Source organism: Salegentibacter agarivorans (genome assembly GCF_900113135.1).
In the GTDB taxonomy this organism is placed as follows: Bacteria; Bacteroidota; Bacteroidia; order Flavobacteriales; family Flavobacteriaceae; genus Salegentibacter; species Salegentibacter agarivorans.
In genome coordinates this window covers 1-57,671 of the sequence record NZ_FOOH01000021.1, presented here as the reverse complement: position 1 = coordinate 57,671, position 57,671 = coordinate 1, and the positions used below count along the sequence as shown (strand labels likewise).

Here is a 57,671-nt window from a genome sequence, read left to right as displayed (position 1 = left end):
GAACGAAATATTTATAACGATGAAAACAGTAAAACCGCATGGTTTGATGAACTTCTTGACACGCAAATGGGAATTTGTCGTGGCTCTGGCGTGCTTCTAAAAACTAAAGATGGCTGGAAAATTACTCATTATGTACTTTCTGTTACTATACCCAACGAAAATGTGGAAGAAGTAACCCAATTAAAAAAGGAATTCGATCAAAATTTGATAAATCAAATTGATTAAACCTTCAGGTAAATCCAGCTTTTCCAGGATTAGTTTTTGCGAAAAATTCAATCAATTTTATACTTTGAATAATCCTCAGCTAAATATGCTACTTTTTAGTACTTTAGCGCGAGAATTCATAATAATTTAAACCACATATGAAAAAAATAAGTAATGTGCTCTTTTTATCGATTTTGGGAGCTGCAACCCTAACAAGTTGTCAAAACGATGATAAAGAAAGTAAAGAAAAAGAAGAGGTTCGCGGTATTAACCTTGCCTATATGGACACCACCGTAAGCGCTCAGGAAGATTTCTTTAGATACGTAAACGGAAAATGGGTAGATTCTACCGAGATCCCTTCAGACCAGACTACTTGGGGAAGTTTTATGGAATTGCGTGAGCGTACCGATGAGGATGCGATGGCTATTTTAGAAGGCGCTTCTGCTAACGATAGTTTAGACCCGTCTAGTGACCAGGCTAAAGCCGTTTACCTTTACAAAACAATTATGGATACCGTTGCCCGAAATGAAAAAGGCGTGGAACCGGTAAAACCATATTTGGCAAAAGTAGATGCTATTGAAAATAAGGAAGACCTCCAGGAATTTCTTACCGAAATGCAACAATATGGTGGCGCCGGATTTTTCTCTTTTGGGGTTCGTGCCGATGCTAAAAACAGTAATATGAATGCTGCTTACCTTTATCCTGCAGGATTGGGTTTACCAGATCGTGATTACTACGTAGCAGACGATTCAGATTCCAAAGAAAAAAGGGAAAAATATAAAGAGCATATTACCAGAATGCTTCAGTATATAGACTATTCTAAAGATGAAGCTGCAGATGCAGCCGAGCGTATTCTTGCTTTTGAAACCAGCCTTGCAGAACCTCAACTTGACAAAGTAGAGCGTCGTGATGCCCGTAACACTTATAACCCTAAAACTGTAGCCGAACTTAAAAATATGGTTTCAGCGATAGACTGGGATTCTTATTTTGAAGAAATTGGTGCTACAGATCTTGATACCATAATCGTTTCTCAACCAAACTATATGGAATCCCTTCAGGATGTTTTTGCTGGAAATTCTGTTAATGATTGGAAAGATTATCTAAAATGGAGCATTTTTAATGATGCGGCCAGCACACTTTCTACAGATATTGAAACTGCAAATTGGGAGTTTTACAGCAAAACCCTACAAGGTGCACAAGAACAACGCCCAAGAAAAGAACGTGCTTTACAAACTGTAAACGGTACTCTGGGAGAAGCACTTGGTAAATTATATGTAGACGAACATTTCCCTGCTGAAGCTAAAGAAAAAGCTCAGGAAATGATTTCAAATCTTATTAAAGCTTACGAAAACAGGATAGACAACCTTAGCTGGATGGGCGAAGAAACCAAGAAAAAAGCCAAGGAAAAGCTAGGAACCACCACTATTAAAGTTGGTTATCCAGACGAATGGAAAGACTACAGCGATCTAGAAATAGTAAATGTTGAAAACGGTGGGTCTTATTTCCAGAATATGATGAATACCAGCAAATGGAGAGTTGCCGATAATATGGCAGACCTTGGACAACCGGTAGACAAAACCGAATGGTTTATGCCACCACAAACCGTTAACGCCTATTACAACCCAAGCTATAACGAAATTGTATTCCCTGCAGCTATTCTTCAGCCACCTTTTTATGATTATAAAGCTGATGCTGCTGTAAATTACGGCGGAATTGGAGCTGTAATTGGTCACGAAATCTCTCACGGCTTTGATGATAGCGGTTCTCGTTTTGATGCCGAAGGAAACCTTAATAACTGGTGGACAGACGAAGATCTTAAACAGTTTGAAGCTCTTGGAAAAGATCTTGCAGACCAATACAGCAATATTGAAGTTTTAGACAGTGTTTTCATCAACGGTCAATTTACTTTAGGTGAAAATATTGGTGATCTTGGTGGCGTTAACGCTGCTTATGACGGGTTACAAATTCATTTAGAAGAACACGGAGATCCCGGAAAAATAGATGGATTTACTCCAGATGAACGTTTCTTTATGTCCTGGGCTACTGTTTGGAGAACAAAAATGCGTGACGAAGCCTTGAAAAACAGAATCAAGACCGATCCTCATTCTCCTGGAATGTACAGAGCTTATGTACCGCTTCAGAACATTGATGCATTTTATACCACTTTTGATATTAAAGAAGGTGATAAAATGTATGTTGCCCCAGAAGATCGAGTGAAGATCTGGTAATAAATTTCTTAGGAAGTATTTTAATAAAAGTATAGACCTCACAGTCCCGATCGCCATTGGGACAGTGAGGTTTTTCTTTACCAAAAAGTAGACCACACAGGTATTGTAGACCTGTGAGGTCTTTTTATTTTATCGTCATCCTGAATTTATTTCAGAGCCTGCCCCGATTTTTGATCGGGGATCTAAGATGTTGATATTCAAATCAAGTTAGAAGCTGAAACAAGTTCAGCTTGACGAATTTAGAACTTTTTAGACAGTTTTTTTATAACCACTAGTCACTGAAACAATGCGGTTAGAATAAAGTTTTTTCCAGAAGTTTTTCACTCAAAATGTAAAAAAGCATCTTCAAGATGTTCTACTTGTATTCCGGCTTTGTTCTTTATTATCGCAATAATATCAAAACGGGTTTCAAGGTTTAATTGATTGTCATTCAAAAAAAAATCGGCAGCCTTTACAAGCTGCCGAATTTGTTTAGGCTTTACAAAACTTTGTGGGTCCCCAAAATCGGGTGTGCTTCTTGTTTTAACTTCTACTACTACCAAAGTGCTATGCTTCCGGGCTAAAATGTCTATTTCCGCTTTGTTATAAACATAATTTTGAGCCAGAATTTCATAACCTTGTTTTAAAAGGTACTCTAAAGCGAGGCGTTCACCCAATTCCCCCAAAGCGTTATGCTGAGCCATAAAGTGAATTTAGGATTTATTCCAGGTTTCTATACTTGGGGATTTCCCGTAAAAAATAACTAATTCACTAGCATTATACTGGCAACTTTTAAATCTAAACTTTCAATTTCCTCTTTACTGGCTTCAATTATGCGATCACCATAAAACTTATTGGCTACTTCTTCTTTGGGTGCCAGGAACACTCTTAAATTAGAATTTTCCAGTTTCCCGTTATTCCACATAACCGCACCTCCATAGTCCCATCCAAATCCGTAGAAAGAGATCTCCTTTTCATTAAGCTTATTCAAAGCTTCATACATGGTTCCTATTTCAATGCCCTCTGTAGATTTCCATTTTCCATTTTCAGAAAACCGAATATCAAAAATTTCTTTACGATCTTCAGTTTTCCAGGTAATATGCAATTCATCGGGCGTATCGGGATACATTACGGTATAGGCCCGCTCTACTGTTCCTTCTTCAAACATGCCGGTATCTTCAAGAAAATCTGCTTCAGGATAATTTGCCTTCAATTCCTCAGCATTATAATTTGTAAGGTTTTCAACCACAAATTTATCTTTAGACATTTTGCTATTAGAACTTCCACAGGCTGCAAGACTAAGTACAATAATTATTAAGCTTAATTTTTTCATTGGTTAATTTTTATCGATTTAAAACTTTTGGTATTCGAATTAAATTTAAAGGCTAAATTGAGGAACATTTCCTATAGACGCCTTCTGTTTTACAAGAATTTAACGCGTATTTTTAAGGAGTTGCTTACCTTTGCGCCCTCAATAAATTTTAAGATAAATGAATAATACTCCACAGCGATACACTATTACCGCAGCATTACCATACACCAACGGCCCCATACATATTGGCCATCTTGCAGGTGTTTATGTTCCAGCCGATATTTATGCCCGTTATTTACGAATGCAGGGCAATGATGTGGCTTTTGTTTGCGGAAGTGATGAGCACGGAGTTCCTATTACCATAAAAGCAAAGAAAGAAGGCGTTACGCCGCAGGATATCGTTGACAAGTACGATGGAATTATCAGGAAATCTTTCGAAGATTTTGGCGTTTCTTTTAATAATTACTCAAGAACTTCAGCTAAAGTACATCACGATACCGCTTCGGCATTTTTCAAAAAGATGTATGAAGATGGGAAGTTTATTGAAGAAACCACCCAACAACTTTACGACGAAAAAGCAGGACAATTCCTGGCCGATAGGTTTGTAACCGGAACCTGCCCAAAATGCGGAAACGAGGAGGCCTATGGCGACCAATGTGAAAGCTGCGGAACTTCGCTAAACGCCACAGATCTTATTAATCCAAAATCGGCAATTACCGGTGAAGTACCCACTTTAAAAGAAACCCGTCACTGGTTTTTACCTTTAGATCAATACCAGGAATGGTTAGATGAGTGGATCGTAAAAGGGCACGCTCACGACTGGAAAAGCAATGTTCACGGGCAGGTGAAATCCTGGTTAAACGATGGTTTGCGCGCAAGAGCCGTAACTCGTGATTTGGATTGGGGAATTCCTGTCCCTGTAGAAGGTGGTGCCGGTAAAGTACTTTACGTTTGGTTTGATGCGCCAATTGGCTACATTTCTTCTACCAAAGAATGGGCAGAACGCGAAGGCAAGGACTGGGAGCCTTACTGGAAAGACGAAAACACGAAACTTGTACACTTTATAGGAAAAGATAACATTGTTTTTCACTGTATTATTTTCCCTGTGATGCTGAAAGCACACGGCGAATACATCTTGCCAGAAAATGTTCCGGCAAACGAATTCCTTAATTTAGAAGGAAAAAAACTTTCTACCTCCAAAAACTGGGCAGTCTGGTTGCACGAATACCTGGAAGATTTTCCAAACCAGCAGGATGTTTTACGCTATGTTTTAACTGCAAACGCTCCTGAAGCCAAAGACAATGATTTTACCTGGAAAGATTTCCAGGCCAGGAATAATAATGAATTGGTAGCTATTTTCGGGAATTTTATTAATCGCGTAGTTGTACTAACCAATAAATATTACTCCGGAATTGTTCCAAAACCTAATGATTATTCTGAAGTGGACGAGCAAACCATTGCCGAGCTAAAAGCCTATCCGGCGGTTATTGCAAGTTCTATTGAAAAATACCGTTTCCGCGAAGCGCAAGGTGAATTAATGAATTTAGCCAGATTAGGAAACAAATATTTAGCCGATGAGGAACCCTGGAAACTCATTAAAACCGATGAAGAACGTGTAAAAACAGTGATGTATGTGGCATTACAAATCGCATCAGCGCTAGCTACTTTAAGCGAACCATTTTTACCATTTTCTTCAGCGAAACTTCAAAAAATGCTGAATTTCACCGATGCTGAAAGTCAACTTTCCGGCAAGGAATATTCACAATGGGATAAGATCGCTACACGTGATTCTTTACTCCCCGCGGGGCACCAAATTGGAAAAGCAGAATTGCTTTTCAGCAAAATAGAAGATGCCCAAATGCAGCAACAATTAGACAAACTGGAAGCCACAAAAACTGCTAATGCAGCCGAAAACAATAAGGTAGAACCTCAAAAAGAAACTGCTAGTTTTGAAGATTTCACCAAAATGGATTTGCGTGTAGGAACTATTATTGAAGCCCATAAGATGCCTAAAACCAAAAAATTAATGGTGATAAAAGTAGACACCGGTCTGGATCAAAGAACGGTAGTTTCAGGAATCGCTGAGCATTATAAGGCAGAAGAAATTCTTGGTAAAAAAGTGACTGTTTTGGCCAATTTAGCACCAAGAAAACTGCGTGGTGTAGAAAGTGAAGGAATGATTTTAATGACAGAAAATTCAGCCGGAAAACTGGTTTTTGTAAATCCAGATGAAGATGGTGTAGAACCGGGCGCAACGATAAATTAGTTGTTTTACTCAAATAATAAAAAACCTCACAGGTTTCAAAACCTGTGAGGTTTACTCTTTATAAATGCTCAAAATCGCCTACCATCCTATCTACAAACATCCTTTACCTGAAGGTCACCGTTTCCCGATGGAAAAATATGAATTGCTGCCAAGGCAATTACTTCACGAAGGAACCTGTAGCGCAGAAAATTTCTTTGAGCCGGAATTTCCAACCGATAAATATATTCTAAAAGCTCACGATGCTGATTATTTTGAACGCTTACGTGATTTAAAACTTAGCACCAGGGAAATTAGAAAAAGTGGCTTTCCACTTTCCGAAGCTTTAGTGAAACGGGAAATGATCATCGCCGATGGTACGATGAAAGCCGTGCATTATTCCCTGGAACATGGAATTGCTTTTAATATTGCCGGAGGTACTCATCACGCTTATTCTAACCGGGCCGAAGCATTTTGCTTACTTAACGACCAGGCAATTGCCGCAAGATATCTTCAGTATAAAAATTTAGCTGAAAAAATTCTTATTGTAGACCTGGATGTTCACCAGGGAAATGGAACAGCAGAGATCTTTCAGGATGATTCTTCGGTTTTTACTTTTTCTATGCACGGAAAAGGTAATTATCCGTTCAAAAAAGAAAAGTCAGATCTCGATATTGAAGTCCCCGACGGCAGTGGTGATATTGAATATCTAAAACTACTAAAAGAGACATTACCTGATTTAATAGAAAAACAAAAACCAGATTTTATCTTTTACTTAAGCGGTGTTGATATTTTAGAGAGTGATAAACTCGGCCTACTCTCCTGCACGGTAAATGGCTGCAAAGAAAGAGACAGGTTTGTTTTGCAAACCTGCTACGATTTAAACATTCCGGTTCAATGCAGTATGGGTGGCGGTTATTCTAAAGAAATTAGGGTGATTATTGAAGCCCATGCTAATACTTACCGACTGGCTAAAGAAATTTACTTTTAGCAAAATTTGCCGTTTTAAAAAATTCACTTTCCGCTTTTTAATTACCAGGAAATTTTTAGCAATTTCAATAGAAAAATAAAACAGGTGATGGAAAAATGCTTTAGGAGCATTAACTTTAGTATCGGTTAATTCAATATAATTATATCCATTTTAAATCTAAGTTATGAGGCTTGCAACAATATTCCTGATTCCAATTTTATGTTTTCTTCTGAATATTTCAGCATTTGCCCCATTAAATCAAGAAAGTTCAGGTTCAGATAAAATCAGGATCAACCAGGTTGGATTCTATCCTACAGGCCAAAAAATAGCGATTGTTGTAACTTCAGAAGCTACCAATTTTTCAATTCTTACAGCAGATAAAAAGAATGAAGTGTTTTCAGGCAAACTTAGCGATGCGAAAAAATGGCCACATAGTAAAGAAACCGTAAAACAAGCTGATTTTTCTTCCGTGGAAATCTCAGGAGAGTATGTATTACAAGTTCCCGGAATTGGTACCAGCCATCCTTTTCATATAGACGAAAATGTACATTTTGAGCCAGCAAAAGCAAGTATGAAGGCTTTTTATTTTCAGCGAGCTTCTACTGCTTTACCCGAAGAATATGCCGGAAAATGGGCGAGAGAAGCCGGCCATCCAGACGACAAGGTGAAAATCCATAATTCTGCCGCTTCAGAGAATAGACCGGCTGGATCTACTATTTCAAGCCCCCGAGGATGGTATGACGCAGGAGATTTTGGAAAGTATATTGTAAACAGCGGAATTACCATGGGGACTTTGTTATCGCTTTATGAAGATTTCCCGGAATACCTGGACACACTTAATTTAAATATTCCAGAAAGCGAGAACAATATTCCCGATTTTCTTGACGAAACATTGTACAATCTAAGATGGATGATGACAATGCAGGATAAAGACGGGGGTGTTTATCACAAGCTTACCAGCGCGAATTTTCACAGCGCGGTTGCGCCAAAAGATGCTACACTTCAGCGATGGGTAGTACAAAAAAGTACAGCAGCTACTTTAGATTTTGCTGCAGTAACTGCACAGGCAACAAGAATTTTCGAAGATTATAAAGATGAATTACCAGGATTATCAGATTCGCTTTTGGTGATGAGCGAAAAAGCTTATCGCTGGGCGAAAGAAAACCCCGATGTAATTTACCAGCAGGAAACATTAAAAGATCCTGAAATAAACACCGGAGCCTATGGAGATCGAAATTTTAAAGATGAATTGCAATGGGCTGCCACAGAACTTTTCATAACCACAGGAAAGAAAGATTATTACCAGGAAGCTGGGCTGGAAAACCGTTTAGGACTTAACTTTGGAATTCCCGCCTGGCCAAATGTGAATACGCTTGCTCTCTACTCTCTTGCCAGGCACAGGAAAAATTATAAGAATAGTGAGCTTGTAAATATTCATGCCATAATTGAGCAGCTTACCCAAATGGCCAATAATCTGGTAACTTCTTCAAAAAGTTCTGCTTATGCGATTCCAATTGGAATAAATGAATCAGATTTTGTTTGGGGAAGTAACTCCACCGCAGCAAATCAGGGAATACTACTTTTAAATGTATACGAAATAACAGGCGACAGGAAATATCTTGATGCTGCAAATAGCAATTTGGATTACCTGCTGGGAAGAAATGCCACGGGCTTTTCTTTTTTAACCGGTTTTGGCGAGAAATCTACAAGAGATCCGCATCACAGACCTTCTGAAGCTGACGATAATGAAGATCCGGTACCCGGACTTTTAGCCGGGGGCCCAAACCCCGGGCAACAAGACAAAAATGAATGTGCAGAGAAATACACGGCTGCGCATAAGCATCCTGCAACTTCATATATTGATAACCGTTGTAGTTATGCCAGTAATGAAATCGCAATTAACTGGAATGCTCCTTTTGTATATCTTGCCAATGCTATAGAGGCAATACAAAAGACAAAATAAAGTGGTTATTATCTTTTTAAAGAAAATAACCACTTTTGCTCCACCTTAGCATTTGTACTCTTTTATAATTCTGAGAAATAAGAACCAAATCAGATTATTTTCCCATTAAAAGCAATTCATTACAAACTACTTCGGTTATATAGCGCTTGTTCCCGTCTTTATCATCCCAGCTTCGGTTGGTGAGTTTTCCCTCTATTCCAACTTCCTTGCCTTTATTTATATATTTTTCAACCAGCTCTGCGGTTTTCCCCCAGGCTACAATGTTATGCCATTGCGTATCGGTTATGCGTTCGCCATTTCCGTTTTTGTAACTTTCATTTGTAGCTACCGAGAATTTAGCTAGTTTTTTACCCGATTCCAGGTTTTCGATTTCAGGCTCTCTCCCAACATTGCCGATCAACTGTACTTTGTTTCTAATAGTGCTCATAACGTATTAATTTAAAAAGCTGAAAATCGTTAGTTCATTTCAACAGGACAAACATAGCACAGTCTTTTAGTAGTAATCGTCTGGTAATTATTTGTTTACGTTTAAATACGTTTGTAAACGTTTGGAAATGAATCAAGCAATCGGAAATTTTTTGTAATATTAAATTTCAATTAAGACTTACCATGACCGAAAAATAAAAAATGCTTTCAGGCCAATTATACCTGGGCTCAGATAAAGAAATTGCAAAAGACAGGTATAATGCAAGGCTCATATTTCAAAAAGCAAATAAGTTAGGGGAAGAAAAAGCAGATGAAAGAATCAAGCTCTTCTACTCCTTATTTAGAAAAGCTGGTAAAGATCTTTGGATAGAGCCGCCGTTTTATTGTGATTACGGATATAACATAAAAATGGGCGACCAGGTTTTTATGAATTTTAATTGCTGCATTTTAGATGTTGTGGAAGTGAATATTGGAAACAACGTATTTTTAGCGCCCAACGTAAATATTTATACCGCAACGCATCCCTTAGATGCCAAAACTCGAGATTCGCTTTTAGAATATGGCAAACCGGTTACTATTGGCAATAGCGTGTGGATAGGCGGCGGTGCAACCATTTGTCCGGGAGTTAATATTGGCGCAGGGAGTGTAATTGCCGCCGGAGCAGTAGTAGTAAATGATGTTCCTCCAAACGTACTGGTGGGTGGAAATCCGGCTAAAATCATTAAAACATTAGATAATAATCAATAGAATTATAAAATTTATATATTATTGTAATAATTATTAAAAAATCATCATTTTCAATATAATTTCATAAAATTCATCAATCAAATAGAATGTACAAAAAATCACTCTTTTTAGCTTTCACCGTGTTTTTCGTAGCAAATTCTTATAGTCAATTAAATGTAAGCTACCATCAATCTAACCTTCCTTTTATTGGTATAGGCTACGATATAAATGAGCGCCTTACTCCAGAATTAAGACTGGGCACCGATCAATTTATTTCAGATTTATCAGTAGAAGCTGTGATTACCTATAAATTTCTGAAAAAAGAAAATTACGATTTTTATGCGGGCCTGGGATATAGAGTTAACGCTTTTGAAGGACTTGTAGCACCCGTTGGACTTAACTTTTACCCGTTTAACGAGAAAAAATTCGGTTTTCACATAGAAGCTGCTCCTATTCTATTTGATGCCGATATACTTAGAGGGAGTTTTGGGATACGCTACCGCTTTCTTTAAATCCGTAAAATTCTTACTGCGGAGAATTAGCAAACTATTTCTGAGCACGCTCCTAAAGCAAGCTTAAAAACATTCAAATCTCAATTATCAAATAAAATTTATGAGAAAAATCACAATAATTATCTTGTTTTTTCTAGTTGCTACACTTGACGGGAAATCACAAAATTTGGAAGTCGGGTTTGGACTGGGAACAGGTTCAGCATATATGTTTGAGAATGCCGATAATAATATTGATATTGATTACTCGCTACCCTTTAGTTCATATCTTGATCTAAAATATTCGAAACCTGATTCTTATTTCGGACTTAAACTTAAATTACAATATTTAAACTCCGCAATTGAAGGCAGAAATTGGAAAAGTTCTAATGAACCTATTGATGGCGATGTTACTTCACTAACTTCTATGATTCTGTTAGAGCACCTTAAAGAAAATAGCAAATGGAATTTTGGCTATAACTTTGGTTTTGGCTATACCCACCAGGAATTCAGACAGGATTTAATTAATTTATCTCCAGTAGTTGATCGTAATTTTATGAGTGTCAGTTTTTCCGGAATTATTAGTTCTAAGCTAAATAACAATTTAGCCCTGCAATTAGAACCCACTTTACTTTGGACTGATCTTGTAGGTTCGTTCAGAGAAAGCGATAAATGGCAAATTGGCGGGGAAGATGTCAGCATTTTAATGCAAATAGGAATTAAATATAAAATTCATTAGCATCCCCACGCAACCTTTTTAATGTTTTCGCATCTAATTACAGAAAGAACTACTAAATTCAAATAAGATGGGTAAATTTATTAAAATATGCTTAGCTCTAATACTTTTCTGCTCTATTGGCTGCAGCGAAGATTCTTTAAGTGAATCAACAGAGGAAACGGGAGAAGCAGTAAGAAATTCTTTTGATGGAGCTTCTTCTGAAGGTACTGGAGAACCAGACAACGGGAACGGTGATTCCGATTCCTCTGGTATGATAACTGCAGGAGAATGGAACGACCTTGAAAACTGGAACTTTTGGCTTGAATTAAAAAACACCCAGGATTTTGCCGAAAAACTAAACCATTGGGATTTTTTCTTTAATAACCGGATTTCAGTTTCTATACAAAATATGAGTGCACTGCCTGTTATAGATGCCGTTATAGAATTAAAAAACGAACAGGCTAACACAACCTGGTCTGCCAAATCTGATAATAATGGAAAGGCTGAGTTATGGATAAATCCTTTTGAAAATTCCTCAAATTTCAGTCTAAGCAATTATTCGCTATGGGTAAATGGCGAAAAGATTAATACTACTTTAAAAGGAATTGGCCAGGGGATTAATGAGATTCAAATAAAAAACACCGAGGTAGTCCCAACCAATGTGGAAATTGCATTTATTGTAGATGCTACCGGCTCCATGGCAGACGAGTTAGAGTTTCTAAAAGATGACTTGAAGAGCATTATTCAAAAAGTTGAAAATTCAAATTCTAATCTTGATATTTTCACATCCTCGGTTTTTTACCGCGATACTGAAGATGAATACCTTGTAAGACATTCAGGTTTTTCAAGTGATATAAATACCACTTTAAGTTTTATTAATAACCAATCTGCAAATGGTGGTGGCGATTTTCCAGAAGCCGTACATACCGCTTTAAATACAACATTAAACGAGCTACAATGGTCTACCAGCGCCCGCACCCGTTTGGCTTTCTTAATATTAGATGCCCCACCACATCATAATCAACAGGTTATTGCTGATATTCAAAATTCAATAAAAAAAGCAGCTGAAAAAGGAATTAAACTTATACCTGTTACCGCAAGCGGAATTGATAAAAAAACTGAATTCCTTATGCGTTACTTCTCCATGGCTACCAATAGCACTTATGTTTTTATTACTAATCACAGTGGCATAGGCAATGATCATATTGAACCCTCTATAGGCGAATATGAAGTAGAATTTTTAAATGAATTATTAATAAGATTAATTACTAAGTATTCTGAATAACAGCTACTAAGCTATACCTTCAAAATTCCTAAATAACTGTAGAGGTTGCTATTCTCTTTAAGAAAGCTTTTCTTGTAAAAAAAAGATGCCACAAGAAGAACCCAAAGTTTGGTATGCCTGTTATGGTTCCAATTTATTAAAAGAGCGTTTTAGCTGTTATATTAGTGGTGGTCGCCCTGCCAATGCCAAACGCGTTTATCCCGGTTGCACCAATAAAACCCTGCCTGAAAAATCTAAAGGAATCACTATAAATGGCGAACTTTATTTCGCTAAATCTTCAAAAACCTGGAGTGGCGGTGGCGCCGGATTTATAAAATCTGACTTTGATAAAAATATAAAAACCCTGGGTAGAATGTACCTCATCACCCAGCAGCAATTTGTTGATTTGGTACAACAGGAAATAAAATTTGAAGGCGATTTTGATATAGATCTCCAACACGTAATTAAAAATCGTAGCCTGGATATGAAAAATAATTCCTGGTACGGGAAGATCATTTATCTGGGTGAAGATGAAAATTGCCCAATCTTCACTTTTACTAATGAAGATTATTTAAAAGAGGAAATAAATTCCCCACACGAATTTTACCTAAAAATAATTATTGACGGCCTTAAAGAAACCTACCAAATGAGTGAGGCCGAAATTGAAACTTATTTAAAGACCAAAGAAGGAATTAAAGGTTTCCCCATTGAAGCTAAATTACCACAGCTTATTAAAAACTGAACGTAATTTTCCTATTTTTAATTAGTTAACCCTAAACTTATGAAACCTGAAAAAGTAAATTTAAAAGATAAATTCGAGTTGTTTAATGAGCACTGGACGCCTAAAATTATTGGCGAACTCAACGGGCAACAGGTAAAACTCGCGAAATTAAAAGGGGAATTTGTTTGGCACGATCATAAAGAGGAAGATGAAATGTTCCTGGTTATTAAAGGAAGTCTAAAGATTGAATTTCGAGATAAAACTATTCGCTTAAATGAAGGCGAAATGTATATTGTCCCAAGAGGTGTTGAGCATAACCCTGTAGCTGAAGAGGAAGCCTGGATTTTACTTTTTGAGCCTGCAAGTACCAAACATACCGGCGAAGTGAAAGATAAACTAAGCGTGGAAAATCAGGAATGGATTTGAAATCCTGCCCTTTTCCAACAAGTTTTCTAAAAGCAATAATGTTTTATAGCGCTTTAATTATAGGGAAAGTTATCTTTGTAAGCTTCAGAAGCTTTTGATATTTATATAGAAAGATTAAAACGTCGGTAGCTTTAAAACAAATCTTATGTCCTTTAAAAAACTGAATATTCCGCTTAAAGAAGCTTTGGAAAGACTGAAAATTGAAAATCCGCTTCCATTTCAAAAACAAATTTTACCCAAAATTAAAAGCGGAAGAGATCTTTTTATCGTTGCTCCTGAAGGTTCCGGAAAAACTACCGCACTTGTAATTAGCACAATTCAGAAATTAGAAAGCGCAGCTTTTGAAGATGCTCCCAGAGCTTTGATTTTTGTTCAGGACAAAGAAGCTGCCCTGGCGCTGGAAGAAGAATTCAACAAATTCACAAAATACATGGACTTACGCGTTTATAGCGCGCATGACGCTCCCGATATCAGCAAACAAAAAGATGATATTTATGATGGTGTGGACATTGTGATCGCTACACCAAAAAAATTATTTCAGCTTTTTAAAATCACCGGCATCAATGTAAGTCAGTTAAAGATTCTTGCGGTAGAAGACGCCGAATTCTTAACCAAAAACAGCGATTATAACGATTTAATTAGGATTCCGCAGCATATTACAAAATGCCAATACCTGGTGTTTGCCTCTACGATGAATCCTAAAATTGAACGCCTAAAAGATTCTTTTATGGCTCGTGCCGAAATGCTTAGACTAAAGGTATAGCAGATTTTTCGTATTTTAGAATATGCTAAAATCTATAAGTTGTTTTATCTTAATTTTCTCTTTCGCTATGAATTTAAATGCGCAAGATCTTTCTAAACACCAATGGAAAGACCGACTAATTTTGATTGTAGCTGAACAGAAAAATGAAAAATTCCAGCAACAACTTACCGAACTTCAAAAACATCAACAAGGCTTAAACGAGCGAAAACTGGTAATCTACCAAATTTTACCTGAAAAATATACAACCGGATTTGAAGAAGAGAACTGGAAAAATTCTTCTGAGCTTTTTCAGAAATATAAAGCTGAAAAAAGCGATTTTCGGGTTATTCTAATCGGATTGGATGGCGGCGAAAAACTGGAACAAACCGAAGTGCTTTCCGCAGAAAAACTTTTTAATACTATAGATAGTATGCCGATGCGCCAAGCGGAAATACGGAAAAACAAGTAAGTATAACTCTACAAAAACCTGAATTTCAGTATTTTTTAAGCTTTTTATTTATATTTATTGTGAAAACAAAATTTAATTTCGAGTAAAGCCTGGAAATATTTAATCCTCGATTATCGCGTAGTATGCAAAAATCCTGTTTGGAATGTGGCGAAAAAATTGTAGGTCGCGTAGATAAGAAATTCTGCAGCGATTATTGTCGCAATGCACACCATAACAACCTCAACAAAGACAGGAAAAACCTGGTTAGAAACGTCAATAACCTGCTTCGCAAAAATTACCGAATTTTAGAAGAATTCAATCCAAACGAAAAAACCACGATTAGTAAAAATAAATTACTCGCCCGTGGTTTCAATTTTGAATATTTTACCAGCATCTATACAACCAAAACCGGTAAGGTCTATTATTTTGTGTACGACCAGGGATATCTTCCTTTAGAAAATGGAATTTACGCTTTAGTTAAACGCAGTTAACCACACACTATTACATAGTGCATTTCCCGATAGGGATTTCAAAATTAATACTAAATGAAATTTATAAAATCGGCATTTACGATTCTATCTTTAATTTTTTTAATCTACTCTTGTGGTTCTCAAAATAAGATGAAAAATACTCCGCAAACAGATGAAATGCTTATCAGGATTTCTGAAATTAAAATAGAAGAGCAGTATCTTGAAGAGTATATAAAAATTTTAAAATATGAAGCTGAAGCTTCTGTTAGGTTAGAGCCAGGCGTTATTTCTATATACCCAATGTTTCAAAAGGAAGACCCTACCAAAATAAGAATATTAGAAATATATGCAGATAATGAAGCCTATAAAGCTCATCTGGAAACACCACATTTCAAAGAATATAAATCTTCAACACTTAATATGGTAGAATCCTTAAAGCTTATAGATATGGAAGCAATAGACGGGAAAACCATGTCAAAGATTTTTAAAAAGCTTGAATAATTAGTTTAAGCAAAGGTCTTAATCTCCCCAATTATTACTTTTTAAACGCACCGCTGCCCTAAGTACATCACTTTGGCTAATTTGCCCAATAAGTTTGCCGTGTTCCACAATTGGAAAACGCCTAAACCGTTTTTCAATAAATAGTTTTGCGGCATCCATCACATTCATATTTCCGTCTATGGTTTCCACATTACAAGTCATTCGCTTACCAATGGTAGTATCTTCTAAGGGCATATTGTAATACTGGCTGTCTGAAATTTGTTTCATACAATCCCCTTCAGAAATAAGCCCTACTAGTTTATTATTGTCATCTACCACACACCCACCAGATATTTTATGTTTGGTCAGTTTTTCGGCAACATCTAAAATATTCTCGTGTTCTTTAAAAGTAACCAGTGAGGTACTCATATAATCTCTAACCAACATGGGTGCGCTCTTCGGCTTCTCCGGTTCCGCCCTTTTTCCCTGAAAACTTTTAATACCCATAACTTAAATTTTTGATTACTAATAACTTAAATATAGGTAAAATTTAATTATTCTGAAAGCCTGCTTTCCTGTATTACTATTCCTTAAAATCTTAAGTATCTTTAAATCCTGTAAACCTTTTGTTTTTTTCTGAATTATGCTGAAGAATATACCTCGCTTTTTCTCTTTCATTTTTATTACCATTGCAGTTTGGTTTAGCTTTTACAGCAGCCAACCAAAAAATATTGAAGCTAAAGATGCGCCTGAAACCACTTTTTCTACCCAACGCGCTTTTAAACACGTGGAAGCGATTGCGCAGAAACCACATTATGTAGGGACTGAAGCTCATAGCCGCGTAAGAAATTATATTGTAGGCCAGTTACAGGTAATGGGCTTACAGGCGCAAACTCACGAAGATTATACGCTTACCAAAAGCGGCACGCTAGTGCGTCCTCAAAATATTTTAGCACGTTTAGAAGGCAACGGAAACGGTGAAGCTTTGGTGCTTATGACGCATTACGACAGTAATCCGCATTCTTCTCCCGGTGCCAGTGATGCCGGCAGCGGCGTGGGAACAATTTTAGAAGGAATTCGTACATTTTTAGCTGAAAATAAAAAGCACAAAAATGATATTATCATACTGTTTACCGATGCTGAAGAACTCGGTTTAAATGGCGCCGAACTTTTTATAAAAGATCATCCCTGGGCTAAAGATGCCAAACTTGCCCTTAATTTTGAAGCCCGCGGCAGTGATGGCGATTCTTTTATGTTCCTGGAAACAAATTCTGGAAATGCAGGGCTTATTAATTCTTTCAAAGAAGCCAATCCAGAATTTCTAGTTACGAATTCGCTGGTTTATAGCGTTTATAAAATGCTGCCTAACGACACCGATCTTACTGTTTTAAGGGAACAGGGAAATATCCCGGGTTATAATTTTGCATTTATAGACGATCATTTTGATTATCACACCGCGACTGACACCCCCAAAAACTTAGATAAAGAAACCTTAGCACATCAAGGCAGTTATTTAATGCCTCTACTCGATTATTTTAAAGATGCAGATTTAAGCGAAGTAAATGCGGAAAAAGAAGTATTGTTTTTTAATATTCCGGGCGGGGAAATAATCAGTTATCCGTTTTCCTGGATATTCCCAATGCTTATTCTCGCTTTTGTTTTGTTTTTTATCATTCTGGGCTATGGATTTTCCAAGGATCATCTTCAGCTAAAAGAAATTTCAAAGAGTATTATTCCGTTTATGGTGAGCCTGGCCTTTTCTGGCTTATTGGTTTTTCTACTTTGGAAATTTCTACTTTACAGCTACCCTGAATATTCAGAAATGGAACAGGGTTTTACCTATAACGGCTATTATTATATCGCTGCTTTTGTTTCATTAAGCTTACTCATTTCGTTTTTCACCTACTTCCGATTTAGACATATAGACAAAAAGGCGAATCTATTTGTTGTTCCACTATTTTTCTGGTTATTGCTTTGCACTTTGCTAGCATTCTTTTTAAAAGGCGCGGCATATTTTATAATCCCAGGCTTTTTCGGCTTACTGCAGCTATTTATTATGATGCGTCAGGAATCGCCAAATTCCTTATTAATGGCGTTCTTAAGCCTTCCGGCTGTATTTATTTTAGTGCCTTTTATAAAAATGTTTCCGGTAGCTTTAGGTCTGAAAATATTGTTTGTCTCAGCTTTACTCACCGTTTTATTATTTCAACTGCTGTTACCTGTTTTTGCCTATTTTAAAAGCAATAAAAAAATCGCGGTTTTATTCTTCTTAGTTTTCAATATTCTTTTAATTATCGCACATTTTAAAGCCGATTTCACCGAAGAACACCCTAAACCGAATTCGCTGGTGTATCTTTTTGATGCCGATAAAAATACTACCAATTGGTATTCTTACGATAAGATGCCAGACGAATGGACTGAAGCATATTTTGGAGAAGAACCATTAATTGCTCCTTCAGAAAATAAAACCTTTAGCAGCAAATACGGCTCAAATTTTACCTGGCGTGCCGAAGCTCCAAAAATTGATCTAAAATCGCCCGGCGTAATTTGGGAAAAAACCGATTCTACCACAGCTTTTAATTCCTATTCTCTGAAAATTGCTACCAACCGAAAAGCGGATAGAATAGAACTTTTTGCTGATAGAACCGTAGATTTTGAAAGTTTTAAAGTGAATGGTCTCGAAGCTGATTCTGTCGCGCTGGGAAGTAACGATTTTCATATTCACACCCGTAGATGGCACGACCGAATATTGACTTATCATATTTCGGGAAGGGATACTTTAAGATTGGAATTCAGTTTGAAAAAGGATAAAACACCAGAATTCACACTTTACGAGTCCAGTTATGATTTGCTTGAAAATCAAGATTTAAATGTAAAGCCCAGACCAGAAACTATGATTCCAAGGCCTTTTGTACTAAACGATGCTGTAATATTTAAGAAAACCATAAGTCCCGAGTAGGTTTTGGTTTTGTAGCTTTGAGGTTATTACTCGTCATCCTGAATTTATTTCAGGATCTAACTTGATAAGAAATCTTCTCATATTAGAAGCTGAAACAAGTTCAGCTTGACGAATACACGAATATTTTATTTAAAACTTAAAAACACCTCCCCTTTGGGGAGGCCGGGAGGGGCTTTATGAACATATCTATATTAGGAACCGGCTGGCTGGGATTGCCACTCGCAAAAAAGCTTAAAGAAGAGCACGTAGTAAAAGGCTCGGTAACCAGCCAGGAAAAAATGCAGCCATTGCGTGAGGCCGGCATTACGCCTTATCAGATTAAAATTTTTACAGAAGGCGTTCAGGGCGATCTTACTTCTTTCCTGGCGCATTCTGAATTGCTAATTATAGACATACCGCCCGGCCTTCGTGGCGATCCCGAAGCCGATTTCGTTGGTAAAATAGGCAGGATTATAGATTATATAGAAAAATCTCCGGTAGAAAAAGTGATTTTTGTGAGTTCTACTTCAGTCTATAAAGACGAAGAAAACTTCCCCGAATACACCGAAGAAAACGAAGCTAACGGAACTTCAGAAGCCGCTAAACAACTTATTTCTTCAGAACAAATGCTATTGAAAAATCAGCATTTTCAAACCACAGTTATTAGGTTCGGCGGATTAATTGGTCCGGGAAGACATCCTGTAAATTACCTTGCTAACAAAACCGGGATTAAAAATTCAAAAGCGCCGGTAAACCTTATTCAACAGGAAGATTGTATAGAAATCATAAATCAGATCATCAAGAAAGAAGCCTGGGGAAAAACTTTTAACGCAGCCTGTCCAGATCATCCAACTAAGGAAGATTATTACACGAAAACTGCAAAGGGAAAGAACTTAAATATTCCCTATTTTGACCAGAATGGAGTTTCTAAGGGCAAGAAAATAAGTTCGGTTAATTTAGGGGAAGTATTGGATTATCAATTTGAGAAGGAAATCTAGAGACCCTCTGAACCAGGCTGAAGATGGCGTAAATAAAAAACCTCACAGATTTTAAAAACCTGTAAGGTCTATATTGTAGAAAGGTTTTCCTTTCACTTCGGTTTAGCAAACTTGAGGTTTGGTTAGAACTTATAACCTACTCCTACCATCAAAGTATTTACTCCACTTTTAATATCTGTATCGTATTGTTCGGCAAATTCTATAGATTCGTCAGTATATCTATTGGTTAGTTCAATACCATAACGTGCCTCAATAAAGAAATCCTCGGTGATATGATAGCCTACACCAAATGCCGCATCTAAACCAAATTCGTTTGTAGTGGGAACATCTTCTAATACAATAGTTGCCTGAGGACCCGCTTGTAAATAAAAACCGGAATTTTCTATATAATACTGCACAAGAACCGGAATAGATAAGAAATCGGTTTCTTCTACATTAAAATAATTTACGGAAGGTTGAAGGTGCCAATTTTCGGTGAATTGAAAATCGGCTAAAAATCCTACATAAAAACCGGAACCGTCTGCAGAAACCTGTGTACCACCCTTGGCATTAGCTTCTACTTCAACATTTGTATATCCAGCCTGGATACCGAAATCTACATTTTGAGCAAAGGAGTTTAATCCCAGAAAAAGGAAGAAAACTAAAAAGAAATTTTTAATCATTTTGTTAGATAGTTTATGTTATAACTACAAACATAGTTTTTATTTGCTAAAACATTGGAAAAACCACAATATTTAGGTTTTAAAATGAATTTTTTTACTTATTTGAAGTGACTATTTAACAACATAGATTCTGAAACGAGTTCAGAATGACGTAAAAGCTCCTTCCCTTTTTAAGGGGAGGTGGCATTCCGAAGGAATGACGGAAGGGTTCAACCACCCCGGCCTATCGGCCACCCCTCCTTAAAAAGGAGGGTGACATTTTTTTTATTCCCGCTTCGGAGGTTAGGGGGCTTCAACCTCTTCTTCCTTAACCCTAAAATCCAGGGGCTGCAAAACTTTTAAAGCGCTTTCTATCGAATTGATCTTTTCAAAAGTTAAGAGCAATCGCAAGCCATTCCTGGTTTTCTTCTCTTTCATGGTGCATTTATGCTTATGCGTTTGTACATATTGCAGCACCTTGGTAAACGTATTGGTTTGATAAAATCTGGATTGCTGATCGGAAATAAAATAGCCTATCAATTTGCCTTGTTTTAATATGATCTTTTCCAGACCTATACTCGCCGCGATCCACTTTATACGAACACTATTAAGTAAATCTACCGCCTGGGTTGGTAATTCCCCAAAACGATCTACAAGCTCTGCTTCAAACTTTTGCAATTCTTCTTCTGAAGTAATTTTATTTAACTGTGTATATAAATTCAGTCTTTCAGTAATATTATTGATATAATCATCGGGGAAAAGAATCTCAAAATCGGTATCGATCTGCGCATCTTTTACAAAGGTTTTATCCTCTATATTTTCAGATTCATTATAAAGCTCCTGAAATTCATTTTCTTTTAATTCCTCAATCGCTTCATTTAAAATCTTCTGATAGGTATCAAAACCAATTTCGTTGATAAATCCGCTTTGTTCGCCACCCAGTAAGTCTCCGGCTCCACGAATTTCCAAATCTTTCATCGCGATATTAATTCCGCTTCCTAATTCAGAAAATTGCTCTAAAGCACTAATTCGTTTCCGAGCATCTTCAGTCATTACAGAATACGGTGGCGTTATAAAGTAACAAAAAGCCTTCTTGTTGCTTCGTCCTACTCTACCTCGCATTTGGTGAAGATCTGAAACCCCAAAATTATTCGCATTATTAATGAAAATAGTGTTCGCATTAGTAACATCAAGTCCGCTTTCCACGATCGTTGTTGAAACCAAAACGTCAAATTCACCATTGATAAAACTCAGCATCAGTTTTTCCAGCTTCTTGCCTTCCATCTGGCCGTGGCCTACACCAATCTTAGCATCTGGCACCACACGCTGAATCATTCCGGCGACTTCTTTAATATTTTCAATCCGGTTATGAATAAAGAAAACCTGTCCGCCCCGTTGAATTTCATAAGAAACCGCATCCCGAATAGTTTCTTCGGAAAAACGAATTACGTTAGTTTCAATTGGATAACGGTTTGGGGGCGGAGTGGTGATGGTAGATAAATCTCGCGCGGCCATTAAACTAAACTGAAGCGTTCTTGGAATAGGCGTTGCCGTTAATGTAAGTGTATCTACATTTTCCTTGATAGTTTTCAGTTTATCTTTTACCGAAACTCCAAATTTTTGTTCTTCATCTACGATCAGTAATCCAAGATCTTTAAATTTCACCGCTTTATTAACCAATTGGTGCGTACCAATCACAATATCTACTTTTCCATTTTCCAGATCGGCTAAAGTTTCTCGGCGTTCTTTAGCGGTTCTAAACCTATTTAAATAATCTACTGTTACCGGGAAATCTTTTAAACGTTCAGTGAAAGTTTCATGATGTTGAAACGCCAAAATAGTGGTTGGCACTAGAACAGCAACTTGTTTACCGTTATCTACCGCTTTAAAAGCTGCCCGAATAGCAACCTCTGTTTTCCCGAAACCAACATCCCCACAAACCAACCGATCCATAGGGCGCTCGTTTTCCATATCTTCTTTTACCGCCTGGGTTGCGGTACTTTGATCTGGCGTGTCTTCATACATAAAAGAGGCTTCCAGCTCGTGTTGTAAGTAAGAATCTGGGCCAAAGGCAAAGCCTTTTTGTAATCTTCGTTTTGCGTAAAGTTCAATTAAATTGTAGGCAATATGTTTAACACGCGCCTTGGTCTTTTGCTTTAGTTTCTTCCAGGCGTTACTTCCCAATTTAAAGATCTTGGGCTCTTTGCCATCCTTCCCGTTATATTTCGAAATTTTATGGAGAGAGTGAATGCTGACATATAAAATATCCCGCTCACCGTAGAAAAGCTTGATCGCTTCCTGCTTTTTTCCTTCTACATCAATTTTCTGAAGTCCGCCAAATTTCCCTATTCCATGGTCAATATGGGTTACATAATCACCCACTTCAAGATTACCGAGTTCCTTAAGCGTGATCGCCTGTTTTTTAGCATAACCATTCTTAAGATGAAACTTATGGTAGCGCTCAAAGATCTGGTGATCTGTGTAACAAACATTTTTTCCGGTTTCATCGATAAAACCCTGAAATAAAGCCAAAGTAATTGTTTGGTATTTTACTATACGTTCCTGATCATCGAAGATATCGTGGAACCGTTTGGCTTGCTGTTCACTTACGCAGAAGATATAATTTGTATACCCGTTTTCCTGATTTTCAATTAAGTTATCAATCAGTAAATCGAATTGCTTATTGAAAGAAGGCTGGGGTTTTGTTTGAAATTCTATACTTTTCTGAGCTTCTAAATAAGTCTGGTTACTCAATTCAACAACTGAAAAAAGCTCTAGCTGACTTTTAATTAACTGCCCATCACAAAACAGCTCTTTGGGTTCACTATGTTTTACATCTTCAGAAAGTTTATTAAAGGCTTCTTCTGCCTTGCTAAAAAGTTTATCGGCTTGCGCAGTGAGTAAATCGAGGTTTTTAACAAACACCACGGTTTTTTCTGAAATATATTTTAGAAAACTATCCCGTATTTCATCAAGGTGTTTATTTTCCACATTCGGCATCACCGAAATTTTCTTCACCTTATCTGTAGAAAGCTGGGTTTCTACATCAAAACTTCTGATGCTGTCTACTTCATCTCCAAAAAACTCGATACGGTAAGGCTCGTCGTTACTAAAGGAAAAAACATCTATAATCCCCCCACGTACTGAGAACTCGCCCGGTTCGGTTACAAAATCAACCCTTTTGAATTTATATTCGAATAAAACCTCGTTTACAAAATCTATAGAAAGTTCATCTTCTACAGAAATTTTTAGCGTGCTTCTATCCAGTTCTTTTCGGGTAACTACTTTTTCAAATAAAGCATCAGGATAGGTAACAATTATCGCTGGTTTTTTACGCGAATTAATTCGGTTTAAAACTTCGGCTCGTAATAATACATTTGCATTATCTGTTTCCTCAATTTGATATGGACGGCGGTAACTGCCGGGATAAAAAAGCACATTTTTTTCTCCTACCAGCTGCTCGAGATCGTTTAAATAATAAGCCGCTTCTTCCTTATCGTTAAAGATCAGCAAAAAGGGTTTTTCTGCTTCTTTAAACGCATTGGCTACAACAAAAGAAAAAGCAGAACCAACAAGTCCTTTAAGTTGAATTTTAGTCCGATTTTTTTCAGAAGAGACAAGGGAATCCCTCAATTCCTGCTGTTGCGAGGATTGTGCAAAGCTTTGGGCGATAATAGTTTTACTCATTGGCGCAAAGATAATTGCAGAAATTTTGTCCCGCAACCTCTCAACATTTTTTTAACGTTAGTTGATTTATACTTTTTTCTTTTCGGGATCTTGCCAGGAATTAAATACGGAATAAACAATCACCTCACTCTCCTGGACTTCGTAGATAATAACATAGGGGAAGCGTTTGACTACAGCTTCCCTAAATGGTTTTCTTTTCTCCGAAAAATGAAAAGGATAGTTTTTAATCCACTTAAAATACGAGTTAAGATGATCTAAAAATAAATCACCCAACCCACTTTGTTTTCTCTCATAATAAAGAAAAGCTTCAATTACTTCTAATTGAGCTTCCTCTTTAATTATAAGCTTAAAAGTCATTTCTTCAAAGCATTTTTAGCTCTTTGCTGCACTTCTTCCCAGGAATATGATTCGCTTTTCTCTTTTAAATGATTCAACCTGCGGTTATCCATTTCATGGTAATCTGATTCGGAGAGAACTGAAGAGTCGTTATTTTCATAACTTTCGGCGAGAGAAAGCATCATTTCTAATAGACGTGCATCTGCTTCTTCAACATATTTAAGGACCGTTTTCTTTAACGCTATTGTTTCCATAATCAGAATATTATTGGTCTTATAAAATTACAAATTTTATCTCTACTCCACTTTTACCATTTTCATAACAGCAAAAATGCCTGCAGATGCCTAATTTGCTGTAAGAATTTATAATTATGGGATTTGAGCATTTTGATGTATTTGTGATAGGAACCGGGACCGCCGGAAAGGGTGTTGCTAAAGATTGCGCTAAAGCAGGATGGAAAGTAGCGATAACCGATAACAGGGAGTATGGCGGCACCTGCCCAAATCGTGGCTGTGATCCTAAAAAAGTTCTGGTAGGTTTTACCGAAATTATAGATCGCGCCACTAAAATGCAAGGTAAAGGAATTACGAAAATGCCGGAAGTAAATTGGAGTGATCTAATGACTTTTAAAGAAACATTCTTAGATGCCATTCCTGCTGCTACCGAAAAAGATCTGGCAGCCCTGGACATAAAAATGTATCACCAATCTCCGAAATTTTTAGATAAAAACACGCTTTCTGTGGAAGGCAAAACGATAACCGCAGATAAGATCGTTATCGCAACCGGACAAAAACCTATGCCGTTGAGAATTCCTGGCGAAGAATACGCTCTTTTAAGTGAAGATTTTCTCGATCTAAAAGAATTACCCGAAACAATGATTTTTATCGGCGCCGGATATATTGGGATGGAATTCGCGCATATCGCAGCCCGTTTTGGTGTAAAAGTCACCATGATGGATTTTATGCCAGGTCCGCTTTCCAACTTTGATGAAGATATGGTGAACTACATCCAGCAGGTTTCGGAAGAAGATCTGGGAATCGATTTTATTTTTAATGCAGAAGTGAAGGAAATTGAAAAGCTGCAAAAGAACTTTAGGGTAAAAGGAATTCAGGATGGGAAAGAGATTTCAGCAAAAGCTGAAATGGTTTTTAATACTGCAGGTCGTGTTCCATCTATAGAAGATCTGGATCTGGAAAAAGGAAACGTTGCCTTTTCAAAAAAAGGAATTACGGTTAACGAATTTCTTCAAAATTCAACCAATAAAAACGTGTATGCCTGTGGTGATGTTTCAGACAGTTCGGGATTACCTTTAACCCCGCTTTCTTCACAGGAATCAAAGATCGTTTCAGCAAATCTTTTAAATAGTAAAGAGCCTAAAAAAGCAGATTATCCTCCTCAACCTACCGTGGTTTATACCCTACCAAAACTGGCTTTCGTAGGACTTTCAGAAAAAGAAGCTAAGGAACAGGGATACGACTATGAACTGGAACATAAATTAGTGCCCGACTGGTTTAATGCTAAACACATCAATGAAAAGATATATGCTTATAAGACCTTAGTGGATAAGAAAACCGGATTGGTACTTGGCGCTCATTTGGTTGGCCCGGAAGCTTCAGAAATCATCAATATGTTTGTAATGGCGATGTGTGGAAAGCTTGATTGTGAAACTTTAAAAAAAATGATTTTCACTTATCCCAGTTGGGCAAGCGACATTAAAGGAATGGTTTAAATTCTTTACTTTTTTATTGACTACTGGATTTAGTTTTACTCTCAAGGAACTTATACATCGGGTTAGTTTCCTTATTCATCCAACCGTGATAAATAATATTTGAAAAAATAGCAACCGCACCTATTAAAGCAGAATAAGTAATAAGTGGAATTTCGCCAAAATGTCTAAAATAAATAGCGATTAACGCCCAAACTCCAACTGCGGCAAATTCCCGCATATTTCTGCGCCAGATGATAGCGATATTTATAAAAACAGCCACTGCAATAATAATAACCGTCCAAATTTCTTCCCCAAAAAACGGGGCTGTCCAGCCTATTTTAGAAAGGTAAGCCGAAACATTGGCGATACTGGCAACGGCGATCCAACCCGAATACAAGCAGATAGGCCACCAACTAAAAGCAATGATCTTTAAGGGAGCATCCCAGCGCTCCATATTGGTATTGAGAATGACTTTTATTAAGGAAAACATAATTAGAAACATCAATAAAACCGAAAGTCCTGTAAATTCATTAAGCCAGGCGATAACCCAACCGGCATTGGCAAGGTTAGCAATTAGAAACCAATACCCAGAATTCCTTAAAAACTCCAGATCATTTTTCGCGGAAAATGCCTGGAAAAGTTGATAGCCGGAAAAACCTAAAAGCGAAAGGAAGATTATTCCCCAAATGGCAAAAGCGTAACCTGCAGGAGTAAAAAGATTATAATACTCGGCGCTAAGGCTGCCCATAGTGTTGCCGTTAATAATCCCGGTTTGGGAAATATAACTTACCGCAATGATCAAGATTACCGAGATGAAATTTAAAATAGCAAGACGTTTTTCCATTTTTAGCTGTTTTCTATTAAAATTACTTCATTTTGGGTAATCGCGTATGCTTTTTCCCCTTCATTTAGCTTCATCATAAAATTCCCGGTGAATTCTCCAAACGCAGGAAAGATCAACTGATCTTTTCTTCGGAAAAAACAAGGTAACTTCAGGCTTTGTTTTCCTTTTCCATTTAATCGGTAGCCAGGATGAATATGGCCACAAAGATTAAAGAAACCTACTCTGTTTTCAGGATGATGGGTAAGTAAAAAACCATTAAGCTGCCATTCTGAATGAATTTTAACGCCCAGCTTTTCATATTTTAAGGGAGAAATTATATCGTGATTTCCTGCTATTAAAACTACTTCGGCTTCTACATAACTGAGCCAGTTTTCGAATAATTTCCACTCACTATTAAGATCGCTATGAAAAAGATCGCCTAGAAAACAGACGGTTTTAGGCTGAAATTTCCCAACAACTTCACTCAGCCTTAAAAAATTTGCATTAATAGCTTTATGAGGCACTGCACTTCCAAATTTCCTGAAATGCGAGATCTTCCCCAAATGCACATCGCTAATTAAGAGGATTTCCTCTTCTTTCCAAAAAGCGGCACCGCTGGGGTGGAGTTCAAAAGTTTGGTTTTGGAGGTTTATTGTCATCTAATTACAATGTATGAAACTATACGTCATTACGATCCCGATGCTAATCGGGAGAAGTAATCTCTTGCGGATTTTAGAAAAGCACAGATTGCCGCGTCGGCTTCCGCCTTCTCCTTTAGACTTGCATAATTAGATCCTGAAACAAGTTCAGGATGACGTAATATTATAATTTATGTAAAATCTCAGCTGCTTTTTCCAGGGTTTCATCGGTTTTGGCAAAACAGAAACGCAATTGTTTGTGATCTTTGCCATCTTTATGAAATACCGAAACCGGAATTGTGGCCAGTCCGAATTCAGTAATTAATCTTTTCGCAAAATCCACATCGTGTTCATCGGTAATTTCTGAATAATCCATCACTTGGAAATAGGTTCCTTTTGAAGGTGTTCCTTTAAATTTTGAGCCCTGCATCAATTCCAAAAACTTATCTCGCTTTTTCTGATAGAAATTTCCCAGGTTCAAATAATGATCCGGATTTTTTAAATATTCAGCGAAAGCTCTTTGCATTGGATGATTAACACAAAAAACCGTAGCCTGATGAAACTTAATGATCTCTTTCATTAAAACTTCGGGTGCCACGCAGTAGCCCATTTTCCAACCCGTGTTATGAAAAGTTTTCCCAAAAGAAGCACAAACAATAGCTCTTTCAGCTAAACCAAGGAACTTTGAGGCACTTTGATGCTGTTCCTCATCATAAATAAGATGCTCATAAACCTCATCGCTTAACAGGATAATATTGGTGTCTTTTAGCAATTTTTCAAGTTGCTGCATATCGTTTTTTGAAAGAACAGTTCCAGTCGGATTATGCGGTGTATTGATTACGATCATCCTGGTTTTAGAAGTGATTTTTTCTTCCACTTCCTGCCAGTCAATTTTAAAATCTTTTCCTTTTAATTCAATTAAAACAGGTTTCCCACCGGCCAGTTTAATGTCCGGTTCGTAAGAATCGTAAGCCGGTTTAAAGACAATTACTTCATCTCCAGGATGAACAAATGCGCTTATAGCACAATACAATGCCTGGGTAGCTCCAGCGGTGAAGATAATTTCAGAAGCTTCATCGTATTTCTTCCCGTAAAGATTTTCTATTTTACTAACTATTTGCTCACGCAATTCGGGAATGCCATTCATTGGCGGATACTGGTTGTAGCCATCTTTCATAGCTTTACAAACCAGCTCCTTTAAATGATTATCGGTTTCGAAATTCGGAAAACCCTGAGAAAGATCTATCGCATTATGCTTTCTTGCCAGTCCACTCATTACTGAAAATATACTGGTTTTTCCGGCTGGAAGTTTTGAAGGAAGATTTTGGAAATCTGGCATTATGTTATTTTTAAATAAGTTGCATAAAAAATCCCAAATTCAAAAGGAATTTGGGATTGATTTATTTGTATTTAAGGAAGTTTTATCCTTTTACGCTAGCTGCAAGATATTCACGGTTCATACGCGCAATATTCTCTAAAGAAATTCCTTTAGGACATTCTATTTCGCAGGCTCCCGTATTACTACAGTTTCCAAATCCTTCTTCGTCCATTTGTCTAACCATTGCCTGAACACGCTCAGTAGCTTCTACACGCCCTTGCGGAAGCAAAGCATATTGAGAAACTTTTGCTGAAGTAAACAACATAGCACTTGCATTTTTACAAGCTGCTACACAAGCTCCACAACCAATACAGGTTGCCGCGTTAAAAGCTTCATCGGCTTTTTCTTTTTCTATAGGAATAGTATTGGCATCTACGGTGTTCCCCGAAGTATTTACCGAAACATATCCCCAGGCTTGTTGAATCCTGTCAAAAGCAGTACGATCTACAATAAGGTCTTTTATTACCGGAAAAGCTTTTGCTCTAAATGGCTCTATATAAATGGTATCACCATCTTTAAAAGAACGCATATGCAACTGGCAGGTTGCGATTAACTTATCTGGCCCGTGAGGCTCCCCGTTAATTTGCAAAGAACAGGAACCACAAATTCCCTCACGACAATCGTGATCAAACTGAATGGTATCTTCTCCTTTTTCTACCAACTGCTCGTTAAGTATATCCAGCATTTCAAGAAAAGACATATCACCGTCTATCCCATCTACAGGATAATCTACCATTTTTCCTTTAGCAGTGGCATTTTCCTGACGCCATATTTTAAGTGTTAACTTCATATCGTTAAAAGTATTGAGTAGTGAGTATTTAGTATTGAGCTTTTATACTCAATACTAAAATCTCAATTCTATTTATAACTTCTTGTTTTCAATTCTATATTTTCAAATACCAGGTCTTCTTTATGAAGCACGGCATCTGCAGGTTTCCCTTTATATTCCCAGGCAGCAACATACTTAAAGTTCTCATCGTCTCTTAAAGCTTCACCTTCCTCGGTTTGGTATTCTTCTCTAAAGTGCCCTCCACAAGATTCTTCTCTATGTAGTGCATCTTTAGCGAATAACTCTCCAAGTTCAAGGAAATCTGCTACACGACCTGCTTTTTCAAGCTCGGCGTTCTTAGAAGTTGCACTTCCGGGAACTTTTACGTTTTTCCAGAAATCTTCTCTTAAAGCTGCAATTTCTTCAATCGCTTCTTTTAATCCTTCTGCATTACGTGCCATTCCACATTTGTTCCACATAATCAATCCTAATTCCTTGTGATAGGAATCTACAGATTTCGTTCCGCCGGCATTCATCATTTTATCAATTCGCTCCTTCACTGCTTTCTCGGTTTCTTCAAATTCTGCTGAATCTGTAGGAATTGCTCCGGTACGAATGTCTTTTGATAAATAATCTCCAATAGTGTATGGTAGTACAAAATAACCATCTGCCAGCCCTTGCATTAATGCAGAAGCCCCAAGTCTGTTAGCGCCGTGATCTGAGAAGTTTGCTTCTCCGGCAGCATAACAACCAGGAATGGTAGTTTGTAGGTTGTAATCTACCCAAAGTCCACCCATTGTATAGTGAACCGCAGGATATATCATCATTGGGGTTTCATACGGATTCTGGTCTACGATCTTCTGATACATATCGAAGAGGTTTCCGTATTTAGAAGCCACAACTTCTTTCCCAAGTTTTGTAATTTCTTCTTTTGAAGCATTTTTATTTCCAGAGGTAAAGGCTTTTTCTTTTCCGTAACGCTCAATAGCACTAGAGAAATCAAGATAAACTGCCTGTCCTGTTTTATTTACTCCATAACCGGCATCGCAACGCTCTTTAGCTGCTCTTGAAGCCACATCTCGAGGCACAAGGTTACCAAATGCGGGATAGCGACGCTCTAAATAATAATCTCTTTCTTCTTCTGAAAGTTCTGTTGGTTTTTTCTTGCCTTCTCTTATTGCCTTTGCATCTTCTTCTTTCTTAGGCACCCAGATTCGTCCATCATTCCGAAGAGATTCAGACATCAAAGTCAATTTAGACTGGTGATCTCCGGTAACCGGAATACAGGTTGGGTGAATTTGTGTATAGCAAGGGTTAGCGAAATAAGCTCCTCTACGGTGAGCTCTCCAGGCTGCCATCACGTTACTTCCCATCGCATTTGTAGAAAGGAAGAAAACATTCCCATAACCACCGGAAGCCAATACCACGGCGTGAGCCGAGTGGCGTTCAATCTCACCGGTAACCATATTTCTGGCAATAATTCCACGAGCTTTACCATCTACCAATACCAAATCCATCATTTCGTGACGGTTGTAAGGCTTGATCTTTCCACGGTTAATTTGGCGGTTCATTGCTGAATATGCTCCCAACAACAACTGTTGTCCTGTTTGTCCTTTCGCATAAAAGGTACGGGAAACAAGCACCCCACCAAAAGAGCGGTTATCTAAATAACCACCATATTCACGGGCAAAAGGAACTCCCTGTGCCACACATTGATCTATAATATTTCCTGAAACCTCAGCAAGACGATAAACGTTCCCTTCACGAGAACGATAATCCCCACCTTTTACAGTATCGTAAAACAAACGGTAATCTGAATCGCCATCTCCCTGGTAATTTTTGGAGGCGTTAATTCCTCCCTGGGCGGCGATTGAGTGAGCACGTCTTGGAGAATCTTGATAACAAAATGTTTTTACATTATAACCTAATTCGGCAAGAGTTGCAGCTGCAGCTCCTCCCGCAAGACCTGTTCCAATAACGATAACATCGATATTACGCTTATTGGCCGGGTTTACCAGGTTAATATCATTTTTATGATTGGTCCACTTTTCTGCTAGAGGCCCTTTAGGTATTTTTGAATCTAAAACTGACATAAATCTTACGTATTAAAGGTTATTAATATAGTGAAAAAGGGCTATAAAAATAAATCCTAGCGGTATGATGATCGCATAAGCTTTGGTAAATCCTCTAAGTCCTTTAGCGTACTTATTTCTCCATCCAACAGATTGGAAAGAAGAAGAAAAGCCGTGATAAAGGTGAAGGGCCAAAAATACAAATGAAACCACGTATAATATTGTTCTAACCGGGCTTTGGAATTTCGCCACTAACTCATCATAATAACGAGCAGCGTCTTCGGGATGCGATTCTATATATTTATGAATCATTTCCGGAAACCAGAAATCGTAAAAGTGAAGCCCTAAAAAAGCTAAAATTACAAGTCCGGAGTAAATCATATTTCTTGAAACCCAGCTTGAATTTTCATTTCCGGCAAACTTCACATATTTTATGTCTCTTGCTCCACGGTTTTTCGCTTCCAGTATAAAACCCATTACAAAGTGAAAAATCACTCCAAAAATTAGAACCGGTTGCAATAAAGCCTGGACAAAAAAGTTGGTTCCCATAAAGTGAGAAACTTCATTAAAGACGTCTTTACTGAATACTGAAATAAAATTGATGCTGAAATGCTGAGCTAAAAATAAGACCAGAAATAGTCCCGATAAGGCCATAGCAAATTTTCTTGCTATGGTTGAATTTAGAAATCCACCCATTGGTTTGATAATTTTATAGAAATTTAACAGCAAAAATACACTCCAAATCACTTACGGACAAACTTTCAAGGCTGTTTATAGGACTATTTAGAACAAGTATAAGTAAGCGATAATTTTGTTGAAGATTATTATTCCGAATTAACACAATAATAAAGCTTAAAACCTTTACCTAATGCTATCTTCCAAGGCACTTCAATTCTTTTTGCTGAAAATTCATATAAATACGGCTACACAATTCACAACCAGGTTAGGAATTAAAACTCCATAAAAAAAGCTACCCATAGATTTAGGTAGCTTTTTAATAAAATTTAATTTTCGAAATTATTTTTCTAAGCTTTTTGGTAACTATCAGCATGAACATTTGCTACTGCTCTACCCGATGGATCGTTCATATTTTTAAAAGACTCATCCCATTCTAAAGCGGTTGGTGTACTACAAGCTACAGAAGGTACAGAAGGTACTGACATTGCTGCCGCATCACTTGGAAAATGATCGGTGAAAATAGATCGGTAATAATATTCTTCTTTACTAGATGGTGGCTGAATTGGAAATTTAAAGTGTGCATTTTTAAGCTGCTCATCGCTCACCTCTGCATTAACCAATTCTTTTAAAGTATCTATCCAACTATAACCAACCCCATCTGAAAATTGTTCTTTTTGCCTCCAGGCTACGCTTTCTGGCAAATAATCTTCAAATGCCTTTCTTAGGACCCATTTTTCAATACGTTCCCCGGTAATCATCTTATCTTTCGTGTTTATTCTCATGGCTACGTCCATAAATTCTTTATCCAAAAATGGAACACGACCCTCTATACCCCAGGCGCTAAGAGATTTATTAGCCCGCAAACAATCATATTGATGTAATTTATCTAATTTTCGAACGGTCTCCTCGTGAAAATCCTTTGCACTCGGAGCTTTATGAAAGTAAAGATATCCACCAAATATTTCATCTGCACCTTCACCCGAAAGCACCATTTTGATTCCCAAAGATTTGATAGTTCTAGCCATTAAATACATAGGAGTAGACGCCCTAATTGTGGTTACATCATAAGTTTCTAAATGATAAATCACATCTTTAATCGCATCTAATCCTTCCTGTATAGTGAATTTTATTTCGTGATGCACCGTGTCTAAATGATCGGCCACTTTTTGTGCAGCCGCAAGATCTGGCGAACCCTCTAACCCTATGGCAAAAGAGTGCAATCTCGGCCACCAGGCCGCGTCTTTATCGTCACTCTCTATTCTTTTTTCTGAATACAATTTGGCAACTGCAGAAGTAATTGAAGAATCTAAGCCACCTGAAAGTAAAACCCCATAAGGAACATCACTCATTAACTGCCGGTGTACCGCTTTTTCAAGAGCTTCCTTTAAATCTTCGATACTGGTTTCATTATCCTTTACGGCATCATATTCCATCCAGTCACGCTCATACCATTTTTGAAAACCTTCCTTTTTACTGGATAAATAATGCCCGGGAGGAAATAATTCAATCTTAGTACATTTTCCTTCCAGAGCTTTAAGTTCTGAAGCTACATAAAAGGTTCCGTTTTGATCCCAGCCTATATATAAAGGAATAATCCCCATATGATCTCGAGCAATAAAATACTCATCATTCTCAGCATCATAAATAGCAAAACCAAAAATCCCGTTTAATTCATCTAAAAAGCTATCTCCTTTTTCTTTATAGAGCGCAAGGATAACCTCACAATCAGATTTTGTTTGAAAATTATAATTTGGAAACTGACTTCTTAATTCTTTATGATTATAGATCTCGCCATTTGCAGCAAGCACTAGCTGTTTATCATCAGATAATAATGGTTGTCCACCAGAAATAGGATCTACAATAGCCAGACGCTCATGCGCCAAAATCGCTTTTTCATCACTATAAATTCCACTCCAGTCTGGGCCACGATGTCTTAAACATTTAGCCATTTCTAATATTTGAGGTCTTAAGTCTTCAGACTTCTCTTTTAAATCGAATGCACAAACAATTCCACACACAGCATTAAAGTTTTAAGTATTAATATTGAAACAAATATTGAATAAATATTTCATAAAAAAAGCTAATAGAGTATATCTGGTTACATATGAAAATTTAAAATTGAATATTAACTTCATATTAAAAATAATTTTTAATAATAATTACAATTTAATTTCAGCAGTAAACTACTTCGGAGTAAACTCGAGTAGAATTTTCGGGAAACATTAAAAATATTATTCCCAAACTTGAAGATTGCGAAAATCACCTTTTGGTTGAATTTCTCCTAATTTCTCCGATTTTGCAAAAACTTAATGGGAACTAAGCCAGCTTTTTAGTAATTTCAGGAGATAGAATTTCAACATTAATTCATAAGTTTTCATGGATTTTATAGACTACTACAAATTGCTGGAATTAGATAAATCTGCCAGCCAGGCTGATATTAAAAAAGCCTACCGGAAGCTGGCCAGGAAATATCACCCAGATCTCAACCCCAATAATAAGGAAGCTCAGCTCAGGTTTCAGCAAATAAACGAAGCCAACGAAGTTTTGAGCGATCCCGAAAAACGTAAGAAATACGACCAATACGGGAAAGACTGGCAACACGCCGATGCTTACGAAGAAGCTAAAAAACAACAGCAAGCTTCTGGCGGCAGAGCTTACTCGGGCGGCGGATTTGGTGGCGGCCAGGGCGGCTATTCCTATTCAGGAAATTTTGACGATGATACTTTTTCAGACTTCTTTGAAGAAATGTTTGGCAGTGGCGCAAGAGCTCACGGTTCAGGCCGCGGCCGTCATTTTAAAGGCCAGGATTTTAATGCTGAACTTCAGCTAAACCTAAGCGATGTGTATACCAGTCACAAACAAACGCTAACGGTAAATGGGAAAAATATCCGACTTACAATACCCGCCGGAGTTGAGAATGGGCAAACCATTAAGATTAAAGGTCACGGCGGGCCGGGCGTTCAGGGTGGCCCTAAAGGCGATCTTTATATCACTTTTAATATTGCAAACAACACAAAATTCAAAAGAGAAAAAGAGAATTTATTCTGCACTGTAAACCTGGATTTATATACCGCTTTACTTGGCGGGGAACTCACCGTAGACACTTTTGGCGGAAAAGTTAAGTTAAAAGTAAAGCCTGAAACCCAACCCGGAACTAAAGTGAAATTAAAAGGCAAAGGCTTTCCGAAATATAAAAAGGAAAATCAGTTTGGAGATTTAATTATCACTTATGATGTAAAAATGCCGACAAACTTAAGCGCGAGAGAAAGAGAACTGTTTCAAGAACTTCAAAAATTACGCTCATGAATTTAGAAGATTTAATACCAACCGATGAGATTTGCGCAAGGTATAAAGTGAAACGCACTTTTGTTAGTTCGCTTTACGAAAGCGGTTTGATAGAAATTATTACCGTAGAAGACACAGAGTATGTGCATTGCGATGAGATTTCAGAATTTGAGAGGCTATGGCGTTTGCATTACGACCTCGATATAAATTTGGAAGGGCTTGAAGCAATTCAGCATTTATTAAGGCAGGTGAAAAAATTACAAAAGAAAAATCTAGAGCTTAAAAACCGTTTGGGTTTATATGAGTAAACCAGGATTTGTCTCGAAATCAAGTTATAGTTCCAGATAATACTTATAGGCTTGCCTGGAGGTTTTTTCCTCTGGGAGATAATGATAACTTTGCAGGAAGACTTTACAAACGAACAAACCTCACAGGTTTTGGAAACCTGCGAGGTTTAAAATATAAACAAATGAAATACGATCAAATAGACAGTAAATTATTTATAAAAAACCGAAAAAGCTTTACGGCTGGAATGAAGCCTAACAGCCTTGCGGTTTTTAATGCTAACGATATTTACCCGATTGGTGCCGATAGCACCATGCCTTTTCAGCAAAACAGGGATTTATTTTATTTAAGCGGTGTAGACCAGGAGGAAGCAATTTTGGTGCTTTTCCCGGATGCCCCAAAACCGGAGCATCGTGAGATTTTATTTCTTACGGAAACTAATCCGCATATCGCAGTTTGGGAAGGCGCAAAATTAGATAAGGAAAAAGCTTTAGAAGTTAGCCGTATAGAAACGGTTTACTGGCTTCAGGATTTTGAGAAGATTTTCTTTGAAGTAATGTCCCAATGCGAGACAGTATATTTCAATACCAACGAGCATTATCGTGCGAATGTACAAACCGAAACTCGTGACGAAAGATTTATAAAATGGTGTAAAGAAAAATATCCTGCACACCAGGTAGCGAAAAGTAATCCTATTTTGCAGCGTCTACGTTCAGTAAAAGACCCTATTGAGCTGGATCTAATGCAAAAAGCTTGCGATATTACCGAAAAAGCTTTCCGCAGGGCATTAAAATTCACAAAACCCGGAGTGTGGGAACACGAAATTGAAGCCGAATACTGGCATGAAATGATTAGAAACCGTAGCCGCGGATTCGCTTACACTCCAATTATTGCCAGTGGAAATAACGCCAACGTACTGCATTATACCGAGAATAACCAACAATGTAAAGAAGGAGATTTAATCCTTTTAGACACCGGGGCAGAATATGCCAATTATTCCAGTGATATGACCAGAACTATTCCGGTTTCAGGAAAGTTTTCTGATAGACAGAAACAGATTTACAACACTGTAAATAAGGTTAAAAAAGAAGCTACAAAATGGTTGGTTCCCGGAACAATATGGGCAGAATACCATAAAGAAGTCGGTAAATTAATGACATCAGAATTACTAGATCATGGCTTATTGGATAAAGCCGATGTTCAAAATGAAGACCCAAAATGGCCTGCTTATAAAAAATATTTTATGCACGGGACCGCGCATAATATTGGATTAGACACCCACGATTACGGGATTTTAACCGAACCCATGAAGCCCAACCAGGTTTTCACCGTAGAACCGGGAATTTATTTACCCGATGAAGGTTTCGGAATTCGTTTGGAAGATGATGTGGTAATTCAGCCAGAAGGCGAGCCTTTCAACTTAATGCGCAATATCCCAATTGAAATTGAGGAGATTGAGGATATTATGAATTCTTAATAGAATAGGTCAATTACTTTTTACGTATCTGAACTTGTTTCAGATTCAAATATGAGATCTACCAGAATAATGAAAGATCCTGAAACCAGTTCAGGATGACGATTTAAAACCAAAGCCACGAATGCAAGAATTATTTTGTGAATTCGTGGCTTTTTCTATTTTAAGCACTAATGAAAACAACCTATAAAAACACACCTATTTCTTTTACCTCACAGGGAACAGGAAATCCTCTAGTTCTCTTGCATGGCTTTTTAGAGTCTAAAGAAATATGGCAGGATTTTGTGGTAGAACTATCAGCAAAGCGAAAGGTTATTTGCATAGACCTCCCCGGGCACGGTGAATCTGGGAATATTGTAGAAGTGCACACGATGGCTGAAATGGCAAAAGCAGTAAAAGCGGTTTTGGACGAGCTTGATATTCAACAGGCTTCTTTTGCAGGTCATTCTATGGGTGGCTATGTGAGTTTGGAATTTCAAAATATTTTTCCTACAATGTGCAACAGTCTGGTGTTGGTAAATTCTACTCCGCAGGCAGATTCTGAAGAACGAAAAGCAAATCGCGACCGCGCGGCTGCTTTGGTTCTAAAAAACAAAAGCGCTTTTGTAAGTATGGCTATCTCAAATTTATTGATGCCAGCAAATAATAAATTATTCAAACCTCAAATTGAAGAATTAAAAAATCGCGCTCTTAAGTTTTCTACTGAAGGAATCTACGCTGCAATTAAAGGAATGAAAATTCGTACAGATCACACCGGGCTTTTTGCAAATTTTAAAGGACAAAAAATTGTGATTGCAGGAAAAAATGATCCTGTTATGGATTTTAACACAATAAAAGTCATAGCTAAACGTTGTGGAAGTGAGTTTGAAAGTCTTCCGGGTGGTCATTTAGCCTTTTTGGAAGATAAAAATGAACTCTTTAAAGTTTTGCAATTTGTCGATAAATTTTAACTTTTTGTCGAAAGTTTAACTTTTTTTTATACTTTAGACTTTAAGAAATAAGAAAATCAAGCTTTTATGAAAGAAAAACACCCTACTAGATTTTCATTCGGAAGAGTTCTTTGCAGCATTTTCGGGCATAAATTACGCGTGTCTAAAAATGTTACAGATCACGTTCACGAATACAAATGCGAGAAATGCGGCATGGAAATGACCGATACCGCAAATGGTTTTTTGGCTCGCTTAACCCCAAAATTCAAAGAAACCAACGATTATATTTCCAAAATACACCAAAAAAGAAAGCGTAAGCATTACGCTCACGCTTCTTAAGCATTTATTTCGGAATTAAATTCCCGGAAATTTATTCCTTTTTCTCAGATTTTTCATTTTTATCTTCCATAGAATTCCAGCCTCTTGCAATTAGTGGCAACTTCTGGTTTGCACGCGTTATTAAATGCATTCCTTCTTTTTCCTCTGCCATATGGCCTATTACGGTTAAGTTAGGATTTGCTTTTATTTTATCATAATCTTCCTGGGAAATAGTGAAAAGTAATTCGTAATCTTCGCCACCACTTAAAGCAATAGTAGTACTATCTATATCAAACTCCTCACAAACCGAAATCACTGCCGGGTCTAGCGGAATTTTCTCTTCATATAAATTTGCACCAACCTGAGAATTTTTACATAAATGGATGATTTCAGAGGAGAGTCCGTCGCTAATATCTATCATAGAAGTTGGTTTTACACCAAGTTCCTTCAATAAAGGCGCAATATCTTTTCTTGCTTCCGGCTTCAATTGTCTTTCAATTAAATAAGTATAAGGATCCAGATCTGGTTGGGCGTTCGGATTGGCTTTAAAAACCTCTTTTTCACGCTCTAAAATTTGCAGACCCATATAAGCCGCACCAAGATCGCCGGTCACCACAAGCAAATCATTTGGTTTAGCACCGCTACGGTAAACAATATCTTCTTTGTCAGCAATGCCGAGTGCGGTGATACTAATTAATAAGCCTGAAGTTGAAGAAGTAGTATCACCACCTACCACATCAATATTATATAATTTCGCAGCAAGTTCAATACCCGAATATAATTCTTCCAGCGCTTCTACCGGAAACCTGTTTGAAGCTGCTATAGAAACAGTGATTTGGGTGGCTTTAGCATTCATTGCGTAAACATCTGAAGCATTTACCATTACCGCCTTATACCCCAAATGTTTAAGAGGCATATAAGCCAAATCAAAATGAACACCTTCCACCAAAAGATCTGTAGTTACTACGGTGTGTTTATTTTCAAAATTTAATACTGCAGCATCGTCGCCAATGGCTTTTACAGTTGAAGAAAGTTTGGGTTCAAAACCTTTGGTAAGATGATCTATTAATCCAAATTCACCTAATTCTGAAAGGTTTGTGCGCATATCCTGACTATCCTGAAACATAACTAATTATTTTAATTTGCAAAATAACTGAATATTATTCAACTGCCATTATAAAGATAGGCATAGATTAAAAAAACGACGGTTTATTTATTTCAGAAAGAATTGAAAATAAACACTAAATGCTTTAATTTTCAGTTATTTAAAAGCAATTGACCTTTCAAAAATTAGAATTGGCAGGACTTATCAATGTATTCTTAAAACATATACCAGCGCTATGGTAAACCGCTTGTTTTATAGTATATTTGTACCCAATTTAGAATTAATCTTTTTAAGCTATGATAAAAGTAAGCGAAAGCGCTAAAAAAAAGATTGCCACACTTATGAGTGAAGAGGGTTTTGACAATATGAAAGACTTTGTTCGGGTAGGTGTGAAAAGCGGAGGCTGCTCTGGTTTGTCTTATGAGTTAAATTTTGACAAATCCAAGGCCGAAGATGACAAACTTTTTGAAGACAACGATATAAAAATAGTAGTAGATAAACGCAGCGTATTATACCTGGCAGGAACTGTTTTAGAATTTTCTGGCGGATTAAACGGCAAGGGATTTGTATTTAATAATCCTAACGCCCAAAGAACCTGTGGATGCGGAGAAAGTTTTTCTCTGTAATTAATTAAAAGGAACAGAATTTAAAAATAAAGATTAAACCTCGAAATTTTTAAACTTTTGAACCTTAAATATTTTTGAATAAATAAGAGATGGCATATACTGAAGATGATTTAAAAAAAGAGCTCGAAACGAAAGAATATGAGTACGGGTTTTATACCGACATTGAATCGGATACATTTCCTGTGGGATTAAATGAAGATATTGTTAGAGCGATCTCCAAAAAGAAAGAAGAACCGGAATGGATGACTGAATGGCGACTAAAAGCATATCGCCATTGGAAAACCATGAAAGAACCTGAATGGGCTAACGTGCATTACGAAAAGCCAAATTTTCAGAATATTTCTTACTATTCGGCTCCTAATAAAAAACCTAAATACGAGAGTTTAGACGAAGTAGATCCAGAATTGTTGGATACTTTTAAAAAGCTTGGAATTTCTGTAGACGAACAGAAAAAACTTGCCGGTGTTGCTGTAGATGTAGTTATGGATTCTGTTTCTGTAACCACAACATTTAAAAAGACGCTAGCTGAAAAAGGAATTATTTTTTGTTCAATTTCAGAAGCAATCAGGGAACATCCTGAGCTTGTTAAAAAATACATAGGCTCAGTAGTACCTACAACCGATAACTTTTACGCAGCATTAAATTCTGCAGTATTTAGTGATGGTTCATTTTGCTACATTCCAAAAGGCGTTAGATGCCCAATGGAACTTTCAACGTATTTTAGAATTAACCAGGCTGGTACCGGGCAATTTGAGCGTACGCTTGTAGTTGCAGAACCGGGAAGTTATGTTAGTTATCTTGAAGGTTGTACCGCACCTACCCGTGACGAAAATCAATTACACGCGGCGGTTGTAGAACTTATAGCATTAGATGATGCCGAAATTAAGTACAGTACTGTACAGAACTGGTTCCCGGGAAGTAAAGAAGGAAAAGGAGGAGTTTATAACTTCGTAACCAAACGTGGACTTTGTGAAAAAGGAGCTAAGATTTCCTGGACGCAAGTTGAAACGGGATCTGCAGTAACCTGGAAATATCCATCCTGTATTTTAAAAGGAGATAATTCTATTGGTGAATTTTATTCAATCGCGGTTACCAACAACCACCAGCAGGCAGATACCGGTACAAAAATGGTTCACCTTGGTAAAAATACCAAGAGTACCATTATCTCTAAAGGTATTTCAGCGGGACAGTCGCAAAACTCTTATCGCGGACTCGTGCAAATAAACGGCAGAGCTGAAAATGCCCGTAACTTTTCACAATGTGATTCCCTCTTAATGGGAAATAAATGTGGCGCGCATACCTTCCCATATATTGAAGTTAAAAACAAAAGCGGGCAGGTAGAACACGAAGCCACCACAAGTAAAATTGGAGAAGACCAAATTTTCTACTGTAACCAACGTGGTATTGATACCGAGAAAGCTATTGCTCTTATTGTTAACGGGTTTAGTAAAGAGGTATTGAACAAACTACCTATGGAGTTTGCAGTGGAAGCACAAAAACTATTAGAAATTTCTCTGGAAGGATCTGTAGGATAATTTGGGCGAATGAAGATTGAAGAAATGAAGAAGTTTTTACTAATTCTTAGCCTTGCTTTTACGGCTTTTTCCTGTCAGGACGAAGGCCGCCAGGATCTAATGAACCAGCCTGAAGCAGAAAAAGTTCCCGATAGTATTCAAACGCTAACCGGTGAATTTATTTATGCCGGCGATGCAGCAATTTTAAGAGGAAGCGATTTTGTTTATGGTGTAACTATAGACTCGATGTCTAAAGTACTCGCCGAGCAGGTACAACCATTTCAGAAGGAAGAATTCGATATGGTTCCAGTAAAAGTTAAAGGAAAAATTGTGCCCAACCCAAGACAGGAAGGCTGGGATGAGAATATAGAAATAAGAGAAATTATAGAAATTCTGGAGTCTGAGAAGGCTTTAGAAGAACAGGAAGAAGAATAATAAACCAATCCCAAATTTATTCGGGATGCATACAGATAATTTATGCTACAAATAAAGAATTTACACGCAAGTATAGAAGATAAAGAAATCTTAAAAGGAATTAATCTTGATATTAATCCCGGAGAAGTTCACGCTATTATGGGACCTAATGGTTCAGGAAAAAGTACACTTTCTTCGGTAATTGCGGGAAAAGAGGAATTTGAACAAACCCAGGGAGAAATTATTTTTGAAAACACAGAGATTTCAGAAATGGATCCTGAAGAAAGAGCTCATAAAGGTATCTTTCTTTCTTTTCAATATCCGGTGGAAATTCCTGGAGTTTCAGTTACCAATTTTATGAAAACCGCCATTAACGCTCATAGAAAAGCTAATGGACTGGAAGATATGCCGGCAAATGAAATGCTGAAAAAGATTAGAGAGAAATCTGAAAGTTTGGAAATTGACCGTAAATTTTTGTCAAGATCTTTAAATGATGGGTTTTCAGGTGGAGAAAAGAAAAGAAATGAAATCTTCCAAATGGCAATGTTAGAACCAAAATTGGCTATTCTTGATGAAACCGATTCAGGTTTGGATATTGATGCCCTTAAAATTGTTGCCGACGGGGTAAACAAATTAAGAAGCAAAGACAACGCAGTTTTGCTAATTACTCACTACCAGCGTTTGCTTAACTATATTGTACCAGATGTAGTTCACGTAATGATAGACGGTAAAATAGTGAAATCTGGCGGTAAAGAACTTGCACTCGAGCTGGAAGAAAGAGGTTACGAATGGGTTAAAGCCGAAAAAGCGGTTTAATAACTTATTTCGAAAAAAGTAAGAAAAGCTATTTTAGTCTTTTTGAAGACTGGTCAAGTTTCCCGCTTACGCGGGAAAGACAAAATACATTATCATGGAATTAAAAGAGAAATTAGTATCATCTTTCCTGGCTTTTGAAGAAGAGTACACAGGTTCTAACGATGATCTTCATAAAATAAGAAATCAGGCGATTAAGGATTTTGAAACTATAGGTTTCCCAAACCGAAAGCAGGAAGATTATAAATATACTTCCCTTAAATCAATTTTAAAGGAAGATTATAGTCTTTTTCCAAAACAGGAAAATACGCTTGAATATAAAGACATTAAAAAGTATTTTATCCACGAGATAGATACTTACGATTTAGTGTTTATAGATGGTATTTACTCATCACACTTATCTAGCACTACGCATGATAAGATTGATGTTTGCTTAATGTCTTCGGCTTTAAATAAAGATCTTTATAAACCGGTAATTGATAATTATTTCAACAAAATTGCTCCAAAAAATGGACTAAATTCGTTGAATACTGCTTTTACCAAAGAAGGGGCTTTTATTCATATTCACAAGAATACGATGGCCGATAAACCAATTCAGATCATTAATTTCTCTACCGGAAACGAATCTTCTTTATTAGTGCAGCCTCGTAATTTAATTGTGGTAGACGAAAATTCCCATTGCCAGATTATTGAGCGTCACCAAAGTTTAACAGATCAACCGGTGCTTACTAATTCGGTTACCGAAATTTTTGCTGATAAACGTGCTATAGTAGATTATTATAAGATTCAGAACGACAAACTTTCGGCGTCTTTAATTGATAATACCTACATAGAACAGAAATCTGAAAGTTTTTGCTCTGTACATACTTTTTCTCTTGGCGGAAAATTAACGCGTAACAACCTTAATTTTTATCAAAGAGGGGAACGCATAGATTCTACTATGAAAGGTGTTACCATTATTGAAGGAAAACAACACGTAGATCATAATACTTTGGTACATCACATAGAACCAAATTGTGAATCGCACCAGGATTACAAAGGTATTTTTGATGAAAAATCGGTTGGTGTTTTCAACGGGAAAGTAGTGGTTGAAAAAGAAGCGCAAAAAACAAATGCTTACCAGTCTAACAATAATGTTTTATTAAACGATAAAGCAACCATAAACTCAAAACCTCAGCTGGAAATTTTTGCAGACGATGTAAAATGTAGCCACGGTTGTACTATTGGACAGTTAGACGAAGAAGCATTATTCTATCTTCAATCTCGTGGTATTCCAAGAAAAGAAGCCAGCGGACTTTTAATGTATGCATTTGCTAATAATGTATTGGAAAGTGTAAAAATTCCAGAGATTAAGAAGAGAATCAATAAACTTATAGCCCTTAAATTGGGCGTAGAATTAGGATTCAACCTGTAAATCGCTATTAAAAGTAGCTTTAATAGAATCCTCAAATAAATATAAAAATGAGCATTGCTACTAATAATATAGCATTTAACGTTGACGAAATTAGAAAAGACTTCCCTATCCTAAATAGGGAAGTTAATGGTTACCCCCTGGTTTATTTTGACAACGCAGCAACTTCGCAAACGCCGAAACAGGTAATGTATGCTATTGTAGATTATTATTCTAATTACAATGCCAACATTCACCGCGGTGTGCACAGCCTGTCTCAGGAAGCAACCGACAAATATGAAGGTGCCAGGAAAAAAATTCAGCAACATTTTAATGCTGGAAAATCTCATGAGATCATTTTTACATCAGGAACTACGCACGGGATTAACCTCGTGGCAAGTGGTTTTTCATCTATTCTAAAAGAAGGCGATGAAATCCTGGTTTCAGCATTAGAGCATCATTCCAATATTGTGCCCTGGCAAATGCTTTGCGAAAAAACTGGTGCAAAACTGAAAGTTATTCCTATGAACGAACAGGGAGAACTTATTTACGAATCTTTTGAAGAATTGCTTTCAGAAAAAACAAAAATGGTTTTCCTAAACCACGTTTCAAACGCTTTGGGAACCATAAATCCTATTAAAAAGATTATAGATAGAGCCCACGAGAAAGGCGCAGCCGTTTTAATAGATGGCGCGCAAGCTGCCCCGCATATTAAGGCAGATGTACAGGCATTAGATGTGGATTTCTATGTGGTTTCTGCACATAAAATGTGTGGCCCAACAGGTGTTGGCGTTTTATATGGCAAAGAAGAATGGCTGAATAAACTCCCCCCCTACCAGGGTGGTGGCGAAATGATTGCTACGGTAAGCTTTGAAAAAACAACTTATGCCGGTCTTCCTCATAAATTTGAAGCGGGTACGCCTAATATCTGTGGTGGCATTGCTTTTGGCGCAGCTATAGATTATATGAATAGTATTGGTTTTGAAGCAATTTCCCGTTACGAGGAAGAATTGTTGGATTATGCTACTTTAAAACTTCAGGAAATTGAAGGGATGAAACTCTACGGGACTTCAAGAGAAAAGACCGCAGTTATTTCCTTTAATATTGAAGGGCTTCATCCGTATGATATTGGGACGCTCGTAGATAAAATGGGGGTCGCGGTAAGGACCGGCCACCATTGCGCACAGCCTATTATGGATTTTTATAAAATTCCAGGTACTGTTCGGGCTTCTTTTTCGTTTTATAATACCAAAGAAGAAATAGACCGGTTTATTGATGCAGTTATAAAAGCAAAATCAATGCTTTCCTAAATATATTAAATGAAAAAGATCTTATTTATATTCAGCGCATTTTTAATGATTTCCTGCGGAAATTCAGAAGAAAAAATTTCAGAAGATCCAGCAGACCTGAATTCACTAAGTGGCGATTATAATTTAGTAGAAATGGATGGAGAAGATATTTCTGCAGAAGGTTTCATTTTAAATTTTAATGGTACAGAAAAAAGGTTATCGGGAAAAACCGGTTGCAACAATTTTGTAGCCACCTATAAAATTCAGGATTCTATCGTGAAATTCAATCCGCCGTTGGGAACCAAAATGTACTGCGAAGGGCAAATGGAATATGAAGAGATTATGAATGAAGTAATTCCCGAAATTAGAAATGTTAGAATTAGCGATAAAGATTTAATATTTTTATCTAAAGAAAATCAGGAGCTTTTAAACCTGCAAAAAACAGAAGATAGTGAGTAAAACGATACAGGAAATACAGCAAGAAATTGTAGACGAATTTGCAATGTTCGAGGACTGGATGCAGCGTTATGAGTATATGATAGAGCTTGGAAAAGCGCTTCCGCTTATAGACGAAAAATATAAAATAGACGAAAACCTTATTAAAGGTTGTCAAAGTAAAGTGTGGGTTCACGCTGAACTTGAAGATGAGAAATTGGTTTTTACGGCCGATAGTGATGCGATTATTACCAAGGGAATTGTAGCCATTTTAATTAGGGCATTTTCCAATCATCATCCTTCAGCAATTATTGAAGCCGACACGAAATTTATTGATGAAATTGGCCTTAAAGAGCACTTGTCTCCTACCCGCGCCAATGGTTTGGTGAGTATGATCAAACAACTTAAAATGTATGCTGTAGCATACCAAACACAACTTAATTAAAATGGAACAGGAAATAGACACACAGGAATTAGGAGAAAAGATCGTAAAGGTTTTAAAAACTATTTATGATCCAGAAATCCCGGTAGATATTTACGAATTAGGCCTTATTTACGACGTAATGGTAAATACCGATCACGAAGTGAAAATATTAATGACCTTAACCACACCAAACTGCCCTGTAGCAGAGAGTTTGCCGCAGGAAGTAAAGGAGAGGGTAGCTTCTATAGATACGGTAAAAGATGCAGAAGTAGAAATTACTTTCGATCCGCCGTGGAATCAGGACCTTATTAGCGAGGAAGCAAAACTGGAATTAGGTCTTTTATAAAAGTCCCTTGGCTCCCAAAGGGGAATAAAAACTTTTACTTTAAATGTTTATTAAATTTTAACCATTAACACTTAACCCATTTTATGGCCGAAGAAATAGTAAACCGAATAGCCAACAGTAAACTTATTACCTTTAACCTGGAGGATTATTATCCTGAGGGGGAACGCGTATTGTTTGATGTAAAAGACTGGCTTCTGGAAGGTTTCGTGCTGCGGGAAGGAGAATTTAGAGAACAGGCCAAAAACCACGACTGGAGTCAATACCAGGATAAATTTATAGCCCTTACCTGCTCCAGCGATGCAATAATCCCTGCCTGGGCATATATGTTATTGGCTACTTATTTACAGCCATATGCAAAAAAAGTAATCACCGGTGACCTGGAAACTTTGGAAACCGTACTTTATACCGAAGCTATTAATAAAATGGATGTTAGTAATCTTACAGATAAACCTGTGATCGTTAAAGGCTGCTCTCACAAACCGGTTCCAAAAAATGCCTATTTACTTTTAATAGAAAAACTGCAACCGGTAGTTAAAAGTTTAATGTATGGTGAGGCTTGCTCGTCGGTACCATTGTATAAAAAACCAAAAAATTAAGTTGAACCCTCTGGATGTATACTGCTACAATTAGCAAAACGCAGGAAGTAAATACAAAATAGTGGTAAACATCCAGATAGGGATCCTAAATTATAAACAAAATGAAAAAATTATTATTTGCTCTCGCCCTTTGTGGCGGGATTTTTAATTTATCGGCTCAGGAAGAAGAGAAAGAACAAAAACAAGGATGGACAAAAGAAGGAAACATAGCCATTCTTTTTAATCAGTCAGCCTTTAATGAAGAGTGGACGGGCGGTGGAACTTCCAATATTGCTGGAAACCTTCTTTTTGATTACGATTTTAATTATTTAAAAGACGATTTTACCTGGGATAATAAATTGCTCCTTGATTATGGGATGACTAAACAGCGAAGTGACGAATTTGCCAGGAAAACAAGTGACCGCTTAGAATTTAATTCGATTGCGGGAAAGCAGGTACAGGAATCAAACTGGTATTATTCGCTTTTTCTTAATTTTAGAACGCAAATTACAAAGGGCTATAAATTCGGCGAAGACCCTGAAAGCGGCCAAACAACCCGAAGTGAATATACCAATTTTCTATCTCCCGCTTACCTTCAATTTGGTCCCGGTATGATGTGGAAAAAAAGTGAAAATTTCTATATAAATCTTGCACCGGCTACGGGAAGAATGGTCTTTGTAGATAAAGATTTTACTTCAGGTCCAGATTATGTAGATGGTGATTATTTTGGTGTAGATGCAGGGAAAGCCATGCGTTTTGAACTTGGTGCATCGGTTTCGGGTTACGCGCAATTCGATATAATTGAGAATGTAACTATGGAGAATTTAATTAACCTCTACTCCAACTATTTGGAAGATCCTCAAAACGTAGATATCGATTATACGATGAACATGAAAATGAAGATTAACGATTATCTTTCTACAAACCTTATTTTCCAGGCTATTTACGACGACAATGCAGTAAAAGGTTTTCAAATTAGAGAAGTTTTTGGTTTAGGGTTTAATTATGGATTTTAACCAATAACAAACCCATAATTTATGCTGAACTTGTTTCCGTAGTTATTTTGATTATTTAAATACTGAAACGAGTTGAAAGTGAAGACAAAACCACCACAAAATTAAAAATACAACCTGCCTTTTCCGGCGGGTTTGTTGTTTATGAGCCTATTTTAGTTAAATATATGTTGAAATAATTTCCGCAAAAATCGCAGTAGCAATCTATTGTGTAACTTTGTATTTATGATTGAAAAAACCGACCTAACCCACGAGAAAGCTGTTCTAATTGGTATTGTAACCAAAGAGCAGGGGCATGATAAATTAGAAGAATACCTGGACGAATTAGAATTCCTTACCTATACCGCAGGCGGGGAAGTGATAAAGCGTTTTAGCCAGAATATGGATAAACCCAATCCAAAAACTTTTATAGGGACAGGGAAGATGAACGAGCTTAAACAGTTCGTAGATGAAAATGACGTAGGCACCGCTATTTTTGATGATGAACTTTCTCCTGCTCAACAGAAAAATATTGAGAAAATCCTGAAATGTAAAGTTTTAGATAGAACTACACTTATCCTCGATATTTTTGCTCAACGCGCACAAACCAGTTACGCGAGAACGCAGGTAGAACTTGCCCAATATGAATATTTATTACCGAGACTTGCGGGAATGTGGACTCACCTTGAACGCCAGCGTGGTGGTATTGGAATGCGTGGGCCAGGGGAAACAGAAATTGAAACTGACCGTAGGATTGTTAGAGACAAAATTTCCCTATTAAAGAAAAAACTTGAAACCATAGACAAACAAATGGAGGTGCAGCGTGGTAACCGCGGGCAGTTGGTAAGGGTTGCACTGGTAGGTTACACCAATGTTGGGAAATCTACTTTAATGAATACCATTAGTAAAAGTGAGGTTTTTGCCGAAAATAAACTTTTCGCAACCTTGGATACTACGGTAAGAAAAGTGGTAATTCGAAATTTACCCTTCCTTTTAACCGATACGGTAGGATTTATAAGGAAGTTGCCTACACAACTAGTAGAGTCTTTTAAATCTACCTTAGATGAAGTTAGAGAAGCCGATTTATTACTTCACGTGGTAGATATTTCTCACCCTAACTTTGAAGATCACATAGAATCGGTTAACCAGATTATGAGTGAGATTAAGAGTAATGACAAACCAACGATTATGGTTTTTAATAAAATTGATCAATATGAAGCTGAAGAAATTGAAGATGATGATTTAATGACCGAAAGGACAAAAGCGCATTATACGTTGAAAGAATGGAAGCAAACCTGGATGAATAAAATGGGAGATAACGTTCTGTTCATATCTGCTTTGAATAAAGAGAATATGGAAGATTTCCGCAGAAAAGTTTATGAAGCTGTTCGTAAAATTCATATTACCCGTTTTCCCTATAACAACTTCCTATATCCGGAATATGATAAATACGGAGAAGAAAAATAAAAGTATACAGCCCCGAAAATTTCGGGGCTTTTTATTGGTATTTTCAGTAAATTAGGGTATACCAATAATTTACTACAATGAAAAAATTAATCTTATTACCCTTACTTTTTTTCTTCGGAATAATGGGAGCTCAGGAGCTTGATGGCGCCTGGAAACTAATTCAAAAAAACGGTGAAACGGTGAGCGATCGTGAAGTGATTAAAATAGTTCAGGACGGTTATTTTGCCCTGGGTTCTAAAAATTTAAGTAATAATGAATTTTTAGGCGCTGCGGGAGGCGAACTTAGCCTGGAAGATGAAACCCTTACCGAAATCCGGGATTTTGACACCTACGATGCCGAAAACATTGGGACTGAACGGGAATATAATATTACCTGGGAAGGTGAAAACAAGATGGAAATTTCTGACGGAAATACTACTAAAATATGGGAACGTGTTTCAGATAAATCAGATGCTTTAACAGGAAACTGGGTAATTACCGGCCGTGAAAGAAACGGGGAAATGAGTACGATGACCCCAGGTGACAGGCGCACGGTAAAAATTTTAAGCGGTGGAAGGTTTCAATGGATCGCCTTTAATTCGGCTACCAAAGAATTTAATGGAACGGGTGGAGGAACTTATTCTGCAGAAAATGGAAAATATACTGAAAATATTGAATTCTTTTCACGAGATGCCAGCCGTGTAGGAGCAAGTTTAGAGTTTCAATATGAAGTTAAAAATGGCAAATGGCATCATAAAGGCAAAAGCTCTAAAGGAGATCCTATTTATGAAATCTGGTCGCCTTACAGCGAAGCTTATCAAAAATAAATTATCTAACTAAAAAAGCCTCCTTGGGCATATAGAATTCTCCGGGAGGCACTTCTTTTAGATAAAAACGAATAGCTTTTTCACTGTCTATATATTGCAAACGTATTTTTCCTGAAGTATAACTTACGGCACTTTCTATAGTTCCGTCGTAAACACCTTCAGCGATTTTAACCAAATTGATTGTAAACGAATTTCCATTTTTTCTTTTACAATCGGTATTTTCACCCTGTGAGAAGATCACGCAATGATTACCTTTAATACTTCCCTGGCTTTCATACTCCAGTTCTAATTCCATGGTATTCTGGCCGTCTGGAGATTTCCAGAACCAATTTCCGGCAAAATCCTGGGAATGTTGAGCAGAGCTTAAAGATGTAATTATCAAGAATAAAAAGAGTAATTTTTGCTTCATGCGCCGAGTTTAAATAATCTCCCAATTTACTCAATTCCCGCTTATTCGTATGTTATCAATATGATAAGTTGTGCTTTTATCTGGTGCAGCACCTAAATATCTAAAGGCGAAATGGATATCTCCCTTTAAGCAGGTAATATCTATTTCACTTTTTACAAATCTTTTTCCGTATTGATTAGTTGGGCCTATAGGAATTACAGCATCTACCGGCCTCCAATTCGTGGTTAGGACATTCCCGGTAAATTCCTCTGTAACGAGCACGCTTAGAATGGTTGCATTATCATAAGAAGACATAATCTCAAAAGATAAATTTGCTTCTGAAACTTCATCCAAATCTATTGGCGGACTCACCAGCCAGACTTCCATAGGGGTTTCTTCGGTATTATATGCTGAAACCCGAATATACCTATTCCCGTCAAATGTTCCCGGTTCAAATGCTTTGCCGCCGTTTACATTTATGTTAGTCCATCCATTATTTTCTAATGCAGAAAGACTTGCTATATTAATGAAATTTTCTTCGAAAATGAGGGAACCACCCCTTATATTATCACCCTCACATTTAAGAAATTCGGGGTCGCATCGATCTTCATCAAAATTAAAATCATCGGGTGAATTTACCGCGATCACAAAATAATCATCGTAAAAATTACGGGTTAGAATCCCCTTTACGCTTCCGGAATTTTCAGGCAAATAAAGGGATTTAAAACCCGAGAAAGTACTGGTGCTTAACATCGCGCTGGCACCGGTACGGCAACTTTCCAGCTGCCTTTCACCATCATACTCATCGGTTATTTCCCCTGCAAAAGTATAATGATGCTGTTCCCTTAGTAGGTTTAGATTGAACTGGACATTTTTAACTTTAATAAATAAATTTTCGTGTCTTTCATTAAATTCTGAAATTTCAAGTTGTAGTGGAAGAATTTCCGCAGTTTCCATAGTTCTAATAATATGATCGTCTATCCTTGAAGGTGGGATTGCCACCACGTCTCCCCTATTTTGAACTCCTAATTGATGCACTCCATTGTTAGACCATAAAGCGAGACCGTCTAATTTTACATAGATTTTCCTTCCAAAATTATAGGTTTCAAAAAGCGAATTATCATCTACCAGAAGTAATATGCCAGCAGTTGGGTTTTCAGGTTTATCCTGCAACACCAGTTCTTTATAAAAATTTCCACCCTCATCACTGGAAACTACACAAGCTTCCATTACCGTATTGGTTTCAGAAAAAACATAGATTTCTTCGGTTTCTGGATTAAAATTGCTTTTTACTGCAGAAATTCCGGTAATATTTCCTTCAATATTTATCTCTTTATTTTTGGATTCCGGCAGCTGAAAATCATCAGTTTTCACGCAAGAAGTAGCTAAAAAAGCGAATAAAACAGTTACAATTAAATTGAAATTTTTCATAACTATAATTTTAAAATCTAACATAAATCATAGCAAAATAGGAAGCACCGGTGCCATAGTATTTAGGTCCAAAAATGGGGTTTTCCCTATCCCGGTCTTGTTTTAAAGTGCGGTAATTGGCATTTCGGGATTGCTCGAAGCCACCGGTTTTATAGAGCTTATCAAAAATATTATTGAGACTCACAAAGAAGCCGATAAACTTTCCTTTTACCAAACAGGATTTGCCACCTATGGCATTTACAAGCATATAATCTTTAAATTGTTCTTGTTTTAGCAGTTTCTCGGCAACATTTTCATCGTAATTCAAAATGGGTAGACCATCGCTATCATTCAGGAAATTCGCAGTTCTAGTTAACGGACTTACATCCAGAAAAGCCTGGGAGAAAAAATTTATTGTAGTTCCAAACCACCAATAATCGGGGTCACGATATTCAAATCCAATTTGCGCGGCTCTCTGCGGGCCGCCGGCTATCCTGTAATTTTTTAAATAAGAAGTCCCGTAATCTACCATATCATTAAAATCGTCTGAAGTTAAATAGAGTTCAGGATTATTGCTATAAACAAATTGTCCCAATGCCGCCGCAGCTTTTAATTTTATGGCTGAAGTTAATTGGGCCTCAACTCCCATTTCCAAACCTAAATGTTGTTTATCAATTCCGCTTAAAACCTCTTGCACGAATGCTGTAGTGCTATTTCTACCCAATCCTGAAAGTCCATCGGCATAATAAAATGAAATTTCAGTAGCATCTTTAATTTGCGTGTAATAAGCAGAAAGCCTGGCTTTGATTTTACTGGATCTATACCATAAAATTATTCTTGATTCCATATTTAAGAAAGAACCTTTGGCTAAGATTATAAGTATGGGCGATTTTAACGATGATCCCACCAATAAAAGTTTCAAGGAAGTATTAAAAACTGTAGCTACTCAAAATGAAGTAAACCCACATCAATTATATAACCCTATGGAAAAAATGCTAAAGAAAGGAATGGGCACCCTTGCTTACCGGGATGGCTGGAATTTATTTGATCAGATTCTTGTTTCTGGCGGTTTAACCGGGAGAAATTATTCTACATTTCAGTTTTATAAAACAGGTATCTTTAATAAAAAACAACTCATTACTGAGAAAGGTCAATATAAAGGTTATCCTTTTAGGAGTTACGGCTATTCAGGTTATCAGGGCGGTTACAGTGACCATTTTCCGGTTTATATTTACCTGCTTAAAGAAGTCTCTTCAAATCCAAGCCGAGACAATAAATAAATTACCTCGTAGCCTTTAAATCTCGATGATTGGATGAAAGTAAAACCTTAGAAATAATTTAATTATACAGTTTTAAAACCAGGCGTTCCAGGGAATACGGGATAACATTACCAACAATCCTAAGGTATAAAATATAGCAAGGATTTTAAACTTAGGCTTTGAAGTAAGTTTACTCTTGTGTTTTGAATATCCAATGGTAATTAAAGTTACCGCAATAATCATCATTAATGGATGTTCCAGAATGTAAAGTCTCAAAGTAGGATCTGGCATTACCGTACCCATTCCTTCTTCCAGAAGTACTGAAAAATAAGGAGAAACAAAGTATAAAACTATTCCTATTAAAAGCTGAATATGTGAAGTGATAAGTGTGAAAAGTGCAATCCTAAAATTAGTTGCTCCATACTCTTTATTAGAAGCATAACCAATAATTGCATTTATAGAGGCTACAAATAAAACTATTAATACTAAATAAGCCCAATAAGAATGAATGAATTGTACAGTTGGATACATAGGAGTAAATTTTTAGTAAAGATAGGATTTTCTATAAAATTGTAGCAGCATTGTACTTCTAAGTTTAGAATTGAATATCCAGTTTTTCAATATTAACTGAAATCATATTTTTTAGTTTTTTGGCATTTTAATTGATGGTTATTTAAAATACCAACCATTCTATTAAGTTTCTTATCATTTATTTACTAACTATTAATCCAATTTATTATGAAACCTAAGAAAAATGCCAAAGCCGATCTTCGGAAAAAATCAAACCTGTTTTTATCATTCGGACTTATTGTAGCCTTACTGGCCAGCTTATTATTAATAGAATGGAAAACCTACGTCAAGGATGAATTTACAAAAGAGCAGGTCTATTTAAATGATCTTGAAGAAGAAGTTATCCCCATTACCGAGTTAGCAAACACTCCGCCACCAAAAGCTCCGGTAATTCCAGATGAAATAGAGGTCATTAAAGATGACCCCGAAGCCAAAGAAGACGAAATTGAGTCTACCGAAGCAAATCTTGACGACATTGTAGAACCGGAGGAAATAATTGATCATAAACCCGATGAAGAAGTAGAAACTGTTCCTTTTACATTAATTGAAGATGTACCAATATTTCCGGGTTGTGAAGCATTAGAAGATAATACAGCAAGAAAGAACTGCATGAGTGAAAAAATAACCACTTATGTAAATAAGAATTTCAATAAGGATCTGGGTGGTGAATTAGGTCTTTCAGGAGTAAATCGTATCAATATTCTTTTTCAAATAAATACTGAAGGAGATATCGTAAATATACAGGCACGAGCGCCACATCCAAAACTGGAAGAAGAAGCCAAAAAGCTAATTGAAGCCCTACCAAAAATGCAACCAGGCAAACAACGCGGAAAGCCTGTTAATGTAAATTATGCCTTACCCATAATTTTCCAGGTTCAGGAATAAAAATCAACTTTCTACAATACCTAAAAAATTCAATTCATGAAGTATAATTTACTATTTATTTTAAGCCTATTTCTCTGCAACTCGATTTCGGCACAGACAATAACCGGAACGGTAAGTAATGAAAATTCAACACCACTTCCCGGCGTTAACATTCTTAATAAGAGCACAAATTCCGGGACACAAACCGATTTCGACGGAAAATACAGCATTAAAGCTAAAAAAGGAGATCTTCTTACCTTCAGCTTTATTGGTTATAAAACCAAAGAGGTTAAGGTTAAAGATAAAAAGGTGATTAATGCCTCTTTAGAGCCTGACAATGTTTCTTTGAACGAAGAAGTAGTAGCGGTTTCAGAAACGATAAGAATTCGAGGAACTTCAAGTTTACAGACTGGCTATGGCTATAACAATAGAACTAACACAGAAGCTTATAAAGAAAAAAACGAGAATATCTTCAAGAGTGTTAAGACCGCACCACTTTCTACCTTTTCTATAGATGTAGACCGTGCTTCTTACAGCAATATTAGGAGGATGATCAACAATGGGCAGGAGATACCCAAAGGCGCCGTTAAAATAGAGGAAATGATAAATTATTTCAACTACAATTATGCCGGGCCTAAAGATGAACATCCCTTTGCCATACATACAGAGGTAGCAAAATCTCCCTGGAACCAACAAACAAAAATCGCGAAAATAGCCGTACAGGGTAAAAACATTCCTACTGAGGATATCCCGGCATCCAATCTTACATTCCTATTAGATGTTTCAGGTTCTATGAATTCCCCTAACAAATTACCCTTACTAAAATCTTCTTTTAAAATCCTGGTGAACCAGTTACGGGAAGAAGATCGGGTAGCCATAGTGGTTTACGCGGGCGCTGCAGGGGTTGTTTTAGAATCCACACCCGGCAGTGAAAAAATAAAGATCCTGGAAGCGATTAATAACCTAAATGCAGGGGGCTCCACAGCCGGAGGTGAGGGCATAGAATTAGCTTATAAAATTGCAAAAGAGAACTTTATTGAAGGGGGAAACAACAGGGTGATTCTCGCAACAGATGGTGATTTTAATATTGGCAGCAGCAGTGATAGCGCAATGAAGCAATTAATTGAAGAAAAAAGGGAAAGTGGTGTATTTCTAACCGCTTTAGGTTTTGGAATGGGAAATTACAAGGACTCAAAACTGGAAAGCCTTGCCCAGGCCGGGAATGGCAACCACGCTTATATAGATAGCATGCAGGAATCCAGACGAGTTCTGGGAACTGAGTTTGGAGGAACACTTCACACCATTGCCAAAGATGTAAAAATACAGGTAGAATTCAATCCCGCAAAAATCCAGGCCTACCGATTAATTGGTTATGAAAATCGATTATTGAATGCAGAAGATTTTAATGATGATGAAAAGGATGCCGGGGAACTTGGAAGTGGCCACACCGTTACAGCTCTTTATGAGCTAATTCCTGTAGGAGTTGAAAGTGAGTATTTAAAAGAAATAGACTCACTGAAGTATACTAACACCGAATTAAAAAATAATAGCGGTGAGTTATTTACGGTAAAATTTAGGTATAAGGATCCAGAGGGTGCAAAAAGCAAGCTCATTACCAAGACGGTAGCAGATACTGAAAAGGATTTTGAAGAAGCCAGCACCGATTTTAAGTTTGCTGCTGCTGTAGCTCTTTATGGAATGAAATTAACCGATTCAGAATTTGTGAAAAATCATAATACTGGATTCATATTAGATCTTGCCGAAAAAGGTCGTGGAGAGGATAAGGAAGGTTACAGAGCGGAATTTATAAGACTTGTAAAAAGTGAAGTAAATTAATAAACAGGTCTTTCTAACCACCTTTAAAAACAAAGAGGCTGTCTGAAAAGGCAGCCTTGTTTGTTGTATTATTTTCTGGTTTTTAGTATTTTGATGTAATGAAAGCCAAAGCAGTATTTAAGACCTATGACCAGTCGCAGTTAAGTCTTTTGCCTCCCAGTTATGATGATCTGGTCCCTGCCCATCATCCCGTTAGGATCGTCAATACGATTATTGATCAAATCGACATCGCTGACCTGGAGCGAAGTTATAAAGGAGGAGGTACTTCCAGTTACCATCCCCGGATGTTGCTCAAGGTGACCATCTATGCCTACCTGCGCAATATGTATTCCTCTCGTAAAATTGAGCAGGCCCTTCAGGAGAACATTCATTTTATGTGGCTCA

At 37.1% G+C, this 57,671-nt stretch carries 60 protein-coding genes (1 of these 60 running past the window's edge); 40 read left to right on the top strand and 20 right to left on the bottom strand.

The window, feature by feature from the left end; genetic code table 11:
• Together BM084_RS14355 and BM084_RS14350 are read left to right on the top strand one after the other, a co-directional pair.
• A protein-coding gene (locus BM084_RS14355; protein ID WP_075325147.1) for a nuclear transport factor 2 family protein crosses the window boundary here: on the top strand, positions 1-225 show its 3' end. Its footprint begins 258 nt before the window's first position; 225 of the gene's 483 nt are visible here — the last part of the coding sequence; its start codon lies beyond the left edge, outside the window; its stop codon occupies positions 223-225.
• Positions 226-362: 137 nt separating this feature from the next.
• Positions 363-2,432 (top strand): M13 family metallopeptidase, encoded by a 2,070-nt coding sequence (locus tag BM084_RS14350; protein ID WP_075325148.1) that lies wholly within the window; start codon positions 363-365, stop codon positions 2,430-2,432.
• Positions 2,433-2,752: 320 nt separating this feature from the next.
• On the opposite strand, the gene BM084_RS14345 is transcribed toward BM084_RS14350, so the two are convergent.
• Both BM084_RS14345 and BM084_RS14340 read right to left on the bottom strand, forming a co-directional pair.
• Positions 2,753-3,115 (bottom strand): YraN family protein, encoded by a 363-nt coding sequence (locus BM084_RS14345; RefSeq protein WP_075325149.1) that lies wholly within the window; start codon positions 3,113-3,115, stop codon positions 2,753-2,755.
• 59 nt (positions 3,116-3,174) lie between these two features.
• The gene (locus tag BM084_RS14340) at positions 3,175-3,744 is read right to left on the bottom strand and encodes a hypothetical protein (protein ID WP_075325150.1); all 570 of its coding nucleotides are present in this window, start codon (positions 3,742-3,744) and stop codon (positions 3,175-3,177) included.
• 157 nt (positions 3,745-3,901) lie between these two features.
• Between BM084_RS14340 and metG the strand changes: the two genes are divergently transcribed.
• The 3 genes from metG to BM084_RS14325 all read left to right on the top strand — a co-directional run bounded on the left by metG (position 3,902) and on the right by BM084_RS14325 (position 8,898).
• Entirely contained in the window at positions 3,902-5,989 is a 2,088-nt protein-coding gene (gene metG / locus BM084_RS14335) for a methionine--tRNA ligase (protein ID WP_075325151.1), read from the top strand.
• 64 nt (positions 5,990-6,053) lie between these two features.
• Complete coding sequence (locus BM084_RS14330) at positions 6,054-6,956, top strand: histone deacetylase family protein (RefSeq protein WP_075325152.1); 903 nt, start codon at positions 6,054-6,056, stop codon at positions 6,954-6,956.
• Positions 6,957-7,119: 163 nt separating this feature from the next.
• Positions 7,120-8,898 carry a glycoside hydrolase family 9 protein gene (locus BM084_RS14325; protein ID WP_075325153.1) on the top strand — a complete coding sequence of 593 codons (1,779 nt, stop codon included), beginning with the start codon at positions 7,120-7,122 and terminating at the stop codon, positions 8,896-8,898.
• A gap of 94 nt (positions 8,899-8,992) precedes the next feature.
• Here BM084_RS14325 and BM084_RS14320 read toward each other — a convergent pair whose 3' ends face one another.
• Positions 8,993-9,325: a single-stranded DNA-binding protein gene (locus BM084_RS14320; RefSeq protein ID WP_075325154.1), complete on the bottom strand. Its 333-nt coding sequence runs from the start codon at positions 9,323-9,325 to the stop codon at positions 8,993-8,995.
• A gap of 200 nt (positions 9,326-9,525) precedes the next feature.
• Between BM084_RS14320 and BM084_RS14315 the strand changes: the two genes are divergently transcribed.
• The 10 genes from BM084_RS14315 to BM084_RS14270 all read left to right on the top strand — a co-directional run bounded on the left by BM084_RS14315 (position 9,526) and on the right by BM084_RS14270 (position 15,828).
• The gene (locus tag BM084_RS14315) at positions 9,526-10,071 is read left to right on the top strand and encodes a sugar O-acetyltransferase (protein ID WP_232228882.1); all 546 of its coding nucleotides are present in this window, start codon (positions 9,526-9,528) and stop codon (positions 10,069-10,071) included.
• A gap of 86 nt (positions 10,072-10,157) precedes the next feature.
• Positions 10,158-10,562, top strand: a complete 405-nt coding sequence (locus BM084_RS14310; RefSeq protein ID WP_093305644.1) for a hypothetical protein — start codon at positions 10,158-10,160, stop codon at positions 10,560-10,562.
• A gap of 100 nt (positions 10,563-10,662) precedes the next feature.
• Positions 10,663-11,277: a hypothetical protein gene (locus tag BM084_RS14305; RefSeq protein ID WP_075325156.1), complete on the top strand. Its 615-nt coding sequence runs from the start codon at positions 10,663-10,665 to the stop codon at positions 11,275-11,277.
• A gap of 67 nt (positions 11,278-11,344) precedes the next feature.
• Positions 11,345-12,541 carry a vWA domain-containing protein gene (locus BM084_RS14300; protein WP_093305642.1) on the top strand — a complete coding sequence of 399 codons (1,197 nt, stop codon included), beginning with the start codon at positions 11,345-11,347 and terminating at the stop codon, positions 12,539-12,541.
• Positions 12,542-12,626: 85 nt separating this feature from the next.
• Positions 12,627-13,262 (top strand): hypothetical protein, encoded by a 636-nt coding sequence (locus tag BM084_RS14295; RefSeq protein ID WP_075325158.1) that lies wholly within the window; start codon positions 12,627-12,629, stop codon positions 13,260-13,262.
• Between the two features lie 39 nt (positions 13,263-13,301).
• The gene (locus BM084_RS14290; RefSeq protein WP_057482536.1) at positions 13,302-13,667 is read left to right on the top strand and encodes a cupin domain-containing protein; all 366 of its coding nucleotides are present in this window, start codon (positions 13,302-13,304) and stop codon (positions 13,665-13,667) included.
• Positions 13,668-13,812: 145 nt separating this feature from the next.
• Positions 13,813-14,430 carry a DEAD/DEAH box helicase gene (locus tag BM084_RS14285; RefSeq protein WP_093305640.1) on the top strand — a complete coding sequence of 206 codons (618 nt, stop codon included), beginning with the start codon at positions 13,813-13,815 and terminating at the stop codon, positions 14,428-14,430.
• A gap of 67 nt (positions 14,431-14,497) precedes the next feature.
• A complete protein-coding gene (locus tag BM084_RS14280) occupies positions 14,498-14,878 on the top strand; it encodes a DUF4174 domain-containing protein (protein ID WP_177195717.1) in 381 nt (126 codons plus the stop codon).
• Positions 14,879-15,000: 122 nt separating this feature from the next.
• Entirely contained in the window at positions 15,001-15,348 is a 348-nt protein-coding gene (locus BM084_RS14275) for a hypothetical protein (protein WP_075325161.1), read from the top strand.
• Positions 15,349-15,402: 54 nt separating this feature from the next.
• Complete coding sequence (locus tag BM084_RS14270; protein WP_093305638.1) at positions 15,403-15,828, top strand: putative quinol monooxygenase; 426 nt, start codon at positions 15,403-15,405, stop codon at positions 15,826-15,828.
• A gap of 18 nt (positions 15,829-15,846) precedes the next feature.
• Here BM084_RS14270 and BM084_RS14265 read toward each other — a convergent pair whose 3' ends face one another.
• Positions 15,847-16,314: a CBS domain-containing protein gene (locus tag BM084_RS14265; protein WP_075325162.1), complete on the bottom strand. Its 468-nt coding sequence runs from the start codon at positions 16,312-16,314 to the stop codon at positions 15,847-15,849.
• Between the two features lie 136 nt (positions 16,315-16,450).
• Between BM084_RS14265 and BM084_RS14260 the strand changes: the two genes are divergently transcribed.
• A complete protein-coding gene (locus BM084_RS14260) occupies positions 16,451-18,766 on the top strand; it encodes a M28 family peptidase (protein WP_075325163.1) in 2,316 nt (771 codons plus the stop codon).
• A 176-nt stretch (positions 18,767-18,942) separates the two neighbouring features.
• Positions 18,943-19,743 carry an NAD(P)H-binding protein gene (locus BM084_RS14255; RefSeq protein WP_075325164.1) on the top strand — a complete coding sequence of 267 codons (801 nt, stop codon included), beginning with the start codon at positions 18,943-18,945 and terminating at the stop codon, positions 19,741-19,743.
• A gap of 122 nt (positions 19,744-19,865) precedes the next feature.
• Here BM084_RS14255 and BM084_RS14250 read toward each other — a convergent pair whose 3' ends face one another.
• From BM084_RS14250 to BM084_RS14235, 4 genes are all read right to left on the bottom strand, one after another.
• Complete coding sequence (locus BM084_RS14250; RefSeq protein ID WP_075325165.1) at positions 19,866-20,405, bottom strand: outer membrane beta-barrel protein; 540 nt, start codon at positions 20,403-20,405, stop codon at positions 19,866-19,868.
• Between the two features lie 282 nt (positions 20,406-20,687).
• Positions 20,688-24,071 (bottom strand): transcription-repair coupling factor, encoded by a 3,384-nt coding sequence (mfd, locus tag BM084_RS14245; protein WP_075325166.1) that lies wholly within the window; start codon positions 24,069-24,071, stop codon positions 20,688-20,690.
• A gap of 66 nt (positions 24,072-24,137) precedes the next feature.
• The gene (locus tag BM084_RS14240) at positions 24,138-24,428 is read right to left on the bottom strand and encodes a type II toxin-antitoxin system RelE/ParE family toxin (RefSeq protein ID WP_075325167.1); all 291 of its coding nucleotides are present in this window, start codon (positions 24,426-24,428) and stop codon (positions 24,138-24,140) included.
• Positions 24,425-24,661 carry a hypothetical protein gene (locus BM084_RS14235; protein WP_075325168.1) on the bottom strand — a complete coding sequence of 79 codons (237 nt, stop codon included), beginning with the start codon at positions 24,659-24,661 and terminating at the stop codon, positions 24,425-24,427. The genes BM084_RS14240 and BM084_RS14235 overlap by 4 nt, the downstream gene beginning before the upstream one ends.
• Before the next feature lie 116 nt (positions 24,662-24,777).
• On the opposite strand from BM084_RS14235, the gene BM084_RS14230 reads away from it, so the two are divergent.
• Positions 24,778-26,136 (top strand): dihydrolipoyl dehydrogenase family protein, encoded by a 1,359-nt coding sequence (locus BM084_RS14230; protein ID WP_075325169.1) that lies wholly within the window; start codon positions 24,778-24,780, stop codon positions 26,134-26,136.
• A gap of 13 nt (positions 26,137-26,149) precedes the next feature.
• Here the strand turns inward: BM084_RS14230 and BM084_RS14225 are convergent, their stop codons facing one another.
• From BM084_RS14225 to asnB, 7 genes are all read right to left on the bottom strand, one after another.
• The gene (locus BM084_RS14225; protein ID WP_093305636.1) at positions 26,150-26,959 is read right to left on the bottom strand and encodes a hypothetical protein; all 810 of its coding nucleotides are present in this window, start codon (positions 26,957-26,959) and stop codon (positions 26,150-26,152) included.
• A gap of 2 nt (positions 26,960-26,961) precedes the next feature.
• Entirely contained in the window at positions 26,962-27,597 is a 636-nt protein-coding gene (gene pdeM / locus BM084_RS14220; RefSeq protein WP_075325171.1) for a ligase-associated DNA damage response endonuclease PdeM, read from the bottom strand.
• A 163-nt stretch (positions 27,598-27,760) separates the two neighbouring features.
• The gene (locus BM084_RS14215) at positions 27,761-28,915 is read right to left on the bottom strand and encodes a methionine aminotransferase (protein ID WP_075325172.1); all 1,155 of its coding nucleotides are present in this window, start codon (positions 28,913-28,915) and stop codon (positions 27,761-27,763) included.
• 82 nt (positions 28,916-28,997) lie between these two features.
• Positions 28,998-29,744 carry a succinate dehydrogenase/fumarate reductase iron-sulfur subunit gene (locus BM084_RS14210; RefSeq protein WP_075325173.1) on the bottom strand — a complete coding sequence of 249 codons (747 nt, stop codon included), beginning with the start codon at positions 29,742-29,744 and terminating at the stop codon, positions 28,998-29,000.
• A gap of 68 nt (positions 29,745-29,812) precedes the next feature.
• Positions 29,813-31,816 carry a fumarate reductase/succinate dehydrogenase flavoprotein subunit gene (locus tag BM084_RS14205; protein WP_093305634.1) on the bottom strand — a complete coding sequence of 668 codons (2,004 nt, stop codon included), beginning with the start codon at positions 31,814-31,816 and terminating at the stop codon, positions 29,813-29,815.
• Positions 31,817-31,828: 12 nt separating this feature from the next.
• On the bottom strand, positions 31,829-32,491 hold the full coding sequence (locus BM084_RS14200; protein ID WP_093305632.1) for a succinate dehydrogenase cytochrome b subunit: 663 nt from the start codon (positions 32,489-32,491) through the stop codon (positions 31,829-31,831).
• A gap of 329 nt (positions 32,492-32,820) precedes the next feature.
• Complete coding sequence (gene asnB / locus BM084_RS14195; protein ID WP_093305630.1) at positions 32,821-34,491, bottom strand: asparagine synthase B; 1,671 nt, start codon at positions 34,489-34,491, stop codon at positions 32,821-32,823.
• Positions 34,492-34,849: 358 nt separating this feature from the next.
• On the opposite strand from asnB, the gene BM084_RS14190 reads away from it, so the two are divergent.
• From BM084_RS14190 to BM084_RS14170, 5 genes are all read left to right on the top strand, one after another.
• Positions 34,850-35,779 carry a DnaJ C-terminal domain-containing protein gene (locus BM084_RS14190; RefSeq protein ID WP_075325177.1) on the top strand — a complete coding sequence of 310 codons (930 nt, stop codon included), beginning with the start codon at positions 34,850-34,852 and terminating at the stop codon, positions 35,777-35,779.
• The gene (locus tag BM084_RS14185; protein WP_075325178.1) at positions 35,776-36,066 is read left to right on the top strand and encodes a chaperone modulator CbpM; all 291 of its coding nucleotides are present in this window, start codon (positions 35,776-35,778) and stop codon (positions 36,064-36,066) included. The genes BM084_RS14190 and BM084_RS14185 overlap by 4 nt, the downstream gene beginning before the upstream one ends.
• Before the next feature lie 161 nt (positions 36,067-36,227).
• Complete coding sequence (locus tag BM084_RS14180; protein ID WP_093305659.1) at positions 36,228-37,520, top strand: aminopeptidase P family protein; 1,293 nt, start codon at positions 36,228-36,230, stop codon at positions 37,518-37,520.
• Positions 37,521-37,690: 170 nt separating this feature from the next.
• Positions 37,691-38,467 (top strand): alpha/beta fold hydrolase, encoded by a 777-nt coding sequence (locus tag BM084_RS14175; RefSeq protein ID WP_093305628.1) that lies wholly within the window; start codon positions 37,691-37,693, stop codon positions 38,465-38,467.
• 66 nt (positions 38,468-38,533) lie between these two features.
• Positions 38,534-38,785 (top strand): hypothetical protein, encoded by a 252-nt coding sequence (locus BM084_RS14170; protein ID WP_075325180.1) that lies wholly within the window; start codon positions 38,534-38,536, stop codon positions 38,783-38,785.
• A 31-nt stretch (positions 38,786-38,816) separates the two neighbouring features.
• On the opposite strand, the gene thiL is transcribed toward BM084_RS14170, so the two are convergent.
• Entirely contained in the window at positions 38,817-39,890 is a 1,074-nt protein-coding gene (gene thiL / locus BM084_RS14165) for a thiamine-phosphate kinase (protein ID WP_075325181.1), read from the bottom strand.
• A 275-nt stretch (positions 39,891-40,165) separates the two neighbouring features.
• Here thiL and BM084_RS14160 point away from each other — a divergent pair, with 275 nt between their 5' ends.
• The 13 genes from BM084_RS14160 (at position 40,166) to BM084_RS14100 (ending at position 50,960) form a co-directional block, all read left to right on the top strand.
• Positions 40,166-40,495 (top strand): HesB/IscA family protein, encoded by a 330-nt coding sequence (locus BM084_RS14160; RefSeq protein WP_075325182.1) that lies wholly within the window; start codon positions 40,166-40,168, stop codon positions 40,493-40,495.
• A gap of 89 nt (positions 40,496-40,584) precedes the next feature.
• Positions 40,585-42,030 carry a Fe-S cluster assembly protein SufB gene (gene sufB, locus BM084_RS14155; RefSeq protein WP_075325183.1) on the top strand — a complete coding sequence of 482 codons (1,446 nt, stop codon included), beginning with the start codon at positions 40,585-40,587 and terminating at the stop codon, positions 42,028-42,030.
• Positions 42,031-42,039: 9 nt separating this feature from the next.
• Positions 42,040-42,444 (top strand): hypothetical protein, encoded by a 405-nt coding sequence (locus BM084_RS14150; protein ID WP_083634124.1) that lies wholly within the window; start codon positions 42,040-42,042, stop codon positions 42,442-42,444.
• A gap of 42 nt (positions 42,445-42,486) precedes the next feature.
• Positions 42,487-43,239: a Fe-S cluster assembly ATPase SufC gene (gene sufC / locus BM084_RS14145; protein WP_075325184.1), complete on the top strand. Its 753-nt coding sequence runs from the start codon at positions 42,487-42,489 to the stop codon at positions 43,237-43,239.
• A gap of 94 nt (positions 43,240-43,333) precedes the next feature.
• A complete protein-coding gene (gene sufD, locus BM084_RS14140) occupies positions 43,334-44,650 on the top strand; it encodes a Fe-S cluster assembly protein SufD (RefSeq protein WP_075325185.1) in 1,317 nt (438 codons plus the stop codon).
• A gap of 47 nt (positions 44,651-44,697) precedes the next feature.
• Positions 44,698-45,936 (top strand): aminotransferase class V-fold PLP-dependent enzyme, encoded by a 1,239-nt coding sequence (locus BM084_RS14135; RefSeq protein WP_075325186.1) that lies wholly within the window; start codon positions 44,698-44,700, stop codon positions 45,934-45,936.
• 9 nt (positions 45,937-45,945) lie between these two features.
• The gene (locus BM084_RS14130) at positions 45,946-46,374 is read left to right on the top strand and encodes an META domain-containing protein (RefSeq protein WP_083634125.1); all 429 of its coding nucleotides are present in this window, start codon (positions 45,946-45,948) and stop codon (positions 46,372-46,374) included.
• A gap of 43 nt (positions 46,375-46,417) precedes the next feature.
• Positions 46,418-46,795 carry a SufE family protein gene (locus BM084_RS14125; RefSeq protein WP_075327872.1) on the top strand — a complete coding sequence of 126 codons (378 nt, stop codon included), beginning with the start codon at positions 46,418-46,420 and terminating at the stop codon, positions 46,793-46,795.
• Position 46,796: 1 nt separating this feature from the next.
• Entirely contained in the window at positions 46,797-47,120 is a 324-nt protein-coding gene (locus BM084_RS14120) for an iron-sulfur cluster assembly protein (protein WP_075325188.1), read from the top strand.
• 83 nt (positions 47,121-47,203) lie between these two features.
• Complete coding sequence (locus tag BM084_RS14115; RefSeq protein WP_075325189.1) at positions 47,204-47,716, top strand: DUF2480 family protein; 513 nt, start codon at positions 47,204-47,206, stop codon at positions 47,714-47,716.
• A 101-nt stretch (positions 47,717-47,817) separates the two neighbouring features.
• On the top strand, positions 47,818-48,711 hold the full coding sequence (locus BM084_RS14110; RefSeq protein WP_075325190.1) for a DUF3078 domain-containing protein: 894 nt from the start codon (positions 47,818-47,820) through the stop codon (positions 48,709-48,711).
• A 222-nt stretch (positions 48,712-48,933) separates the two neighbouring features.
• Positions 48,934-50,154, top strand: a complete 1,221-nt coding sequence (hflX, locus tag BM084_RS14105; RefSeq protein ID WP_075325191.1) for a GTPase HflX — start codon at positions 48,934-48,936, stop codon at positions 50,152-50,154.
• 77 nt (positions 50,155-50,231) lie between these two features.
• Positions 50,232-50,960, top strand: a complete 729-nt coding sequence (locus tag BM084_RS14100; protein ID WP_075325192.1) for a hypothetical protein — start codon at positions 50,232-50,234, stop codon at positions 50,958-50,960.
• Position 50,961: 1 nt separating this feature from the next.
• On the opposite strand, the gene BM084_RS14095 is transcribed toward BM084_RS14100, so the two are convergent.
• Genes BM084_RS14095 through BM084_RS14085 form a run of 3 tightly spaced genes read right to left on the bottom strand, consistent with a single transcriptional unit; the run spans position 50,962 to position 53,605 of the window.
• Positions 50,962-51,369: a hypothetical protein gene (locus tag BM084_RS14095; RefSeq protein ID WP_075325193.1), complete on the bottom strand. Its 408-nt coding sequence runs from the start codon at positions 51,367-51,369 to the stop codon at positions 50,962-50,964.
• A 30-nt stretch (positions 51,370-51,399) separates the two neighbouring features.
• On the bottom strand, positions 51,400-52,779 hold the full coding sequence (locus BM084_RS14090) for a DUF5689 domain-containing protein (protein WP_093305656.1): 1,380 nt from the start codon (positions 52,777-52,779) through the stop codon (positions 51,400-51,402).
• 10 nt (positions 52,780-52,789) lie between these two features.
• Positions 52,790-53,605 carry a TonB-dependent receptor gene (locus BM084_RS14085; protein ID WP_177195716.1) on the bottom strand — a complete coding sequence of 272 codons (816 nt, stop codon included), beginning with the start codon at positions 53,603-53,605 and terminating at the stop codon, positions 52,790-52,792.
• A gap of 16 nt (positions 53,606-53,621) precedes the next feature.
• On the opposite strand from BM084_RS14085, the gene BM084_RS14080 reads away from it, so the two are divergent.
• Positions 53,622-54,038 (top strand): endonuclease/exonuclease/phosphatase family protein, encoded by a 417-nt coding sequence (locus tag BM084_RS14080; RefSeq protein ID WP_143083668.1) that lies wholly within the window; start codon positions 53,622-53,624, stop codon positions 54,036-54,038.
• Between the two features lie 72 nt (positions 54,039-54,110).
• On the opposite strand, the gene BM084_RS14075 is transcribed toward BM084_RS14080, so the two are convergent.
• The gene (locus tag BM084_RS14075; RefSeq protein WP_075325196.1) at positions 54,111-54,548 is read right to left on the bottom strand and encodes a hypothetical protein; all 438 of its coding nucleotides are present in this window, start codon (positions 54,546-54,548) and stop codon (positions 54,111-54,113) included.
• A 207-nt stretch (positions 54,549-54,755) separates the two neighbouring features.
• Here BM084_RS14075 and BM084_RS14070 point away from each other — a divergent pair, with 207 nt between their 5' ends.
• The 3 genes from BM084_RS14070 to BM084_RS14060 form a co-directional block, all read left to right on the top strand.
• Positions 54,756-55,472, top strand: coding sequence for an energy transducer TonB (locus BM084_RS14070; RefSeq protein ID WP_075325197.1), 717 nt, complete (start codon positions 54,756-54,758; stop codon positions 55,470-55,472).
• Between the two features lie 36 nt (positions 55,473-55,508).
• Positions 55,509-57,287: a vWA domain-containing protein gene (locus BM084_RS14065; protein ID WP_075325198.1), complete on the top strand. Its 1,779-nt coding sequence runs from the start codon at positions 55,509-55,511 to the stop codon at positions 57,285-57,287.
• A 98-nt stretch (positions 57,288-57,385) separates the two neighbouring features.
• Positions 57,386-57,671, top strand: a 286-nt coding sequence (locus tag BM084_RS14060) for a transposase (protein ID WP_234996396.1), incomplete at its 3' end; no start/stop codon positions are given.

Excerpts from the sequence above, each read along its gene's own strand:
- BM084_RS14350 (WP_075325148.1), top strand. The coding sequence starts at position 363 with ATGAAAAAAATAAGTAATGTGCTCTTTTTATCGATTTTGGGAGCTGCA.
- BM084_RS14345 (WP_075325149.1), bottom strand. The coding sequence starts at position 3,115 with ATGGCTCAGCATAACGCTTTGGGGGAATTGGGTGAACGCCTCGCTTTA.
- BM084_RS14340 (WP_075325150.1), bottom strand. The coding sequence starts at position 3,744 with ATGAAAAAATTAAGCTTAATAATTATTGTACTTAGTCTTGCAGCCTGT.
- metG (WP_075325151.1), top strand. The coding sequence starts at position 3,902 with ATGAATAATACTCCACAGCGATACACTATTACCGCAGCATTACCATAC.
- BM084_RS14330 (WP_075325152.1), top strand. The coding sequence starts at position 6,054 with ATGCTCAAAATCGCCTACCATCCTATCTACAAACATCCTTTACCTGAA.
- BM084_RS14325 (WP_075325153.1), top strand. The coding sequence starts at position 7,120 with ATGAGGCTTGCAACAATATTCCTGATTCCAATTTTATGTTTTCTTCTG.
- BM084_RS14320 (WP_075325154.1), bottom strand. The coding sequence starts at position 9,325 with ATGAGCACTATTAGAAACAAAGTACAGTTGATCGGCAATGTTGGGAGA.
- BM084_RS14315 (WP_232228882.1), top strand. The coding sequence starts at position 9,526 with ATGCTTTCAGGCCAATTATACCTGGGCTCAGATAAAGAAATTGCAAAA.
- BM084_RS14310 (WP_093305644.1), top strand. The coding sequence starts at position 10,158 with ATGTACAAAAAATCACTCTTTTTAGCTTTCACCGTGTTTTTCGTAGCA.
- BM084_RS14305 (WP_075325156.1), top strand. The coding sequence starts at position 10,663 with ATGAGAAAAATCACAATAATTATCTTGTTTTTTCTAGTTGCTACACTT.
- BM084_RS14300 (WP_093305642.1), top strand. The coding sequence starts at position 11,345 with ATGGGTAAATTTATTAAAATATGCTTAGCTCTAATACTTTTCTGCTCT.
- BM084_RS14295 (WP_075325158.1), top strand. The coding sequence starts at position 12,627 with ATGCCACAAGAAGAACCCAAAGTTTGGTATGCCTGTTATGGTTCCAAT.
- BM084_RS14290 (WP_057482536.1), top strand. The coding sequence starts at position 13,302 with ATGAAACCTGAAAAAGTAAATTTAAAAGATAAATTCGAGTTGTTTAAT.
- BM084_RS14285 (WP_093305640.1), top strand. The coding sequence starts at position 13,813 with ATGTCCTTTAAAAAACTGAATATTCCGCTTAAAGAAGCTTTGGAAAGA.
- BM084_RS14280 (WP_177195717.1), top strand. The coding sequence starts at position 14,498 with ATGAATTTAAATGCGCAAGATCTTTCTAAACACCAATGGAAAGACCGA.
- BM084_RS14275 (WP_075325161.1), top strand. The coding sequence starts at position 15,001 with ATGCAAAAATCCTGTTTGGAATGTGGCGAAAAAATTGTAGGTCGCGTA.
- BM084_RS14270 (WP_093305638.1), top strand. The coding sequence starts at position 15,403 with ATGAAATTTATAAAATCGGCATTTACGATTCTATCTTTAATTTTTTTA.
- BM084_RS14265 (WP_075325162.1), bottom strand. The coding sequence starts at position 16,314 with ATGGGTATTAAAAGTTTTCAGGGAAAAAGGGCGGAACCGGAGAAGCCG.
- BM084_RS14260 (WP_075325163.1), top strand. The coding sequence starts at position 16,451 with ATGCTGAAGAATATACCTCGCTTTTTCTCTTTCATTTTTATTACCATT.
- BM084_RS14255 (WP_075325164.1), top strand. The coding sequence starts at position 18,943 with ATGAACATATCTATATTAGGAACCGGCTGGCTGGGATTGCCACTCGCA.
- BM084_RS14250 (WP_075325165.1), bottom strand. The coding sequence starts at position 20,405 with ATGATTAAAAATTTCTTTTTAGTTTTCTTCCTTTTTCTGGGATTAAAC.
- mfd (WP_075325166.1), bottom strand. The coding sequence starts at position 24,071 with ATGAGTAAAACTATTATCGCCCAAAGCTTTGCACAATCCTCGCAACAG.
- BM084_RS14240 (WP_075325167.1), bottom strand. The coding sequence starts at position 24,428 with ATGACTTTTAAGCTTATAATTAAAGAGGAAGCTCAATTAGAAGTAATT.
- BM084_RS14235 (WP_075325168.1), bottom strand. The coding sequence starts at position 24,661 with ATGGAAACAATAGCGTTAAAGAAAACGGTCCTTAAATATGTTGAAGAA.
- BM084_RS14230 (WP_075325169.1), top strand. The coding sequence starts at position 24,778 with ATGGGATTTGAGCATTTTGATGTATTTGTGATAGGAACCGGGACCGCC.
- BM084_RS14225 (WP_093305636.1), bottom strand. The coding sequence starts at position 26,959 with ATGGAAAAACGTCTTGCTATTTTAAATTTCATCTCGGTAATCTTGATC.
- pdeM (WP_075325171.1), bottom strand. The coding sequence starts at position 27,597 with ATGACAATAAACCTCCAAAACCAAACTTTTGAACTCCACCCCAGCGGT.
- BM084_RS14215 (WP_075325172.1), bottom strand. The coding sequence starts at position 28,915 with ATGCCAGATTTCCAAAATCTTCCTTCAAAACTTCCAGCCGGAAAAACC.
- BM084_RS14210 (WP_075325173.1), bottom strand. The coding sequence starts at position 29,744 with ATGAAGTTAACACTTAAAATATGGCGTCAGGAAAATGCCACTGCTAAA.
- BM084_RS14205 (WP_093305634.1), bottom strand. The coding sequence starts at position 31,816 with ATGTCAGTTTTAGATTCAAAAATACCTAAAGGGCCTCTAGCAGAAAAG.
- BM084_RS14200 (WP_093305632.1), bottom strand. The coding sequence starts at position 32,491 with ATGGGTGGATTTCTAAATTCAACCATAGCAAGAAAATTTGCTATGGCC.
- BM084_RS14190 (WP_075325177.1), top strand. The coding sequence starts at position 34,850 with ATGGATTTTATAGACTACTACAAATTGCTGGAATTAGATAAATCTGCC.
- BM084_RS14185 (WP_075325178.1), top strand. The coding sequence starts at position 35,776 with ATGAATTTAGAAGATTTAATACCAACCGATGAGATTTGCGCAAGGTAT.
- BM084_RS14180 (WP_093305659.1), top strand. The coding sequence starts at position 36,228 with ATGAAATACGATCAAATAGACAGTAAATTATTTATAAAAAACCGAAAA.
- BM084_RS14175 (WP_093305628.1), top strand. The coding sequence starts at position 37,691 with ATGAAAACAACCTATAAAAACACACCTATTTCTTTTACCTCACAGGGA.
- BM084_RS14170 (WP_075325180.1), top strand. The coding sequence starts at position 38,534 with ATGAAAGAAAAACACCCTACTAGATTTTCATTCGGAAGAGTTCTTTGC.
- thiL (WP_075325181.1), bottom strand. The coding sequence starts at position 39,890 with ATGTTTCAGGATAGTCAGGATATGCGCACAAACCTTTCAGAATTAGGT.
- BM084_RS14160 (WP_075325182.1), top strand. The coding sequence starts at position 40,166 with ATGATAAAAGTAAGCGAAAGCGCTAAAAAAAAGATTGCCACACTTATG.
- sufB (WP_075325183.1), top strand. The coding sequence starts at position 40,585 with ATGGCATATACTGAAGATGATTTAAAAAAAGAGCTCGAAACGAAAGAA.
- BM084_RS14150 (WP_083634124.1), top strand. The coding sequence starts at position 42,040 with ATGAAGATTGAAGAAATGAAGAAGTTTTTACTAATTCTTAGCCTTGCT.
- sufC (WP_075325184.1), top strand. The coding sequence starts at position 42,487 with ATGCTACAAATAAAGAATTTACACGCAAGTATAGAAGATAAAGAAATC.
- sufD (WP_075325185.1), top strand. The coding sequence starts at position 43,334 with ATGGAATTAAAAGAGAAATTAGTATCATCTTTCCTGGCTTTTGAAGAA.
- BM084_RS14135 (WP_075325186.1), top strand. The coding sequence starts at position 44,698 with ATGAGCATTGCTACTAATAATATAGCATTTAACGTTGACGAAATTAGA.
- BM084_RS14130 (WP_083634125.1), top strand. The coding sequence starts at position 45,946 with ATGAAAAAGATCTTATTTATATTCAGCGCATTTTTAATGATTTCCTGC.
- BM084_RS14125 (WP_075327872.1), top strand. The coding sequence starts at position 46,418 with ATGTTCGAGGACTGGATGCAGCGTTATGAGTATATGATAGAGCTTGGA.
- BM084_RS14120 (WP_075325188.1), top strand. The coding sequence starts at position 46,797 with ATGGAACAGGAAATAGACACACAGGAATTAGGAGAAAAGATCGTAAAG.
- BM084_RS14115 (WP_075325189.1), top strand. The coding sequence starts at position 47,204 with ATGGCCGAAGAAATAGTAAACCGAATAGCCAACAGTAAACTTATTACC.
- BM084_RS14110 (WP_075325190.1), top strand. The coding sequence starts at position 47,818 with ATGAAAAAATTATTATTTGCTCTCGCCCTTTGTGGCGGGATTTTTAAT.
- hflX (WP_075325191.1), top strand. The coding sequence starts at position 48,934 with ATGATTGAAAAAACCGACCTAACCCACGAGAAAGCTGTTCTAATTGGT.
- BM084_RS14100 (WP_075325192.1), top strand. The coding sequence starts at position 50,232 with ATGAAAAAATTAATCTTATTACCCTTACTTTTTTTCTTCGGAATAATG.
- BM084_RS14095 (WP_075325193.1), bottom strand. The coding sequence starts at position 51,369 with ATGAAGCAAAAATTACTCTTTTTATTCTTGATAATTACATCTTTAAGC.
- BM084_RS14090 (WP_093305656.1), bottom strand. The coding sequence starts at position 52,779 with ATGAAAAATTTCAATTTAATTGTAACTGTTTTATTCGCTTTTTTAGCT.
- BM084_RS14085 (WP_177195716.1), bottom strand. The coding sequence starts at position 53,605 with ATGGAATCAAGAATAATTTTATGGTATAGATCCAGTAAAATCAAAGCC.
- BM084_RS14075 (WP_075325196.1), bottom strand. The coding sequence starts at position 54,548 with ATGTATCCAACTGTACAATTCATTCATTCTTATTGGGCTTATTTAGTA.
- BM084_RS14070 (WP_075325197.1), top strand. The coding sequence starts at position 54,756 with ATGAAACCTAAGAAAAATGCCAAAGCCGATCTTCGGAAAAAATCAAAC.
- BM084_RS14065 (WP_075325198.1), top strand. The coding sequence starts at position 55,509 with ATGAAGTATAATTTACTATTTATTTTAAGCCTATTTCTCTGCAACTCG.